Origin of the sequence: Roseibium album, from assembly GCF_965233825.1 — a bacterium.
GTDB lineage: Bacteria > Pseudomonadota > Alphaproteobacteria > Rhizobiales > Stappiaceae > Roseibium > Roseibium album.
This window is the reverse complement of sequence record NZ_OZ247583.1, coordinates 3480473-3538143: the sequence shown is the minus strand read 5'-3', so window position 1 is coordinate 3538143 and position 57671 is coordinate 3480473. Positions and strand designations below refer to the sequence as shown.

49 protein-coding genes, 1 tRNA gene and 1 pseudogene (2 of these 51 running past the window's edge) are annotated in these 57671 nt (G+C 56.3%); 14 read left to right on the top strand and 37 right to left on the bottom strand.

Annotated elements, in window-relative coordinates:
* The 5 genes and pseudogenes from ACO6TI_RS16115 to ACO6TI_RS16095 all read left to right on the top strand — a co-directional run.
* A protein-coding gene (locus ACO6TI_RS16115; protein WP_422382871.1) for a VOC family protein crosses the window boundary here: on the top strand, positions 1–568 show its 3' portion. Its footprint begins 89 nt before the window's first position; 568 of the gene's 657 nt are visible here — the last part of the coding sequence; its start codon lies beyond the left edge, outside the window; it ends in the stop codon at positions 566–568.
* A 53-nt stretch (positions 569–621) separates the two neighbouring features.
* Positions 622–1020 carry a winged helix-turn-helix transcriptional regulator gene (locus ACO6TI_RS16110; protein ID WP_196998460.1) on the top strand — a complete coding sequence of 133 codons (399 nt, stop codon included), beginning with the start codon at positions 622–624 and terminating at the stop codon, positions 1018–1020.
* Between the two features lie 101 nt (positions 1021–1121).
* On the top strand, positions 1122–1688 hold the full coding sequence (locus ACO6TI_RS16105) for a sugar O-acetyltransferase (RefSeq protein WP_422382870.1): 567 nt from the start codon (positions 1122–1124) through the stop codon (positions 1686–1688).
* Between the two features lie 85 nt (positions 1689–1773).
* Positions 1774–1926 (top strand): hypothetical protein, encoded by a 153-nt coding sequence (locus tag ACO6TI_RS16100; protein WP_422382869.1) that lies wholly within the window; start codon positions 1774–1776, stop codon positions 1924–1926.
* Between the two features lie 147 nt (positions 1927–2073).
* Positions 2074–2373, top strand: a pseudogene (locus tag ACO6TI_RS16095) (integrase core domain-containing protein); the annotation flags it as partial.
* Positions 2374–2512: 139 nt separating this feature from the next.
* Here ACO6TI_RS16095 and ACO6TI_RS16090 read toward each other — a convergent pair.
* From ACO6TI_RS16090 to ACO6TI_RS16070, 5 genes are all read right to left on the bottom strand, one after another.
* A tRNA-Ser gene (locus tag ACO6TI_RS16090) sits at positions 2513–2602 on the bottom strand.
* Between the two features lie 438 nt (positions 2603–3040).
* Positions 3041–4321 (bottom strand): TRAP transporter large permease, encoded by a 1281-nt coding sequence (locus ACO6TI_RS16085; RefSeq protein WP_055112301.1) that lies wholly within the window; start codon positions 4319–4321, stop codon positions 3041–3043.
* Position 4322: 1 nt separating this feature from the next.
* Positions 4323–4853, bottom strand: coding sequence for a TRAP transporter small permease (locus ACO6TI_RS16080; protein ID WP_055112299.1), 531 nt, complete (start codon positions 4851–4853; stop codon positions 4323–4325).
* Positions 4854–4903: 50 nt separating this feature from the next.
* On the bottom strand, positions 4904–5902 hold the full coding sequence (locus tag ACO6TI_RS16075) for a TRAP transporter substrate-binding protein (protein ID WP_208992538.1): 999 nt from the start codon (positions 5900–5902) through the stop codon (positions 4904–4906).
* Between the two features lie 226 nt (positions 5903–6128).
* Positions 6129–6875, bottom strand: coding sequence for an SDR family NAD(P)-dependent oxidoreductase (locus ACO6TI_RS16070; RefSeq protein WP_422382868.1), 747 nt, complete (start codon positions 6873–6875; stop codon positions 6129–6131).
* Positions 6876–7359: 484 nt separating this feature from the next.
* Between ACO6TI_RS16070 and ACO6TI_RS16065 the strand changes: the two genes are divergently transcribed.
* Positions 7360–8076, top strand: a complete 717-nt coding sequence (locus tag ACO6TI_RS16065) for a ribonuclease activity regulator RraA (RefSeq protein WP_055112297.1) — start codon at positions 7360–7362, stop codon at positions 8074–8076.
* The gene (locus ACO6TI_RS16060; RefSeq protein ID WP_208992537.1) at positions 8052–8783 is read left to right on the top strand and encodes a FadR/GntR family transcriptional regulator; all 732 of its coding nucleotides are present in this window, start codon (positions 8052–8054) and stop codon (positions 8781–8783) included. Before ACO6TI_RS16065 ends, ACO6TI_RS16060 begins: the two co-directional genes overlap by 25 nt.
* A 166-nt stretch (positions 8784–8949) precedes the next feature.
* On the opposite strand, the gene ACO6TI_RS16055 is transcribed toward ACO6TI_RS16060, so the two are convergent.
* Positions 8950–9297 carry a cupin domain-containing protein gene (locus ACO6TI_RS16055; protein WP_055112295.1) on the bottom strand — a complete coding sequence of 116 codons (348 nt, stop codon included), beginning with the start codon at positions 9295–9297 and terminating at the stop codon, positions 8950–8952.
* A gap of 361 nt (positions 9298–9658) precedes the next feature.
* Positions 9659–11068: a nucleotide sugar dehydrogenase gene (locus ACO6TI_RS16050; RefSeq protein ID WP_422382867.1), complete on the bottom strand. Its 1410-nt coding sequence runs from the start codon at positions 11066–11068 to the stop codon at positions 9659–9661.
* Positions 11069–11552: 484 nt separating this feature from the next.
* Here ACO6TI_RS16050 and ACO6TI_RS16045 point away from each other — a divergent pair, with 484 nt between their 5' ends.
* Entirely contained in the window at positions 11553–12395 is an 843-nt protein-coding gene (locus ACO6TI_RS16045) for a hypothetical protein (protein ID WP_055112291.1), read from the top strand.
* Between the two features lies 1 nt (position 12396).
* Complete coding sequence (locus tag ACO6TI_RS16040; protein WP_196998456.1) at positions 12397–12969, top strand: NUDIX hydrolase; 573 nt, start codon at positions 12397–12399, stop codon at positions 12967–12969.
* Between the two features lie 32 nt (positions 12970–13001).
* Here the strand turns inward: ACO6TI_RS16040 and ACO6TI_RS16035 are convergent, their stop codons facing one another.
* The 14 genes from ACO6TI_RS16035 to ACO6TI_RS15970 form a co-directional block, all read right to left on the bottom strand.
* Complete coding sequence (locus ACO6TI_RS16035) at positions 13002–14471, bottom strand: sigma-54-dependent transcriptional regulator (protein WP_104703059.1); 1470 nt, start codon at positions 14469–14471, stop codon at positions 13002–13004.
* A 31-nt stretch (positions 14472–14502) separates the two neighbouring features.
* Complete coding sequence (locus ACO6TI_RS16030) at positions 14503–18003, bottom strand: PAS domain S-box protein (protein ID WP_196998455.1); 3501 nt, start codon at positions 18001–18003, stop codon at positions 14503–14505.
* A 68-nt stretch (positions 18004–18071) separates the two neighbouring features.
* Positions 18072–20036, bottom strand: coding sequence for a hypothetical protein (locus ACO6TI_RS16025; RefSeq protein ID WP_422382866.1), 1965 nt, complete (start codon positions 20034–20036; stop codon positions 18072–18074).
* Between the two features lie 13 nt (positions 20037–20049).
* Positions 20050–21558: an MBOAT family O-acyltransferase gene (locus tag ACO6TI_RS16020; RefSeq protein ID WP_422382865.1), complete on the bottom strand. Its 1509-nt coding sequence runs from the start codon at positions 21556–21558 to the stop codon at positions 20050–20052.
* Positions 21559–21561: 3 nt separating this feature from the next.
* On the bottom strand, positions 21562–22788 hold the full coding sequence (locus ACO6TI_RS16015; protein ID WP_196998454.1) for a tetratricopeptide repeat protein: 1227 nt from the start codon (positions 22786–22788) through the stop codon (positions 21562–21564).
* Positions 22785–23000 (bottom strand): hypothetical protein, encoded by a 216-nt coding sequence (locus ACO6TI_RS16010; protein ID WP_055112282.1) that lies wholly within the window; start codon positions 22998–23000, stop codon positions 22785–22787. Before ACO6TI_RS16010 ends, ACO6TI_RS16015 begins: the two co-directional genes overlap by 4 nt.
* Positions 22993–24261 (bottom strand): hypothetical protein, encoded by a 1269-nt coding sequence (locus tag ACO6TI_RS16005; RefSeq protein ID WP_422382864.1) that lies wholly within the window; start codon positions 24259–24261, stop codon positions 22993–22995. The genes ACO6TI_RS16010 and ACO6TI_RS16005 overlap by 8 nt, the downstream gene beginning before the upstream one ends.
* A 176-nt stretch (positions 24262–24437) precedes the next feature.
* The gene (locus ACO6TI_RS16000; RefSeq protein WP_422382863.1) at positions 24438–26039 is read right to left on the bottom strand and encodes a glycosyltransferase; all 1602 of its coding nucleotides are present in this window, start codon (positions 26037–26039) and stop codon (positions 24438–24440) included.
* Positions 26039–27613: an HlyD family efflux transporter periplasmic adaptor subunit gene (locus tag ACO6TI_RS15995; protein ID WP_422382862.1), complete on the bottom strand. Its 1575-nt coding sequence runs from the start codon at positions 27611–27613 to the stop codon at positions 26039–26041. The genes ACO6TI_RS16000 and ACO6TI_RS15995 overlap by 1 nt, the downstream gene beginning before the upstream one ends.
* A gap of 290 nt (positions 27614–27903) precedes the next feature.
* Positions 27904–29799: a calcium-binding protein gene (locus ACO6TI_RS15990; protein WP_055112277.1), complete on the bottom strand. Its 1896-nt coding sequence runs from the start codon at positions 29797–29799 to the stop codon at positions 27904–27906.
* A gap of 497 nt (positions 29800–30296) precedes the next feature.
* A complete protein-coding gene (locus tag ACO6TI_RS15985; protein WP_422382861.1) occupies positions 30297–31271 on the bottom strand; it encodes a TAXI family TRAP transporter solute-binding subunit in 975 nt (324 codons plus the stop codon).
* Positions 31272–31307: 36 nt separating this feature from the next.
* Positions 31308–33389 (bottom strand): TRAP transporter permease, encoded by a 2082-nt coding sequence (locus ACO6TI_RS15980; RefSeq protein WP_422382860.1) that lies wholly within the window; start codon positions 33387–33389, stop codon positions 31308–31310.
* The gene (locus tag ACO6TI_RS15975; protein WP_422382859.1) at positions 33386–34651 is read right to left on the bottom strand and encodes an alkyl/aryl-sulfatase; all 1266 of its coding nucleotides are present in this window, start codon (positions 34649–34651) and stop codon (positions 33386–33388) included. The genes ACO6TI_RS15980 and ACO6TI_RS15975 overlap by 4 nt, the downstream gene beginning before the upstream one ends.
* Positions 34652–34654: 3 nt before the next feature.
* On the bottom strand, positions 34655–36298 hold the full coding sequence (locus ACO6TI_RS15970; protein ID WP_422382858.1) for a sulfatase-like hydrolase/transferase: 1644 nt from the start codon (positions 36296–36298) through the stop codon (positions 34655–34657).
* Between the two features lie 134 nt (positions 36299–36432).
* Between ACO6TI_RS15970 and ACO6TI_RS15965 the strand changes: the two genes are divergently transcribed.
* Positions 36433–37290 (top strand): helix-turn-helix domain-containing protein, encoded by an 858-nt coding sequence (locus tag ACO6TI_RS15965; protein WP_055112267.1) that lies wholly within the window; start codon positions 36433–36435, stop codon positions 37288–37290.
* 387 nt (positions 37291–37677) lie between these two features.
* Here the strand turns inward: ACO6TI_RS15965 and ACO6TI_RS15960 are convergent, their stop codons facing one another.
* Genes ACO6TI_RS15960 through ACO6TI_RS15925 form a run of 8 tightly spaced genes read right to left on the bottom strand, consistent with a single transcriptional unit; the run spans position 37678 to position 45835 of the window.
* Positions 37678–38451, bottom strand: coding sequence for an SDR family oxidoreductase (locus tag ACO6TI_RS15960; RefSeq protein ID WP_422382857.1), 774 nt, complete (start codon positions 38449–38451; stop codon positions 37678–37680).
* A 56-nt stretch (positions 38452–38507) separates the two neighbouring features.
* A complete protein-coding gene (locus ACO6TI_RS15955) occupies positions 38508–39689 on the bottom strand; it encodes an OsmC family protein (RefSeq protein WP_108873151.1) in 1182 nt (393 codons plus the stop codon).
* A gap of 54 nt (positions 39690–39743) precedes the next feature.
* Positions 39744–41255: an aldehyde dehydrogenase family protein gene (locus tag ACO6TI_RS15950; RefSeq protein ID WP_422382856.1), complete on the bottom strand. Its 1512-nt coding sequence runs from the start codon at positions 41253–41255 to the stop codon at positions 39744–39746.
* A gap of 10 nt (positions 41256–41265) precedes the next feature.
* Positions 41266–42063 (bottom strand): nuclear transport factor 2 family protein, encoded by a 798-nt coding sequence (locus tag ACO6TI_RS15945; protein ID WP_282045636.1) that lies wholly within the window; start codon positions 42061–42063, stop codon positions 41266–41268.
* A 10-nt stretch (positions 42064–42073) separates the two neighbouring features.
* Positions 42074–42856 (bottom strand): coniferyl-alcohol dehydrogenase, encoded by a 783-nt coding sequence (locus ACO6TI_RS15940; protein ID WP_422382855.1) that lies wholly within the window; start codon positions 42854–42856, stop codon positions 42074–42076.
* Between the two features lie 16 nt (positions 42857–42872).
* Positions 42873–44249, bottom strand: a complete 1377-nt coding sequence (locus ACO6TI_RS15935; RefSeq protein ID WP_422385315.1) for a TRAP transporter large permease — start codon at positions 44247–44249, stop codon at positions 42873–42875.
* Positions 44250–44254: 5 nt separating this feature from the next.
* Positions 44255–44779: a TRAP transporter small permease subunit gene (locus ACO6TI_RS15930; protein ID WP_196895863.1), complete on the bottom strand. Its 525-nt coding sequence runs from the start codon at positions 44777–44779 to the stop codon at positions 44255–44257.
* Positions 44780–44824: 45 nt separating this feature from the next.
* Entirely contained in the window at positions 44825–45835 is a 1011-nt protein-coding gene (locus ACO6TI_RS15925; protein WP_158705462.1) for a TRAP transporter substrate-binding protein, read from the bottom strand.
* Positions 45836–45911: 76 nt separating this feature from the next.
* Here ACO6TI_RS15925 and ACO6TI_RS15920 point away from each other — a divergent pair, with 76 nt between their 5' ends.
* Positions 45912–46814 carry a LysR family transcriptional regulator gene (locus ACO6TI_RS15920; RefSeq protein ID WP_196998443.1) on the top strand — a complete coding sequence of 301 codons (903 nt, stop codon included), beginning with the start codon at positions 45912–45914 and terminating at the stop codon, positions 46812–46814.
* A gap of 160 nt (positions 46815–46974) precedes the next feature.
* The gene (locus ACO6TI_RS15915; protein WP_196998442.1) at positions 46975–47667 is read left to right on the top strand and encodes a DUF930 domain-containing protein; all 693 of its coding nucleotides are present in this window, start codon (positions 46975–46977) and stop codon (positions 47665–47667) included.
* Positions 47668–47782: 115 nt separating this feature from the next.
* Here the strand turns inward: ACO6TI_RS15915 and ACO6TI_RS15910 are convergent, their stop codons facing one another.
* The gene (locus tag ACO6TI_RS15910; protein WP_172670855.1) at positions 47783–48052 is read right to left on the bottom strand and encodes a hypothetical protein; all 270 of its coding nucleotides are present in this window, start codon (positions 48050–48052) and stop codon (positions 47783–47785) included.
* 325 nt (positions 48053–48377) lie between these two features.
* Between ACO6TI_RS15910 and ACO6TI_RS15905 the strand changes: the two genes are divergently transcribed.
* On the top strand, positions 48378–49157 hold the full coding sequence (locus tag ACO6TI_RS15905; protein WP_422382854.1) for an alpha/beta hydrolase: 780 nt from the start codon (positions 48378–48380) through the stop codon (positions 49155–49157).
* A 216-nt stretch (positions 49158–49373) separates the two neighbouring features.
* Here the strand turns inward: ACO6TI_RS15905 and ACO6TI_RS15900 are convergent, their stop codons facing one another.
* On the bottom strand, positions 49374–49838 hold the full coding sequence (locus ACO6TI_RS15900) for a GNAT family N-acetyltransferase (RefSeq protein WP_348317013.1): 465 nt from the start codon (positions 49836–49838) through the stop codon (positions 49374–49376).
* Between the two features lie 175 nt (positions 49839–50013).
* Between ACO6TI_RS15900 and ACO6TI_RS15895 the strand changes: the two genes are divergently transcribed.
* The gene (locus tag ACO6TI_RS15895; RefSeq protein ID WP_029066255.1) at positions 50014–50541 is read left to right on the top strand and encodes a hypothetical protein; all 528 of its coding nucleotides are present in this window, start codon (positions 50014–50016) and stop codon (positions 50539–50541) included.
* Positions 50542–50584: 43 nt separating this feature from the next.
* Here the strand turns inward: ACO6TI_RS15895 and ACO6TI_RS15890 are convergent, their stop codons facing one another.
* From ACO6TI_RS15890 to ACO6TI_RS15865, 6 genes are all read right to left on the bottom strand, one after another.
* Positions 50585–51985: a glycosyltransferase family 39 protein gene (locus ACO6TI_RS15890; protein WP_422385282.1), complete on the bottom strand. Its 1401-nt coding sequence runs from the start codon at positions 51983–51985 to the stop codon at positions 50585–50587.
* A gap of 318 nt (positions 51986–52303) precedes the next feature.
* Complete coding sequence (locus ACO6TI_RS15885) at positions 52304–52924, bottom strand: LysE family translocator (protein WP_196998438.1); 621 nt, start codon at positions 52922–52924, stop codon at positions 52304–52306.
* 93 nt (positions 52925–53017) lie between these two features.
* Positions 53018–53413, bottom strand: coding sequence for a GFA family protein (locus ACO6TI_RS15880; protein WP_209012505.1), 396 nt, complete (start codon positions 53411–53413; stop codon positions 53018–53020).
* A gap of 3 nt (positions 53414–53416) precedes the next feature.
* Positions 53417–54898 (bottom strand): Asp-tRNA(Asn)/Glu-tRNA(Gln) amidotransferase subunit GatB, encoded by a 1482-nt coding sequence (gatB, locus tag ACO6TI_RS15875; RefSeq protein WP_209012504.1) that lies wholly within the window; start codon positions 54896–54898, stop codon positions 53417–53419.
* A 163-nt stretch (positions 54899–55061) separates the two neighbouring features.
* A complete protein-coding gene (locus tag ACO6TI_RS15870) occupies positions 55062–55349 on the bottom strand; it encodes an EscU/YscU/HrcU family type III secretion system export apparatus switch protein (protein WP_196895877.1) in 288 nt (95 codons plus the stop codon).
* A gap of 9 nt (positions 55350–55358) precedes the next feature.
* Positions 55359–57671, bottom strand: partial view of a flagellar hook-length control protein FliK gene (locus ACO6TI_RS15865; RefSeq protein WP_422385281.1) — the 3' portion only. It continues 291 nt past the right edge of the window; the window shows 2313 of its 2604 coding nt (coding positions 292–2604); its start codon lies off the right edge, out of view; it ends in the stop codon at positions 55359–55361.

The window sequence follows — 57671 nt, the reverse complement described above, 5'->3', positions numbered from 1 at the left end:
AGGTGCTGCTTATGTCCGTGAATGCCTTGAGGTCGAAATGCCGCCAGGCGGGCAGCACCCACGCATGGGAACGCACAATTTGCTGATGTCGTTGGGACCGGCTTCGTTTCTTGAGGTCATAGCAATCGATCCCAGCGCCTCAAACCCGACCGAGCCTCGCTGGTACAACCTCGACAGCTTTCGAGGACCACCCAGGATATTGACCTGGATCGTTGGCACGCGGTCAATTCAACAAGAGGTAGCAGCACTTGACGGCCTGGCAGGAAACGTCGCCGAAGTTTCGCGCGGGAGCCTAACCTGGAAAATTTCCGTGCCACCCGATGGTTCACTTCCCCTTGATGGCGCCTTTCCGACATTGCTGCAATGGCCGTCTGGTGATCACGTTGCGGCCCGAATGAGTGATTGTGGGTGTCGTCTGCAGTCCCTCCAGGTGACACACCCAAACGCAGGGAAGATTACGCGTTGGCTTGGTAACAGACTGGAAGGAGAATGCATCAAAGTGGCCGACGGCCCATTTAAAATTCGGGCCGAGTTCAAAACCACACATGGCATCAAGACCCTTACCTGAGGCCCTTCCACTTCGTTTTTACAACTAGGATCGGCTGTGCTACCAAAAGAAACATGGCGAAAATATCCAAAGAAAAGTGGGTGGGTTGCCCTTTCCGTTATGCTGCGGCTGCATTTGGAGACAAATGGAGCATGTTAATCCTCCGCGACATAATGTTTGGCTCTGCGATGCGGTATACCGACTTTGTGAAATCCGAGGAAGGTATTGCAACGAATGTGTTGGCCAACAGGCTGGAACATCTGGTAAACAATGAAATTCTAGACAAAAGACCCGATCCGGACGACGCCCGCAAATCCATTTATTTGCTGACTGAAAAGGGAAAAGATCTGGCTCCTGTGTTTCTGGCAATGATCCAGTGGTCACAGAAGTGGGACGACCGGACGTTGGTTCCAAAAGACTTTCTGGTCAATCTGCTTTCAGGTAGCGCGCCCCCTCCTCCAGGTGATTCATGAGCACGCATTTTGCTTTCTATTTGCAACTTGAATACGATCCTTCATCTTAAGTCACACCGAGCTTCCTGTTGGCGGAAGTGAACAATGTACCCCGAGGCTTCATGGTAAAGTCCGAACGCGAGAAAATGGCCGCAGGCGAATGGTACTCGTGCCTGGATCCCGAGCTGGACGCTCTGAGAAAAGTCGCGCAATCCGCGGTCCACGAGCATAACCTCATGCACCCGGGAGCTCGGGATGGTATGGGTCCGTCCTTGCGGGAATTGCTGAACGCTCCGACGGCCATTATCGAAGCACCCTTTTATTGCCCCTACGGTTTCAACATAGCGTTGGGTGACGACACTTTCCTGAACGCAGGTTGCACTATTTTGGACAGCGCCCCCGTTACGATCGGCGATCAGTGTCAGCTTGGGCCGAATGTCCAGATCTATTGTCCTGAACATCATCAGGACCCAGACAAGCGTACCGCCGGCCTGGAAATCGCCCTTCCTGTAACAATTGGCAATCAGGTCTGGATCGGTGGCGCTGCCGTGATCCTGCCGGGCGTCACCATTGGCGACCGTGCCATTGTCGGGGCGGGTAGCGTGGTGACCAAGGACGTCGCTGCAAACACAATAGTGGCGGGAAATCCGGCCAAGCCGATTCATCGTTCCAGGACGACCAAGTCATGACTTCTCCTGCCGGTTGTCGCCTGACGTCCAAGGACTTCGCGGGGCAAAGATTTGCCTGTTGCTGAGATCTGCCAGGATCAGCCAGGTGACCTATTTCAACCGACGCAGGAAATATGCCGGCCTGAATCCGTCTGAGTTGAAGCGGCTGCGAGAGCTTGAGCAGGAAAGCGCCCGGCTGACGAAGATCGTCACTGACTTGTCTTTCGACAAGGAAATTCTCCGGGACATTGTCAAATGAAAGCTCTGATGCCTGTGCCCGGCAAAAACGCTGTTCAACGAGATGCGATCAGGCTGGCGGTATCCATTCACGGTGCGTACGAGGTGATCTTGTTTGATCCGGGTTGATCAGGGCTAGGAACTCATCTCATGCGCTCTGGATCTGTGAGCTTACAAGCGCGGCGTTCCGCCGGAGTTCTCCCCGCCTGGCAAACACACCGACAATGCGTTCATTGAGGTTTTCAACGGAAGGTACAAAGCAGAGTGTTTGAACGCCCATTGGTTCCTGAGCCTTGCGGACGAACCTGAAAAGATGGAGAAATGGCGTAGACACTACAATGAGGACCGACCTCATTCTGCGATCGGAGACAACGTCCCGATCGCACTGCATGATCCCGGTGGCGACCGCAGCCCGTCACCGTGGAAGAAGCCGGAAAACTCTAACCCTCTCCGAGAGTACGTTGGGTAGCACTCCACAAGAGCTTGAGGAAAAATATCTCGAACGAACGGCAAAGTCGAGAACACCCTAGTCGCTTGATGGCCTGAATGATGATCTGAAGGGCAACCTTGAGAATTTGCCCCAAAATACAAATACGTAATAAGAAATATGGCGGAGAGGAAGGGATTCGAACCCTCGAGACGGTTGCCCGTCTACTCCCTTAGCAGGGGAGCGCCTTCGACCACTCGGCCACCTCTCCAGCAAATCCCGTTTAGTGCCCGAAGCCTTGGGAAGCAAGCCCTTTTTCTCCCTCAATGAACTTTTCCACCTCAGGTGCTCCTGCAGTTTCGCGCAAGAACATGCCGCGAACGAAGCGAGACTTGCAAAGGTCTGCGCACAAACCCGCGACAGGGTTGTCCGATCGTTGATCTCGTTGAGAGGTTCACCAGTTGCGGGCGTTGCGCCGAAAGACAGAATTGCAGTCGCCAGGATGGAAACCGGATGTGTCTTCATTCGATTCCCGGCGAGCTCAGGCCACATCCGGGCACGCGCGCGGCCGGGGCACCGGCAGGTTGTTCCTGACACTCAGCATGCCCCCTCGCTTCCGTTAACTCCCACTTCTTCCGTCTCCGGTGAACGGCGTGCGTAATGACATCGGCCTGCCGACGTCTTCCAAATGAGAGTGCTTCAAAACCGACTACTCGAACAACGAAGGCAGGAACATGGAGATTGCGGGAACGTAGGTCACCAGCATGAGTGCTACGAAAAGCGCCAGGTAAAACGGCCAGATCGACTTCAGGGCTTCCTCGATCTTTATTTTGCCGACCGCGCATCCGACAAAAAGACAAGTGCCTACCGGAGGTGTGCAAAGTCCAAGGCCGAGATTGACCAGGAGCATGATGCCGAATTGGACCGGGTCCATGCCGAGGTCGCGCGCGATCGGCAGGAAAATAGGCGTGCAGATCAATATCAGGGCGGCCATGTCCATGATCATGCCGAGCATGAGAAGCATGATATTGATCATGAGCAGAATGACGATCTTGTGCTCGGAAATGCCAAGCAGAAACTCGCTCAGCTTTGACGGGACCTGGTATAGGGCCAGCAGATAGGCGAACGAACTTGCAAATCCGATGAGGATCATCACCATGGCGGTCGTGCGCAGCGCCGACGTCACCGAGATCACAAACTCGTTCCAGCCAAGTGTCCGATAGGCAACCGCGGTCAGGACAAGCGCGTAAATTGCCCCGAACGCACCGGATTCCGTAACCGTGAAGACGCCAGAGAGCACACCACCGACAATGATGACCGCAGTTATGAGACCTGGTATGGCGCTGACTGCAGTCTGCAGGACAACCTGCCACCCTGGAAAAGGTTCTGACCCGTAATTGTGCTTCAGGGCGACCACATAAGCGGCAACCGCAAGGCAGAGACACATCACCATGCCCGGGATGACGCCGGCCAGAAACAGTTTCGAGATTGAAATTCCACCGCCGGCAGCGACAACGAAGATGATCATGTTGTGGCTCGGCGGGATCACAATGCCGGCTATTGACGAGGTTACGGTCACGTTGACCGCATAGTCAGGGCGGTAGCCCTTTTCCTTCATCACCGGGATCAGCAATGACCCGAGCGCCGAAATGTCGGCAATCGCTGAGCCGGATATCCCCCCGAACAGCATGCTGGAAAAGATATTGACCGACGCGAGGCCACCGCGGACATGGCCAACCAGTGCGGAGGCAAACCGGACAAGCCTTACAGCGATGCCACCGTGCAGCATCAGCTCTCCGGCAAAGACAAAGAACGGTATCGCGAGCAGGGAAAACGTCGAGATGCCCGAGATCGCGCGCTGAAACGTCATCAGCAACGGGAACCCTTCATACCAGAACGCGGCAGCGGCCGAGATCCCCATCGCAAATGCGACTGGAACCCCGAGTATGACACTCACCCCGAAGACTCCCAGCAGAATCGCGAGACCCATTTCAGTTTTCCTTCTTGATTTCGTAGATCTCGCCGCGAAGCGCAAAGCGACTGCGAAGCAGGAACCTTGCGCCTGCAAAAATCACCATCAGTGCACCGCAGGCAATGGCTGCGGCTGTCCGGATGCTTTCGGGAATATTGAGCATCGGGAGAAGTGTCGACCAACCGAACTGGAACAATTCAAGGCTTGCGACCAGCATCACACCACCAAAAACGGCAAGGCAGAGGTCAGTCAACAGCAACAGCACCTGTTTCACCTTCGGCGGCAACGCATCCCGCAACACCGTGACACCGAGGTGCGTTTCTTCGTGAATGCCGACGGCCGCACCAAGGAACGTGATGTAACAGATCAAAAGCAAGGCAAGTTGCTCAACCCAGGTCGGCGTCTGATTGAGGACATATCTTCCAAAGACCAGCCAACCGAAAGTCGCGACAAGGATAACAAGCGCGATTGAGCCGACGAGGACACATACTTTTTTCAGCAGGAACAACCAGTGTTCGAGCCGATCCGAGGTGCTGCCAGAGCGCGACATCAGTCTTCTCCAGTGCGGACTGCGCTTGCAGCGCAGTCCGCCTTCATTGCTTACTGGGCGTTCTTGAACATCTCGACCAGATCGGTCAGATCAGGGCTTTGCGCCAGGAACTGATCGTAGACCGGCGACATTGCAGCCTGGAACGGAGCCTTGTCTGCAATCTCGTTCACCGTCACGCCACCCTCGGACACCTTGGCCATGCTGGCGGACTCGCGCTCCTGCCAGAGCTTGCGCTGCAATTCGGTGCTGTTGCGCCCGGCCACCCTGACAATCTCCTGCTGCTCGGGCGTCAGGGAATCGAAGGTCTTCTTGCTCATGCAAAGGCACTCCGGAATGATCAGGTGCTGCGTGAGCGAGTAATATCCCGCGACTTCGAAGTGATTGGTTGATTCATAGGATGGCGGATTGTTTTCCGCTCCATCGACAACACCGGTCTTGATCGCCTGGTAGACTTCGGCAAACGCCATCGGCGTTGCGTTGCCACCGAGCGAATCCACCATGCCGACAAACAGGTCATTGTTCATCACCCGTATTTTCATGCCCTCGACATCAGCTGGTTCGTTGATCGCCTTGACCGAGGTGTAAAACGAACGCGCACCGGCATCGTAATATCCAAGAGCGACAAGGCCCTTCGCTTCCAGGCCTTTGCTGAGAGCCTTGCCCGGCTCCCCGTCCATCACCTTGTACATCTGGTCGACGTCTTTGAAGATGAAGGGAAGCGAGACAACATTCGCCTCCGGAACAACCTGCCCCATCGGCCCGAGGCTGAATACGCCGAAATCGATGACGCCAAGCCTTGTCTGCTCGATTGCATCCGGCTGGGAACCAAGAACGCCGCTATGGAAAACCTTTCCGGAAATCGCGCCGTCGGTCTTTTCACTGACTTCCTTCACGAAGGATTCCATGCCGTGCGAGACAGGATAATCCTCAACGTGAATGTTCCATCCGCGAAGGTCGCGTGCTTCGGCGACGACTGTTGCCAGGAGCAGAGACGCGGCGACGGTTGTACCGCGCAGCGCACCCGTTTTAAGTGAATTCATCAAAGTCATTGGATCCTCCCTTTTGACCTGTTAGCACGATATGTATTTTACAAATTATTACAAGTTAAAAATCTATATTACAATTTTTTAAGCTAAGCTACGGATTTTGCGAGAAAATTCGCCCCGCCTCACCAACTCATGATAAGATTTTCCAAAGCTAATTTTACAAATATGTCCGAATTTACAAACAACTGGCGACAGGCGGGCGAGGCCATGAAAGGCCTCGCCGTCCGCATCAGGAGAAGAACAGACCGCCATTGATGTCGACGCAGGCACCGGTGATATAGGCAGCCTGGTCAGATGCGAGAAACACCGCCAAGTTTGCCACCTCTTCGGAAGTCCCCTCACGCTTGAGCGGCGTGACACCTGCAACGTGCTGGCGCACTTCCGGCTTGGTGAAGACGTTGTGAAAATCCGTATCGATCATTCCCGGGCACAGGGCATTGACCCGAATTCGCGGCGCAAGCTCCTTTGCCATGCCTCTTGTCATCGTCATGACAGCGCCCTTCGACATCGCATAGGCCATTGCTCCGGGGCCGCCGCCATCCCGACCGGCCTGCGAAGCCATGTTCACGATCGCCGCACCCGGCCTCAGATGCGGCAAGGCCGCCTGAACAAGCAGAAGCGCCGACGTTGCATTAAGGTCGAATACCGACTGCCAATGCTCGGGCGTGATCTCGGCAATCGATTTGCGGGCAACCAAACCACCCGTTATCGGCATGACGATATCCACCCCGCCGAATTCATCGACGGCCCTCGCCACCAAAGCGTCAACATCCGCCTTCTTCGTCATGTCGCCCTGCAAGGCAAAGGCGCTTCCTCCCGCAGCACGGATCTCGTCGACAGCGCTGTCGGCACCCGCGCCACTGCTGAAATAATTTACGGCAACGCTGGCACCGGCCCTTGCCAACGCCATTACGCAGGCACGACCGATATCCCGGCCACCACCAGATACGATTGCAACTTTTCCGCTGAGGTTCATTTCGGACATCTCCTGAATGTTGCTGTTTGACTACCGGCTAGAAATCTGGCGCTTCGCGTTGCCTTAAGACCAAATGCTCCGCATTCCGCCCGGCTCCGGGACGCCGTCGACAGCTCGGCAATCCGGAGGCGCCTCAACCGCATAACGCACCTTTGCCGCTCAAATCAAGACTAATTTTTACAAATAATTACAAAACAAGGATACCCAAGGAAAAAACGACGGGTCCATCTCCCATCGAATAAATTCACAGATAGATTGACCAGAGAATCCGGAGCCAATTTGCGATAATTTTAGACAGCCTTTGAATTTCGGATGCAACTTTTGTGTTATTTTTCATTATTTTGCTCGATATTTGCCTATCCAACCCCGCTTCTCTGATTGTGTCCAAAGCTGCGATTTACAAATATTTGACAAATTGTGCTGCGCTGGCTAGTTTCCGGCGCAAATCACACATCTGTATCAAACCGGCAACGGAGCATTTTCCATGAACGAACATATCAATGTAACGGAAATGAAACTGATGCAGGTAAGCACTGCAACATTGACAACGGTCTTGTTCAAACGCGGTTTGAAAAACATTTTTCTTCAGGGTCTGAACCGCTTGCGCCCCGGCTCCAACATGGTCGGCCCGGCCTATACGCTGCGCTACATACCGGCCCGTGAGGATCTGGACATTCTCGACTCGTTTGCCGACCGCAACAATGCTCAGAGGAAGGGTGTCGAGGAGTGTCCGTCCGGCGCTGTCTTTGTCATCGATGCAAGGGGAGACGCTTCAGCTGCCTCAGCCGGGTGCATTCTTGCGGCACGATTGCAGTCCAGGGGCTGCAGAGGGGTTGTGACTGACGGCGGCTTTCGCGACACGCCGGAAATAGCCGGCCTGTCGATGCCAAGCTACCATGCCCGCCCCAGTGCTCCGACAAACCTTACCAAACACCATGCGATCGCAATAAACGACCCGATTGCTTGCGGAGGGGTTTCAGTTTTTCCCGGAGACATTATCGTGGGAGACAACGAGGGAGTTGTTTGCATACCGCAACATATGGCAAACGAGGTTGCCGAAGAGGCGGCAGAGATGACTGTCTTTGAAGACTTCGTAATGGAAATGGTGCAACTAGGCGCGTCGACATTCGGGCTCTATCCCCCGACCGATCCGTCGACTATGGACAGGTTTAAGACGTGGCGGAAGGAAAAAGGCAGATAGATCAGCCCTCGACAACCGAGCGACAAGTCCGGGACCGGACACTTTCCGACAAGGTTTACGAGAGCATTCTTGCCAAAATAATGGATGGGGACATTCCCATCGGAGCAAAATTGCCGACTGAGCAAACCCTTTCCGAGGAACTGGGGGTGTCCAGGCCAATTTTACGCCAGGCCCTCAAGCAATTGCGTGAAGATGACGTTGTTGTTTCCCGCCAGGGGTCAGGGTCATATGTAAAGCGGCGTCCGGAGGGAGCTGTGCTCGACTTTGCCCCGGTTGGGTCCATCGCAGATATTCAGCGCACATTCGAATTCAGGGCAGCCGTCGAGGGAGAAGCTGCCTTTCTCGCCGCTGAACGGCGCACGGACGCCAATTTGAAGCAACTGCAGGAGACGCTTGAGGAACTGGACCGCTGCATCAGTGAGAATGAACTTGGCGTCGTCGCCGACGAAGATTTTCACGTCGCCGTTTGCAATGCGTCCGACAACAAGTATTTCGTCGCAGCCAGATCTTCCATGAAGTCCAATATTCTGACAGGGATGAACCTGACCAGAAACCTCTCTCTTACCAAGCCGGAGGACAGGCTGCGTCTTGTCCAGGGAGAGCACTACGACATCTTCGAGGCGATCAGGGCGCGCGACAGCGAGGCAGCAAGGGCAGCGATGCGTGCCCATGTTGAAAACGCCAGAAAGCGGATTTTCGAAGGCTGACCGCTGCGCGGACAGGCGCGGATCGCAACACGAATTTGGGGAAAAAAAAGCCCCCCTTGCGGAAGAAAGCTTGTGGGAATTCTTGTCGCAAAGGGGCCGGGAAGTGACGAACCTTCCATGAAGACCGCAATTGTCTTCGGTTCAAATTACCCGCAGTGGAAAGCTGTCAACTGGGTTGCCAACCATGCGCTTCGAGAAAATCATCCCGCCGCGGTGTAAACGCATCAAGAAGATTCCCGGCCTCCTCGCAAACACAGGAATGGACCGCGTTTGAGGGAATCACCATCGCATCGCCCGGTCCGAGCAGATTTGTCTCGCCTTCGACCGTGAAGCGAAAGCGACCCGAGGCAACATACGTGGTTTGAACATGCGGATGGTTGTGCGGCAGCCCTTCCCCACCCTTTTCGAAGCGAAACTCGACCATCATGATTTCCTTGTTTTCACAAAGAATCCTGCGCCTCGCTCCAGGACCGGAATCCATCCATGCGGATGGCGCATCTGAGTGAACCAACATGAAACCCTCATTTGTAAAAATTAATTATTGATTTGTCTTATTTGTCTTCTGCAGTATAGCGAATTCAAAGTCAAGTTCAGATCACCAAGCAAGAAAATGACCCTTTCAGGCACGTTTCCGATGTGACCTGAGCGAGATGATGGACTGCAATTACAGTTTCATGCGGTTCGAAAACAAACAGCTTCCCGGCCAGGTCTTGATCGGATTACCGACTGGCAAGAAAGCGGTCCATCTATCAAGTCTCCAAACGTCGGCAAACCTGCTGCAAGAAACATCCTGTGATCCGAATTGAAGGGGTGTCCGCCCCCTCTCAGGGCGTCGATGGGGGCAGAGAGAGAGGGAGCGGACGGGAGTGTGCGGCCTACCAGCCTATTCCGATATAGTGGGAAGAGTTCGGGACTTCTGCGGATATGCGGACTAGGTCCACGACCGTTGCCTCTTCCTTCTTCGACCTGAGCACACTCCGAAGCTCCGGCAGTTTCTGTGTAACGATGATCGCATCTGCGTCGCGGATCGCGGATTTCGGCGTTGATTTCATGAGCCCGGCAAGACCGTCGACCACTTCTTGAAGATGGGGTGCCGCATAGCGCATGTATTCAAACTGCTGTGCGATGTGCGGACCTGGTTGGATGGCCGGATCATAGGCGACCACTTCGATACCGTCCCGCTGAAGCTCGGAGATGAGTTCAAGAGCCGGGCTCTCGCGCAGGTCATCGGTTCCAGGTTTGAACGCGACACCCAGGACGGCAACTTTTTTCGCGCCGGTCTCGCGGATCATCCCGATGGCCTGATCAATCTGTTTCTCGTTGGATGGCGTCAGGGAATCCATCAGCGGCGTCGACACGCCGAGCTTTTCCGCCAGATGCGTGACAGCACGCACTTCCTTGGGCAGGCAGGAGCCTCCGAAAGCGAAGCCCGGCTTCAGGTAATAGGGAGAGAGATTGAGCTTCGTATCCTGAACAAAAATGTCCATGACCGCGTGACTGTCGATGCCCATCGGTTTGCAAAGACGACCGACTTCGTTGGCGAAGCAGACCTTGGTGGCATGCCAGACATTGTCGACATACTTCACCAACTCGGCGACCTCAACGGTCGTCACAATCGGGCTTTCGTCCACAGGAGCATAGATCTCAGCCAGAACGTCCGCGGTTTTCTGGTCCGAAACGCCGATGACAGTTTTCGGAGGTGCGTGGAAGTCGGCAATTGCGGTGCCTTCCCTGAGGAACTCCGGATTGAAGCAAATTCCGAAATCCTTGCCGGCAACCTTGTTGGAATACTGCTCAAGGACGGGTTTCATGATGTCGAGCGTTGTCCCTGGAGGAACCGAACAGCGCAAGACCACAATGTGAAACCCGTCCTTTTTGGCCAAGGCTTCACCGATGCCACGCGCAACGGCCTCGATCGCCCTGGTGTCACAACCACCATCCTCGCTGGTCGGGGTCCCGACCGAAACAAACGTGACATCGGTTTCCAGAACCGCTCGTTCCAGATTGGTCGTTGCATGGAGAAGATCCTCAGCAACACCTTTGGACAGAAGTTCACCCAGACGATCTTCATGAATGGGGCTCTGTCCCCACGCGATCGAGTCGACTTTCTGATTGTCGATATCCGTCCCGACAACGCGGTGTCCAAGGTCACTCAGGCAGGCAAGAGAAACTGCACCGACGTACCCAAGGCCAACGACGCTTATTGCTTTTTTTTGCTCAACAAGCCGCAGTGAAACGCTGTCCAGCTTTTGAGCCGTATCGAGGCGACCGACAAACATGTTCATATCTCAGTACTCCCAGTTAAAGCTATCTGGGTTTGAGAAGAACAATCTTCGTGCCAAACACGTTCCTATTACAGTTTATATATATTTTTCATATGCTTACACTATTTCTCAAATCTGAAACGATTATCGGGCTTTCAATTTTGGAAACAAAAAATTCCCGTTTTCGATCTTTTGATTGCAATACGGCAATGTCACTGCCAACCGAGTTTCCAAGGAACGTGCGCCGGACACCCAGGACAGTCCGGGCTTCAATTTTCAACGGCTGTTTGAAGGCCTATGTATAAAGCCTTCAGAAGGCCGTTTCGGGCGTTCTCGAAATTGAAATTGCAGTTTTCCATTTCGCAAAACCGTTTTTGGATTTTTACATCTCCTCTTTCCAAATTCGAAGCCAACCTATTGAAAAATATAGTTTTAATTTACTCCTCGAATTTGGCCACTGTCTTGCAAAGACCTCCTCAAGTCTAGTCATCGAAGAGGCAATGCAATGTTTTCCAACAGCAGATTCAAATTGATCGGCCAGGTCGCAGGTCCATTCGGAATTCAAAAAGATTCACCTCGGAGCGATGTTTTTCTTTTTGATGTCAATGCCCTCTTCGAGGCGCATCAAAGCGAAATGGACAGCGCCTTTTCTGGCTATCTGGCGGAGTTCGCCGCACAACGCTCTTGCTACCTTCTGTCCAGCCTGAATTATGCTGAAACCGCAGCTCGTATCCCTTCACGCCTGCGCAGGACGCTCGCCGGGATTTTCTCTTCCGCCGGCACAGAGTTGTGGCGTCAGAATGATTTGCTGATCCGCCACGATCACGACTTTTGCGACGACCTGTATGAAACTGTCGCCAAGCTGGTTCTGCAAAGTGCGTATCCCGACAAACAGGCTCCATTGATCGATTGCGGACCCGCAACGTTGCGCATCTGTCTCGCCGGGACGCGAATCGGCCGGACTGCAAAGCGGAACTACGTGGCCTGGGAGCGGGAGCATAGGGAACTCGACAAATTCGTCGCAGCTATCCGCACCCGATTTCCAAATCACTCCGTCTGCAAGGATTCAGAAGGCAGCTTGCTCATCATGCCGAACACCTACTCAACAGCAAAAGTTCAGGAGCACCTGCTGAGGCGCCACAAGTCGGCGCGACTGGTTGCCTATCTCGGCGAAACGGCAGCCCGCGGCTTTGCGAAGCCGATGTGCGATGCGTTTCTCAAGGACAACATCCTTTCCACGGTCGGCGGCGCCAGCGACATCAGCCAGTTGCTGAGTTACGAAATGCGGCGGATGCAGGAACACCTGATGGTGGAGCCAGCCCCCCTCCGCCTGGTTCATGGAGCTTGAAATGAAAGCCATGCCAATCATCATCGATGACCCGAACTGGTCTGTTCTCAAAAGTGACACGGTCTACGACTCCGGCAACCAGCTACGCGTTGTTCGCCAGTGCGTGCAGCTGCCCGACGACCGGATCGTCGACGACTATTTCAGGATCGACCTTCCGTCATTCGCAACAGTTTATGCGGTTACTGAAGACGACGAGGTTCTGCTGCTTCAACAATACAAACACGGCGTTGGACAGGTGTGTCTGACGCTGCCGGGCGGCCAGGTGGACCCGGGCGAAGACCCCGAATTTTCAGCGAGACGAGAGTTGCTGGAAGAAACAGGTTACGGAGGCGGGCGCTGGTTGTCTGGTCCTTCGCTCGTTCTTCACGGCAATCAGACAATTGCAAAGGCGCATGTGTTCGTTGCCAGACATGTCATCAAGATCGCCGACGCCTGCTCTGACGACCTGGAAGACGCAACCCTTGTGACAAGACGGCGTTTTGAACTACGCAGTGCGATCCTGGCTGGAGAATTGCCGGTCACTTCACATGTTGCCGCGGTGGGGATCGCCGAAGCGTTTTTTGAAGCGACCTGATTGCTGGGTTTCAAGTGGTGCGTGACGACGTCTCACGCACCTTCAGCGGCAATCTGAATGTCTTCGCCTGATGGTTCGTCCTGCTCTGCCCAGATTTCCTTTTTTCGATAGAGTGTCGATGGGCTGACCTGAAGCGCGCGGGCTGTTTTGGGCAGGCTGCCACCGCAAGCGTCAATTGTTGCCTCGATGATCTGCCGTTCCAGCATCTCGAAAGGTTGGCCAAGCGTCAAGGTGATCGCGGGCCAGGAACCATTGCTTTCGACGGTGCGGCCGGCGTCTGTATTCACGCTCAACGGGGCCTGGAGGGGATGTGGCGCGGCTTGTGTCTTCGGAACGGGTGCACGGCCATGGAGGGTCGCCAGCATATCGGCTTCCACGTAGGGACCTTCGTTCAATACCACCAGGTTCCTGATGGTATTCTGCATCTCGCGAACGTTGCCCGGCCAGCTGTGAGACAACAGGATTTCCTCTGCTTCCACGGAGAACCCCTCAAAAGACTTGCCTTCTTCACCGGCAAATTGCATCAAAAAATGCTTTGCAAGTTCAAGAACATCGGTGCCCCGGGACCGCAACGGCGGCAACCCGATCGGAAGGACATGCAGCCGGTAAAAAAGATCTTCGCGAAACCGGCCGGCCTCGACTTCCTCCAACGGATTCCTGTTTGTGGCGCAGACAATGCGAACGTCAACCTTCTTGAGGGTGTCGCTGCCGACCTTCTGTATGGTTCCGCTTTGCAGGAAACGCAGCAGCTTCGCCTGAAGACCAAGTTCAAGTTCGCAAATCTCGTCGAGGAAAAGTGTCCCTCCGTCTGCCCGTGCGGCGGCACCATCGCGATCCGAGGTCGCGCCGGTGAAGGCTCCCTTGATGTGTCCGAAAATTTCAGACTCGATCAGGTCCTTCGGGATGGCCGCGCAGTTCAGCGGAACAAATGGTTTCTTTGTACGCTGACTAGACCTGTGAATTGCCTCGGCGCACACTTCCTTGCCTGTACCACTTTCGCCAGTGATGAAGACAGCGGCGTTCGAGCGGGCAACGCTTTCAATCATCTTGTAGACCGCGGTCATCGGCAATGAAGAGCCGATGAAGCCATGCTGAACCTTACCTGAAGCCGGTTTGCGAACTTCCTCGACGACTTCGGTGAGGGTTTCGCGTTCGAGCGCATTGCGCGTCGTCGTGACTAGCCGCTCCTCGGCTACAGGTTTCACGATAAAGTCGTAAGCACCCGCCTGCATGGCATCGACGGCCGTCTTGATCGAGCCGGAACTGGTGACAACGACCACTGTTACGGGAAGTTGCTCCTCGCGAATGGACGCCAGAACATCCATTCCACTCATGTCGGGCAATTGCAGATCCAGCAGGACAACGCTGATCCCACCCTTGCGCAAGCGTGCCAGGGCGTCAGCTCCAGTTTCGACATGTACCGATTCAAGACCCGCGCGCGAGAGCTGATGACCATAAACCGTTGCAAGGGGCAGTGCGTCTTCAACAAGCAGAACCTTCAACTTACGCTCCTTCCACGCATCAGATCTTTCCTCAGGTATCGAATGATACCCTGACACCTATTTCTACAGCCAATGCTTTCACTTCCGTTAGTGTATGCTCGCAAACTTGCGAAAGCTCGTCCATTTTGCCCATGGCGTCGAACGTTTTGCCGTCCCGCACAAGCGTGTTCATCGTGCTTGCCACCGTAGCCAGTTCCAAGGCACCAAATGTGCCCGCCACGCTTTTGAGCGCATGCGTGGCTCGCTCCAGCTTTTCAGGATCCTGCGCTTCAACAGCTTCCAGTGCCGAATGCCGCCGCTTGAGCGTATCGTCAACGAACTGCTGCAGAAGCTTTTGCTTCAACTCAGCCGGCATGGTGTCGAGGATCTCACGCGCGGCAGCAAGAGATTCCGTTGTACCGGAGGCCACGTCTGCCGGAACCTCCAAGTCATGCTTGGCGACATTTCTTGAAATGCAGGCAAGAAGGTCATTTTTTTCCACCGGTTTTGCCAGAAAATCCGTCATTCCCGACGCCAGAAACCGTTCCCTGTCGCCGCGAAGCGAATAGGCGGTGAGCGCTACAATCGGCGTCGAAGTGTTTCGCTGTCCGCTCCGGATTCTTCGAGTGGCTTCAATGCCGTCCATTTCCGGCATCGAAATGTCCATCAAGATGCAATCATAGTCGCGTTTGGATGCCGCCCGCACCGCTTCCTTTCCATTGTTTGCGATATCAATAGTGCAGCCGACGCTTTCCAGCGCATGGCTGACCACGATCTGGTTGGTCGCGTTGTCTTCGGCAAGCAGGACCGTCAGGTCCTCAGGCAGCTCCGAAGGACTTTCGTCGTATTCCTCTTCGGGAATAACGGTCTGGTCGTCAGCCAGTGTGATCGGAACAAGGAATTCGAAGGTGCTGCCGGCGTCCTGCCGACTTTCAACCCGAACTTTTCCATCCATGAGATGCGCAATCTGCTTGCAGATCGCAAGACCAAGTCCGGTGCCACCCTGTTTCTTGGTATAGCTGGTGTCGATCGTGACAAAGTCACCAAAGAGCGCATCATGCTTGTCCTCGGGAATGCCAATTCCTGAATCCTTGACTGAAATGCGGAAGGTTGGCTCTACCGGATCCTCCTTTTCGATGTCGACGCTGATCTCGACAAATCCGATCTCGGTAAACTTTACCGCATTCGACACAAGATTCAGGATCACTTGCCTCAGGCGGCCGGCGTCACCGACCACGTTGTGGGGCAGTCCGACCGGATAGTTCAGGGAAAGGTCAAGACCCTTGTCCCTGGCGATTGGCATGAAGAGATCAACGACGCTCTTGACGACCGACTTCAACCTGAACGGCACAGGGTCGAGATCCATTCGACCGGCCTCAAGTTTTGAAAAGTCCAGAATGTCATTGATAAGTTCGAGCAGCGACCGTCCGGACTCGCGCGCTGTCTTAACGTAATCCGCCTGCGCCGGGCTCAGATCGGTATCACGCAGCAGGCTGAGTATACCGAGAACACCATTCATGGGCGTGCGGATCTCGTGGCTCATCATTGCCAGAAACTTGGCCTTTGCCTCGTTGGCAGCTTCCGCCCGCTCCTTGGCAACCCTGAGAGCCGCATCCGCTGCCTTTCGCTCGGTGATGTCCCGCACGTACCCGAGGAAGAGTGGTCCTTCGGCGCCCTTGGTGTGGCGGATCGCAAGTTCGACAATGATTTCGTGACCGTCTCTGTGCTGCCCCTCGATTTCGATCCTCTTGCCGAGAACCGGTCCCTCCCCCGTCTTGAGGAAATTGGCCAAACCGTCGTCGTGAGCCTGTCGATACTTGTCGGGAATTATGTAGTCGGACATTTTCCTGCCGACGATATCGCCCACCTTCCAGCCGAAGACTTCCTCGGCAGCCGGGCTGAAGTCGAGCACGATGCCGTCCCCGTTCATGACGATGACACCGTCGAAAGACGCATCGACAACATTGCGCAGCAAATCCTCGTTCCGCCGCAACTCCGCTTCGCGGTTCTTCAACTCAGTGATGTCGACCCGGAAGCCAACGAGACCTCCCTCACTCGTGCGCGATTCGATCACGCGCAACCACCGGCCGTCATCGAGATGCTGTTCCATGGGAGCGCCGGGATTCTGATGATGTTCCATGCGCATGGCAACCCAGTCTTCAAGGACGCCCTCCGCCACCTGGTACTGGCCCCGCATGGCCCCTTTTCTTATGATTTCCTCAAACGTTGCGCCCGGCTGTATGAGATCAGCGCTGGAGTTGTAGAACTCCCTGTATTTGCTGTTGCACAAGACGAGCCTGTCTTCTGCATCATACAAAACAAAACCGTCCGGCAAGGACTCGATTGCATCGACAAGACGGGTTTCGGCTTGCTCGACCTTGGCGGCAGCCGCCTGCTGTTCCGTCAGGTCCCGGAGAATTGCGGTGTAGGTTGGCGTACCTTCAATAACGACCTCAGAGAGGGACATCTCGACGGGATACTCGACGCCATCCAGCCGCCTGCCAATGGTTTCCAGTCGTTTGCCCGTCGCTTCAAATGATGTCGCCGCTCCTGAACAGCATTCGAACGGCAGATCTTCATTGCTGGTGCCGGGTAGGACATCACTGATGAGACGCCCGACAACGTCCTCGATGTTTGCGGCACCGAACATTGACAGAGCAGCCTGGTTGGCGCTTAGCAAATTGCCCTTTGGCGACAAGGTCAAAACACCGTCGAGCATCGTGTCGAGAATGGTGCTGACCTGTGCTTCACCTGCTTCAGCGCGCTGCGTCGCCTTGAGCAGTGCTTCGTTTTTTTCACGTTCCGCCTCCGCGAGACCCGCAAGTCTCCTCATGGCGCGCTGCCGCTGAAGGGAGAGGACGAAGGTCAGTGCAAGTGCGGCCACAAACGCGACCACCAGCATGAAAATCAAGTTGTCGATCGATGTGAAACCATTTCCGTACAACGCACTCGCCGGAATGATAACTTCCTGAATTCCCCGGATGTCGCCGACTTCCCACACCGTCTTGGGTGACTGAGGATGAGTGTTGTGGCAGGCGACACAGCTTTCTTCCATCCGAACAGCAGTCGCGCTTCGGAAAAACGTACCGTTGTCGCGCTGTTCAAGGCGCTGGAACGGCGCTTCCGGTGACTTTTCCAGGGCAGCCAGTGCTTCCTTTTCAAACTTGTCGAGATTTCGATCCAGACGCCAAGGCCAAGGATGATTTGACAGCATCCGGATAGCACTGGTTGCCCCTTGCGCCTGCAACTCGTCCTCGAGTGCAAGTGTCATCGACACCGGTGCCGGTATTGTCAGGTCCTTGTCATGATAATCATGACTGACCGAGACATCCTGTGACGAATAGAGCTTGTCGACGACTTCCCTGGAATAGAACGATCGTGCGGCTGTCAGCAGTTCCGACTGCGCTCTTGCCGCTGCCGAAAGGTCAGCGGTCCTTGCCTTTTGCCCGAAATCGACCGCGAGCACATACGCGGCAATCGCTGACGCCGAAATGAAAACCAGGACGAGCCAGAACGTGGCGTCGTAGGTCAACTCCTGGATCCACTTGCGCATATTTTTGTCCCCTCGGTTCTGGTGCTCAGACCCGTTTCCAGCGCGTAGGCCTTCTGGTGAATGCTTGCTCATTGGTTATGAATTTTCGATGTATTGCCGCGCACTTCCTGTTTCGTTTCGGTCGAAACGTCCGTATCGGCCGTCGAAATCAGAAAAAACGGATTGGATTTCAGGAATGACTGCCAGCTCGAAAACGACTGCCGGCCCTGAAACTGACAGGTTTGCCTGCAGGAGTGAAAGTCGATTGTGAGCTGAAACCTGGCTGCGGGATCAAAGAGCCGGGAATAGACGTAGAGACTGTCCGCAGAGAACCGTCCCGGCACTGGTGCTTCGTAGGCCAACTGCAACTCTTCTGTCGCGTAGTGGCTCCAGCCTCCTGCGGGAAACCACCGGTGCCCTGCGGGCCCATCTCCATCGAGATCCCTGGGTGTCTCCTTGCCGAAGGAAAGAATGTAGTCCAGACGTCTTTTGACAAGATCGGCGGTTTCCGGGGCCAGGCCCTTCGTGAAGTCGCTCAATGTCAGAAGCGTAATCCCAGCATGGCCCGTATCTTCGAACCTTTGGTCACCCAGTTGGTCTCCGGTCAGCCCTTTCTCCAGATAGTATTGGCTGGGCCAATAGCGCCAGAGCCCGCCGTTCTTGTCGGATTGCCATTCCTTGAGGAACGCCTGCACGATTTGCCGAGCACGTGCCTTGTAGTCAGCATCGGGCAATTCGCTCAGCAGCGCGGCGAATGCGATTTGCCAGTTCCAGGGAGCAAACTTGCCGGCGAAGCGGAAATCGACCCGGGCGTTTATTGTGTAGATGCCCGCTTCGGTATCGAAATCTTCTTCATAGGCTCGAGCCAGGCAAAGGTTCGAAGCGGTGATTTTACGCGACAACGCGGGCGGACACAGTTTTCCGAGTTTCCGGCAGGAACTGTCAAGCGCGTTGGCGATCATCGCCTGATTGATCATCAAACTGAGCCGCTCATCGGCGTTTTGTCCGTATATCGTCGAGCTCCAGCCGCATTCGGGATTGGAGATGCCGGCCCGGCCCTGCTTACCGTCCTGCGCCGCCAGCGTCAGCCGCATCGATTTCAGGGCAAGGGCGGCGAATGCCTCGTCCCCGGTTTTCTGAAACAGCGTGGAAAGCGAACGCAGCCGATAGCTCTGGTTCCAGCTTTGAAGGCCTTCTGCGTCGGAGGCACAGGCGCGCACTTCACCCGATTGGGAAAGCAGGAGACCTGTTGCAGCGTAATAAAGCTGAAGTGCGGCGGGGGTGCCTGAAACCACGGCGACGGTCTGCCCATTCGCCGTTGCTGCCGACCCAGGTATTGTCGCGAACTCGGCGGTCGGCGAAATCAAAAGCGGTGCGCCGATTTCACCTTTCTCCATGTCAATCCGGAAGATACCACCGTCGGTTCCCTCACCGCAGTCCATTTGCGCCCACAGAATTCCATTATCAATGCGCATGCGCCCGGGCCGGCAGCTGCCAAAGTCTACGAGTGTTCTTGCGCGAGGCTCTATCCGGCCTTGGAGATTTCTCGGATAGAGATTGAGATGCCAGGATTGAGCATCACCGCTTTCCAGAATTATTGCCTCATGTTCCGTGAACCGCAGTATTTTGGGGGAACCCGAACGCTCCCATTTCCGGACAATCTGCCCGTCCTGCAGCAATTCTGTTTGTTTATCTCCAGTTTTCCAGCTTCGAAGCAAAGCGAGCGACCCATCCCTGGCGAGCCGGACGGAACCAAGTCTTGCAGCACCCGCCGCGTCTGAGACCCAACTTTGAATTGTCCCGTTCACCGTCACGTTTGGGACGTCGTCACCCGGATTGCGGCTTACCACCAACCTGGACCCACCGGCTTGCGACACGGTTTCCAGACATTGCCCGGTGACGCCCTTGCGGCTCACGGCGCCCGTTTGCAGGTCAACTTCGGTTCCCTGCGCGGGCAGGATCAGGTGACCGGACTTCAACCCGGGCTCCTCTGCCAAGGCGCAGGACGCAACCAGGACAGAGAAGAGAGCAAGCACGTGCGAAAGATAGTTCATCCTGGTCTGCTTCCTAGAAGTTGAAGTAGATGAATTCGGTCAATTCAGCCAGACGGTATGTCTGGATGAGAGCGACCCCGAAGAGGACAGAAACAGCAGCAGCCCAACCGGCGCTCGGCTTCCAACGAACCGGCAGGAACCCATCGGAGCGCCTCTGGGCAACGAACTTCTTCAGGCCGAGCACCGGGTTGTAGTTTTCCGTGAATTCGATGGAGTTCGGCAACAGGAAGACGATGGCGGCAAGACAGATCATGGCTGCCCAGATCGCTGCCGTACCGGTGACCATGGTCTCCCAGAGTTTAGGCTCATAGACCGTCGACAGTCCGGTCATGCCCGCCAGGATGTTGTTGGCACCGTCGAAACTTTCCGCACGGAAGTAGACCCAGGCAACCACAACCGCCAGCAAGGTAATGCCGCGGCTAAGCAGGTTTCCGACTGACTTCGGCAGGATGGAAGGAACATAACCGGCAACGACCAGTGCGGACCAGCCGTGGTTGATTGCCAGGTAGGCCCCATGGAGACCGCCCCAGAAAACAAAAGTCCAGCTGGCACCGTGCCACAGACCACCCAGCAACATGGTGATCATCAGATTTCCGTAGCGCCGCACCGGACCACTCCGGTTTCCGCCGAGCGGGATATAGAGGTAATCACGCAGGAAATGGGACAGGGTGATGTGCCAGCGGCGCCAGAAATCGGAAATGCTGGTTGCCTTGTAAGGTGAATTGAAGTTGACCGGCAGGCGAATTCCGAAGAGACGCGCAAGACCCAGGGCCATGTCGCAATATCCGGAAAAGTCGAAATACAGCTGGAACGTATAGGCAAGAGCACCGATCCAGGCCGCTTCGAACGGCACGCCGGATGTGGTTTCGGCCAGGTTGAAGACTGAATTGGCGTACGGCGCAATACCGTCCGCGAGTACGATCTTCTTGAAGAGGCCAATTGCAAACAGGGTGCTGCCAACAGCCAGATTGAGGACCAGCTTGTTCCTGAACACCGGCAGCTTGAACTGCGGAATGGTTTCCTTCTGCATCACAATCGGTCCGGCGATCAACTGCGGAAAGAAAACGACAAACAGCATGTAGCGCGGAAAGTCGCACTCCGTGACGTCCCCCTTGTAGGTGTCGATCAGGAACGAGATCTGCTGGAACGTGAAGAAGGAAATTGCCAGCGGCAACACAAGGTGGAGCAGCGGAATATCCGACCCGGCGAAAAAGTTCGCATTGCCAATGAAGAAGTCGGCATATTTGAAGACCGCGATCAGTCCGAGATTGAACACAATTCCGCAGATCAGGATAAACCTGTCCCGAACGGTGCGAAGGATGCGATGGAACCCAAAGTTGATGACGACCGAACCCAACAGCAATGGGAGATAAATCGGCGTCCACCAGCCATAAAACGCAAGAGAAGCCAGGATGAGCCACCAGATGATTCCGTTTTCCCATCGGTAGTGGCGAAGAACCAGATAACCGAGCAGAACCGGTGGCAGGAACAGGTAGATGAATTCAAGGGAACTGAAAACCATGGTTCAACCCTCCTTCTTGGCAGATTTTTGCGAAGTGGACTTTTCGATAACGGTCAGGTTTGCCTCGTCTTCCTGCAGCAGATCCTGCAGCAGGCTCGCGCTGCCCTGGTGACCGCGGTCGGTCCCCTTCCGGGCCAACTCAAGGGCCTTTGTGCGGTCTTGAGGCACGTATTTGCCACGGGCGAACAGTCGTCCCAGTTCTTCCATGGCCCCGGGGTGACCGACGGCCACACCACGCTCGAGCAGTTCGACCGCACTTTCCGGTTCGAGGTCGAAGCTCTGCTTGAGATGAAGGCGCGCGAGAGCGGTCAACGCGCCGCCATGCTCAGCGGTCGCTGCGAGCCTCAGCCATTTCAACGCTTCTTCCGCGGATCTTTCGTCCAATGATGCGCTGATCAGCATCTGTGCAAGATCGTGCATCGCCCCGGCATCACCGAGGTTTGCGGAGCGCAGGAACCAATCCCTTGCGCGCGAGCGATCCATGGCCATGAATTCGCCATCGCGGTAAATCCGGCCCAGCGTTTTCGCCGAACTCGCGGATCCGTCCCTGGCTTTTTGTTCCAGACCCGCGATCGCACGTTCCGCCCAGAACCGAGCACGTTCGGGATCAGGCGTCACACCGTAACGGCCTGTCAGCAATATCCGGGCATAGTTGATGGTGGACGAGGGATACCCGGCAATTGCGGCCTGTTCATAGTGGTAGAACGCTGCCGTGAGATCACGCTCCGTCCCTATCCCGCGTTCATGATGCTTGGCCAGTTGCACATGCGCCTTCGGATAATCCCAGTCGAGTGCCTTCATGAACCACTGCAACGCGATTTCGGCGCATTTTTCGCCTGACGAGCGTTGAAACAGTCGGCCGAGTTCATAAGCGGTTTCACCGCGATAGGCGAAAGAGTACCTGACCGCTTCCATGAAAATCAGACGCGACTGTTCCAGGTCCGTATTGACCCCCCAGCCGTTCTTGTAGGCCCTTCCGAGATGGAACAGGGCAACGGGGTGGCCGTCATTGGCGAGCTGGGTGAGAATATCAGCGGCGGCTTCCCAACGCCCTACCTTCTGCAAACCGCGAGCCTGCTTGATCATCTCCTCGATCGTCGGATCAATCCGCTCGGATTTGATCTTTACCGGCATGGTTTCCGAAGTAAGGGCTACCACACCTGCCACACCAAACACGGCGCCGAGCAGCAACCCCTTCCACAGGAATGATTTCTTGTCTGTCCGGGTCATTGCAACACCTCCAGGGCGAGTTGTTCGTATTGCCGGCCGATTGCCATATCCTGCTGGTGCAGGCCGTCTTTGTGGCAATGGCTCTCAAGTTGAACGGGTTTTTGCGAAGTCCGGTCAGGCGTTTGCGTGAAGCCGGTTGCCGCGATGGCCCCGACAATCAAGCCGGTTGCACAAATGAGAATTTCCCCGAGTGAAAAGCGCAGATTAGCCATCGGTCTTCCTCCAGATCCTGCACGACGAACCTTCAAGGAGCTCCAGCGTTCCTTCAACGTGAGACCGCGATGTCTCGGCTGGCGTTACGGGGCAGACCAGGTCCTTGCGACGGCTTGATGCGGTGGCAACACGCTTCGGGTCGCGATCGATCAACATCAACAATTCGCCGACGATCCTTCGCGCCGGGTCCGAGCCGAAATGATAGGCGTCGGTGAAATTGCCGAGTTCCCGCGTAAAGGGCGTGTCGAAGTCCAGATCGACCACGGGAGCCAATGTCGAAAGACGTTCACGGAACTTGTGGTTCGCAGCCGTCAGTCCGAAATCGGAGATCCGGCGCTGCATTTCGGAAATGGTCGGCGGGATCAGAAACACGAGTTTCACGTCATTTTCGGCAGACCAGGACGCGATTTCCTCGATCATGTTCCAGAGGTCTTCGGACTGCTTGAACCGGCGCCAATCCGCGGCACCATTGGTACCGACCTGTTTTGCAAAGAGCTGCGGCAGGTCGCGGTCGATCGAGATTTCGGGCCAGTAGCCCGCCCATCGCCCAAGGCCGAACCCGTGGCCATGATAAACCGCCGGAAGCCTCAAGGACGAGACCGACGCGCTCAGTGCACACTCGTCGCAAAGTGACGGGTCAAGAAGAGCTTCGACCGACAAGGTGCTGACGGCTGTAAAGTCCGCGGCACGAGCCTCTTGAACCGGCCAGAGCGAGACATCTTCAAAAAGAGCGGTCAAACCAGGATACCGGTCCTGAAGCAGACGCCAGCCGGTCTTTGTCACAAACCAGTTGGTGTAGTAGGCAAAGGGATTGTCCGCGAGCGCAATGGCCTCGGGGACCCGGTTCATGCTGCCCTTGAAACGGGCATCCATGCTACGGAGAGGCAGACTGACGATAAGCGTGTCAAGCTCGACCGTTTCCCTCAGATATCTGAAGGTGTCGTAGATCTCGTAGACCGTCGCTCCACCGTAAGCGAAGTTATAGACATCGTCCCGGCCAAGCTCCTGCCAGTACCTGTCCTGCAACGCGCGCGCTCGGCTATCCCCAAGGATCACCGTCGGTGCCTTGATCCGAGGATATTCCATCATCTTGTAGAGCGGGTAATGCGCCTTGACGCTGATCTCCTTCTTGTCGAGATCGAGTTCGACAAGACGATTGTGGTCGAATGCGTCGACGACGGCATTGAAGGCAATCGGTGCCAGCGCGATCATTACCGTGACGGCCATCGCAGCGGTATACAGTTTCGGGATAGGTCTCATGGCATAGCCCCTGGATTTGTTTCCTGTCTCTTGAGAACAAGAACCGGGCCAATCGATATTTTTCAAGAAAACGCATATAAATCAAAAGCTTAATTTTGACTTCTCAATTTGAGAACGTGAACCCATTTCGATTTTTGGAAAAACCGGTTTGCAAAATCGGAAGCTGCCTAGCCGCCTCAGGTCGATGCAGTCAAACCAAGCAGATACGAGATCATCCGGGTGCTCGGTGGATCGATGAGGCCCGCCATCAGGCAAACGGCAAGGAACAGAATCGTGACGTATAAAAGCGTCAGATAGCTTGCCATCCAGTTCTGCAACGTGGCGACAAATCCGTCACCGTCGCCCGCGCGTTGATCGCCCCGGTTCGACCAGCGCTGCTTGGACAGCCTGAAGATACAGTAGACCTTCACCGATGCGTTGATGAGCTGGTTGAAGTAGAGAATGAAGGGATAGCTGAGATCAACCTTGCGCGCATACTGGAACAGAAACAGGGACAGCAGCATCCGCGTGATACATATGAAAACGACGTAACCGAAAACGTAGTGTGGGTCATAGAGGACAGAGGTGCTCACGGCCAAAACCGGGCTTACAAGCATGGTCCACATGGACATTCTCTGATCGAGCAGGCACCACCAGATAAAAAACGGCATGCGGTGCGGTCCGAGCGCAAGTGCTCTTGTGCCATTCCGCAGCATGTTGCCCGACCAACGGCGGAAGTTCTGCACCATCCGGTCCATGCCGGATCCCTCGATCACCTCGACGGTATAGCCCATCGCGTCCGGTACGTAGAGCATGCGGCACCCTGACTGCAGCATGTAGTACCAGGTACTCTTGTCATCACCGGACAGAAACCGGAATTTGCCCCAGAGCCAGTGCTCGAGGTGGTCGGCCTCAAGCAGACGTATGAATTTCAGTTTCACCAGATGATTGGCCCGAAAGACCGACATGCGGCCTGTCAAGGTCAGGACCCTGCCGGACAGGGAATGGGATTGCATGGCAAGACGACGCTGGGCGAAACGCATTGTCAGCCAGTTGGCGATCCATTGGGGGCCGATGCACAGAACTTCCTCGTCCGTGGTACAGGCCTGCAGATCCGGATAAAGCTTGAACAGCGGCAGACAGGCTCCGACGGCGTTTGGCGCGAGAATGAAGTCGCCATCCATGAAGATGATGAGATCGTCCTTTTCGACATTGCCGCGACTCATGGCACGCAGAACCAAACCGATCGCGAGCCGTTTGCCCGGCTGGTTTTGCCGCACAACGTGAAGGGTGACATCCAGGTCAGACCATTCGCGAAGAAGAAGGCTGGAAATCAGCTCCTCATCGGAGCGGTCGCCGGAACCAAGCCAGATCGTGCCCGGAACGCCGGCGTCCTTGATCTCACGGCAAATCGAACGGATCACCTTTTCGGTTATATCGCGGTGTTCCTTGTAGGTGGTCATCATGAAATGAAGGTGCCTGGGACGCCAGCCGTCTTCCCAGACCTTTTTCCCGGCGTCGCGCATGGACGGGTAGACAAAACGGCCGTAGATCCAGGCGCGGACCGCGTGGGTGAACCACCATCCGTAGCGCCAGATACCAAGCAGACCGATCACAAGGGTGATTTCCCTGGTCGACGGACTGAAGAAGACGTTTTCGAAAACGGTGAGCCCAATGAAGCAGAGACCGAAATAGAGCGTAATCTGAAAGAGCGCCCAAGGGGTCCATTTCGCCCACCCCTTTGGCTGGTGCATGATCTCGTCGACCTTGTAGGGGAGCGATGATTTTTCCTGTCCCATCACAATCCCCTTGTCAGCTGCTGCAGTGTCCTGAACACCAGATTGTTTCGATGGCGTTCGAAATAGACCGTGACAGGAGTGCCGCTCGACGGCAGGTCTCCTTCCGCCGGTCGCAGTGTGACCTGCGCTGAGCGACCATCCGGTGACCGGAAGCGATGTGTTTCCGTCACCTCGTCGACAAAACCCGCGGTTCTGTCGATCTCCATCACTTCGGCTGACATCCAACGGTTTTCCGTCGGCACATAAAGAGATGCCTTACTTCCCCTGCGCACCTGAAGCACTTCCTCCTGGGTCAGAAAGGCCCTGATTTCTTCCGCACCGGTTTCTTCGAAAACCAACAACGGAGCACCCTGTTTGACTGCGTTCCCCCGGGCAACCTCAACCGAGATCAACCTACCGTCGGTCGGTGCAAGCACTTCTTGTTCTGTCTCTCGCGCGCCAAGATCCTCGACAAGGCGTTGCTGATAGTCCTCTTCGGTCTTGAGGCGGGCAACCCTAGCTTCCATTTCGGCGAGCCGTCCTGCGAAGGCATTGCCGGTGAAAAGACGGATGCTGTTGCCGCCGTCGATGAGTTCTTTCAGTTCCTGAATATGGATTTGCTTCCGGGCGAGATCGGAATCAACCGATTTCAGGGACAATTCCGCTGTCTCAACTTCGTCTGTGAGAATGAGGCCCTTCGCAGCCAGTGCGCGCACGCGATCAAGCTTGAGGCTTGCATTTTCCTTGGCAAGTGCAAGCCCGGCAAGCTGTGATTCCGCCTGGCGAACATTGTTCTTCGCAACAAGTGCATATCCTTCCGCGCGCCTTCTTTCCTCTTCGACGAGAGCCTGTCTTTCCGCCAGTTCGGCACGCGTGGAAGCAAGCTCGGATTTTGCCCGGCGGAGCGTGTCCTGCCGATCAGTGTTCTCCAGCACGGCCAGCAAGCTTCCTGCTGTCACGAGGGCGCCTGTTCGCTGCGGCAGATCCACAATGCGGCCGGCGACAGGCGCCGTGACCGTCGATCGGTCCGCCGTCACGACGGCAGATTCAACCTCAAGCCGGAAAAGGGTCGCAAAAACATAGACGCCCACATAGCCGAAGACCGCAGCTCCCAGGGCAACATAGAAAAGTGTCATGACGATCTGCCTGAGCGGCCATCTGCGAACCGGCAAAGCCTCGACAGGATTGGGATCCGGTTTTGTCGGAACCGGTGTGACCGGAGTGTCGATCCGCACAATCGTGTCTGCAACGTCGGTCATCTTGCCGCGGACGAGGTCTTCCACAAAATGCTGCATCAGGGCAGCTTCACGCTCACCAAGCTGCACGAACCTGAAGGCAACCTCGCCGCCGGCCTCATCCAGGCGAACAACTTCCGCTTCGGCCTGGAGTGTTATGTTGAACCCCTGAAAAGGAAGTGTGCACAAGAGCGTGTGGCAGGATCCCATTTCCGGAAGATCACGAAACGCACCTGCGATCCGGCACCCGCCAAGACCCCAGTCGACAGCATCGAAAGACTGCGCCCCCATGGCAACGCGCATGGGCGCCGTTACCCTGTAGTGCAGCCTCTGGCTGGGTCTTTCGTGAATGATTTCCACGTTGCGGTTCCTGCTGTTGCGTCGACAGCAGACCCTTTGCAACACGAATGCCAAGTGCTCAGCACAGTTAACGGCGAGAATTCAGAATCAGGAAAGCGCTCTAACTTACTGATTTTCATTATCTTTCAAAAACAAGCTAATTGAAACTCACACCAGGTTTGCAAAATGGGAAAACCTTCGAGACTTTCCGAGACCGGAGATCTTCCCATTTTGCAAAGGTTTCGGTTTTCGCTCAGGCGTAAACCGGGCGGCGGTTTTTCCATCCGCAACCCGGTTTGCCAGTTCAGTTTTCAGAAGATGAAGCAGTCACTGTCGTAAAGAAACTGGACAGACTGATCTCCTACTCCCTGCAAGGTGCAGATGTCCTGATAGGTTCCGTCACCTCCCAGATCGACCGATAGATGCGTATCGCCGTTCGACGCCGTTGTCTGAAGCTTGTCCAGAAACGTCTCATCACTATCGCTGCCTGCAAGGTGGCTGAAGTCCAAGAGATCGGTGCCGACAATGAAATCGGTGATGATATCGAGACCACTCAGATCGTAGCTGCGGAAAATGAAGGTATCCACGCCAGTTCCGCCAGTCAGGGTGTCACTGCCACCCAGGCTTCGGATTGCGTCATTGCCTGCACCGCCATCAATGACATTGACGCCCGACGTACCTTTCAAAATATCATTGCCGGATCCGGACCTGATATTGTCGATGAAATGCAATGTGTCTGTCCCGATCTCCAGGCCATGCGCCTTCTTGTTATGGAGAAGGATAGACAGATCGACGTCATAGGCTGTGTAGTCGACGGTGTCGTTGCCACGGCCACCATGCATATAGTCGTTTCCGGCGTCTCCGAAGAACGTGTCATCGTCATGACCGCCATAGAGCCTGTCGTTGTTGTGGCCGCCGCGAAGTTCGTCATTTCCGGCACCACCCTTGAGGGTGTCTTCGCCGTAACCACCCAGCATCACGTCGTCTCCGGAACCGCCGATGATCATGTCATCGTCGTTCCCGCCATCCAGCGTGTCGTTTCCGGTTCCACCATTCAGAGTGTCATTGCCGCTTTCTCCGTAAAGCGTGTCGTCTCCATTGTTGCCGTTCAGTTCGTCACTCTGCTGGCCCCCAAAGAGCGTGTCATTACCGGAATTGCCGTAAAGCGTATCCTCGCCCGAGTCTCCGTACAGGTGGTCGTTGCCACTGCCGCCATGCAACTCGTCATTGCCGTTGTTTCCATAGAGCCAGTCATCGCCGGATCGACCGTGAAGCTCGTCGGCACCGGCACCACCATGCAGAAAGTCATTGTCGGTGCGTTCGATAACCGGCGTGTCTCCGCCATTGCCGGGGTCAGGATCGGTGCCACCGGAAGCCGTGTTGTAGTGGGCGTTCAGGACAAGGGCATTGGCAAGGCCGATGTCGACGGTGAAAACACTGTCGTCGAAGTCGCGGTCTCCGCCGTTGAAAAGATCCTCAAAACCCAGGGTCAAGGTTCCTGCATCGGTTTTCAGAACGCCGGTCGTGTGCAGGAGATTGTCCGGATTCAGGTTGACCGTGTCGCCGTGGGCGGACGTGTGATAGGGGTCATATTGAACGAGCGTCTTCGTGCCGTCCGGAGCAATATGGTAGAGCCGCGGGCTGTCGCTGGTGAGCGATGCTTGCGAGCCATCGGCATTCTGGAACTCGAGAGTTCCGTTTTCCAGGTCGAGATGCGAGTAGCCGCCATTTCGGCTATAGCCGTTGGAAACGATAAAAAATGCGATTCGATCGCCGGCACCGACATCGAGAAATTCGCGCGATTCCCCCTGGATCAGATTGCCGCCGCTGCCTTGCAGCGATGCATTCGGCCAGATGAATTCAACGTCCGTGATCGTGCCATCTTCCGTGATCTTGTAGTATCCGAAGGTATTGCGGTAACCCGCTGTTTCGCCTTCAAAAACCACGGAAACCGGATGGTCGTCAGTAATTTCGACAGAGGTCACCTGGACCAGGCTCGGACCACCCGATCCAAAGAGGATGTCGTTGCCATTGTTGCCGTAGAGCGTGTCGTCTCCCGTTCCGCCCCAGATTTCGTCGTTGCCGTTCCGTCCGGTCAGGAGATCGTCACCGAAACGTCCTGACATGACGTCAGAATGTTTCGATCCGTTCAGTACATCATCTTCATTGGTCCCGATGACAGGACGTGTTGCGGGTAAGCTTGGCATTGTCTTGCACTCCTAATACTGATGCGCGACTGCGCAAATCAGCGGAGGCATTGCAGTAAACGGGCCATTAACCCTGGAGCAAAACAAGGAATTTTACTTATATTTTTCAGATAGTTGCTGATTTCCGAAAATTTGAATTCGCCAGATCTTTCGAAAAAGCGACGAAGTTTTTTTATTTTGCAATGTCTATTTTGATAGTTGCAGAGCTCAGGCAGTTGTTGGTTCAGTCGAACCAGTTCCAACTCAAAAACACGATTTCAAGAGTGTCCGGCCCAGCGTTCCCTGCCCATAGAACCAACCGGCTTTGACGCAACCACACAGACCGGTGTCAAATCTTCGCCAGGTCGAAATGTCGTTCCACGGCGTATCTCTTTCTTGGTCACGAACTGTGACTGCGACTTGATCGCGGCCTGATCTCAAACTGATCGTCATTCACTGTCGAACCCGATCTCCCGGGTCGCAAGTTGCGGGAAGCCAGGACCTCCCGCAACTCAGGATCATTCAATGGCACCTGCTTCGCGGTAGTAGCGTTCCGCACCCGGATGCAGCTCCATCAGGCCGCGCTTGGAAGCCGCAAACTTGACGTCCAGTGCCTTTGCCCAGGGAGCTTGCGACGTGACCTGCTCCAGGTTGTCCCAGAAGGTTTTCGTGATCTGGTAGACAGTTTCCTCGTCAACATCGGCGCGGACACCGATACCGACTGCGGTGTCAAAGGACATCACAGCTTCCTCGTTGGTCTGACCGTCATACATTCCCGAGGGGACTTCAGCGCGATAGCGCCATTTGCCAAGCCACTTGTCGACTTCCTCGCCCTCGTCGCTCTCCGGTCCGATGAAACGCAGGTTCTCCGTTTCGGTGAACTGGATGAACTGCCCGCACGGATCGAGGCAGCCATTCACATAGACGTCGATCTTGCCATCTAGAAACGCCTGAAATCCGGTCTGCCAGTTGGCCTTGATGGCGTCATAGTCCTCGCCGACCACAAGACCGGTGGTTGCCTCCACCCATCCGCGCGCCGCGTTGTAGGCACCACCGCCCTGGGGCCCAAGAAACACGGATGCACCCTCGATGTCGTCGAGTACCTGAATGTCGCTGTCGCCGCGAACCGTGAAGTGATACTGGCCGTACGGGAACCACATCAGCAGCTTGTAGTTCTTGGCAAGCTCAGGTGCTTCCGGCTCATTGGCATACATGGCCTTGCCTGCAGACATCAGGTTGTAGATGACGGGGCTGGTCATCGACAAATCGAGATTGCCGCGCGCGACTTCCATCATGTGCAGCGTCGCGGCGCCACCACCCGAGACCTCGATTTCGATATTGTCCAGATTGTCCGTCACGATATTGGCAAAGGTCGCCATGGTGATTGCCTGACCGAGACTTGGCGCGATCGTCGCCATCTTCAGTGTTTCCTGTGCCTGGACCGGCGTTGCCCAGATCATGGCTGCACTTGCAGCAATTGCCAGTTTCCGCATGCGATTTCCTCCCTGAAAAATGCGTTTTGATTGTGTTCAGGCCGATTTTGCATCGACCGGTGACGGGTCTCCTCCCAGAAACCTGTGTCCAATGACGAGGCCAATTCCCGCAAAGAGTGCCGTTCCGGCGATCGCCATGTTCGGGATCAGCAGGGCGATACCGGCAGCGCTCCTCAAGATCCGTTCCAAGATGTTGAGACGGTTCTTTTCAAATCCCGTGACAGCCGAGGTCAACAGCCACATGGCAAGCGTGAAGGCAAAGAGGATCCAGCCAAGATCCAGCCAGGTCACGCTGGAAATATCGATCATCGCCTTCGATGTCGGCACCTCGCCGCCGAACCAGCCAAACAGGACCTGGAGCTTGTAGAGAACGGCCGGGTGATAGACAAAAACGAAGGGAATGATGAACCCGGCCAAGGCAAGCCGGGCGGCCTGAAAGCCTGTGCGCACCGGATCGGCACCGGCAATCGGTGCGGCTGCGAAGGCAGCAAGTGCGACGGGCGGTGTCACGGTCGAGATAACCGCGAAGAAAACCACGAAGAGGTGCAATGTCAGCGGAGCTATGCCGACCGCATCGATGCCGGAGCTGAGCGCGATGACGATGATGAAATAGGTTGCACCCGGCGGCAGTCCCATTCCCAGGACAATGGCGCCAAGGGCAACAACCACCAGCGTTCCGAAGAGTGGCCCGTCTGCAAGCTGTGCGAGCATCAGAGACAGACGGCCGCTGAAACCCGACACCTGGATGAGGCCGACGATCAGGCCGATGGCCGTGACAATGACGATGATCGAGGCGGACATGCGACCGGCACTGACAAACGCACTGTACAGCCTTTCCCGCGAGCGGAAGCCGCGGAAAAGGACCAGCGCGGATGCAAGCGCAACGATGAAGCCGTAGAAACCCGCCTTGGGAACCGAAGGCTGGGCGAACAGGAAATAGCTCAGCACACCAAGTGGCAGGACAAAGACGAGACACTGGACACGTTCTGCACCCGTCAGTTTCGGGCGTTCATCTGCCGGCAACGGGCCAACCCCCTGGCGACGCGCTTCAAAATAGACCGTCAGGAATGTGCCAAGGTAGAAGAAAATTGCCGGAATGATTGCCGCGATCACGATGTACCGGTACTCAAGTCCGATCTGACCGGCGACGAAGAACGCCACAACGCCCATCACGGGTGGCATCACCTGCCCGCCGGTTGACGCCGCCGCTTCCACTGCCGCGGCAAATGCAGGCTTGAAGCCAGAGCGCTTGATGACAGGGATAGTCATCACTCCGGTCGAAACAACATTGGAAATCGCAGCCCCGCTCAAGGTGCCGAAGAGCGCGGAACTTGCAACTGCTGCATGTGCGGCACCGCCAGTGAGCCCGCCTGTCAGCCGATTGGCGATCTTCATGAGGAGATCCCCTGCTCCGCTTGCCATCAAAACTGCGCCAAAGACGATAAATACCAGGACGTTGCCGGAAACAACCTGCAGGGGTTGCCCGAACATACCACCCGTCTGCGACCAGAAATTCAGCACCATGGAGCGCATGCTTTGTGCCAGCGTCGCCTCCGATCCGGCAAGAATACCGGTCCATTCCGGCAGCCAGCCACGCACGAAAAAGTAAATGATCCAGAAGAGGCAGAACCCGACAATGAACGTGCCGAAATTGCGCCAGGTCAGATAAAGCACCAGCGCGGTTGCAATCGGAAACAGAACAAAATCAAGCGGCCGTGCGGCGGGCAAGGCCCCACCGTCCACGGCAAACAGGTTCGCGACCCAAATACAGAACACAAGGCTCGACAGGGTCGCCAGGACCCAATTCACCCATGGCCGGATTCCGGTCAGGCTGAGAAAGGAAATTGCAAACGCAAACAGGATCGGCAACCCAAGGATCAGGCCGGTCGGCAGCAGAAACGTGCGCTCGAAAGACCGGAATCCGCCACCGAGCCAGTGTTCGCGCGCAAGTAACCGCTGTTGACGACGCGACAGCTCATCGAACCCGGGAGTGGTGACCTCGATCACCCAGCGTACGAATTCCGACAAGGGACCCGAGGCAGCATAAACCAGTATCACCAGCGCGAAGACAAAGGCCAGAAGATCGGCAACGCGTTGTTCAACACGGACCGGTGTCATCTGTTCGTCTCCCCGCCGCGAAGTCTGCGCGCGTGCCAGAGATAGGTGTTTCGGGCCGTCGCGTTGATCTCGTCCTCTGCGATGGTTTCCATTGTCTCCGCCTTGAGCAGCTCTACCGGTTCGCCAAGGGCAATCAGGTGGTCACATAGTTCCAGGCACCACTGCGGGTCGATTGTTGAACGTGCCGCTGCCGTCAAGACTTCGACACCGCCGGCAAGATCCGCCATGTGCCTCGCTCGTTCAGCTGATGAGAGCGTCCCGAGTGTTGTCGGATTGCCGTCATACCAGCCGAGCGTTCCACTCGCGAAGGCGCGGGCTGACCAGCTCGCCCTGCCGTAGAATTCACCAAGCCAGGGCTTTGACGCGATGTCATCGGGAAGGCGAAGTTCCGATACGATGTCATCCATGGACTGCCCCTTGTCCATGCCCTCGGCGGTATGACGCATCACGTGCAGGATCGCCCGACGTGTTGTACTCAGCACCTCCCGCACCTTGTCCTTGCCGAATACCGGCATCGTGTGCCCCGGTGCCAGAACAGCCGCACCGAGCTGTTCAAGCAGCTCCAGGCTGTCCGCCCAGGCGGCAAAGTCGCGGTACGGCGTGCCTCGAATGGCATAGAGATTTGGAAAGGCGTGATACCAGTTGTCTCCGGGGATCAGAACGCCTGCCTCTTCCAGCCAGACAGCCATGTGATCCTCCGTCTCGCCAGGTGCCATGATGAGCCTCGCCCTGACCCCGTCGAGATCGATATCCTGATCGTCTTCTATCAACTGTGTTGGCGGCAAAAACCCGGCCCCCAGCCCCTCCATCGGACGATCACCTGGACCGCACCCGAGAGAAATACGTTCTTCGGGGGAAAGCCCGATGCCGAACTGTGCTGCCGTTCTGCGGTTCAGGGCTTTGTGGGGTGCGATCTTGTTACCGTCCTGCCCGACCAGGTCCGATTGGAATTTTGCATTCGCGATCACCGGACACACGCGACCTTCTGCGAAAATGGCAGCGCCGGATATATGATCCCGATGACTGTGGGTGTAGATGATGCGCCCGACCGATTTTGCCGTCAGCTTTCGAATCTCCGAAAGAACATTCTTAGCTGCGCCTGTGCTCTCCGACGTGTCGACCACAGTCAGAGAGGAAGCCCCCGCGATGACGTGTTGCGTCGATGCCGCATAACCGACGGCGGTCCACATGCCGGGTGCCAACTCGACAATCGACTTGCGGAACTGGTTCTCATTGTGATGGAGCAGATCAGCATTGGGCATGGTTCAGCCTCCCGTATGCTTCTGCGGTGCCGGTCCGCGATAGTGTTCTGTCAATTCATCGGAAACTTCCGAACCATCCACCAGAAACGGCAGAATACCTTTCCTGATGGACCTTCCCCGCATTCCCTTTATGTCATCGTCTGAGCGCGTTACCCTTTGAGCACAGCGCCGCCCCCATTCGGCCAGCATTGCATAAAGCCTGTCGATTTCTGCCTGATGACCTGTTTCCTTTGCCAGGTCGTGGAACTCATCGGGGTCGTGTTTCAGGTCGAAAAGCATCGGCCGGAAGCCGCCTTCGGCATGCATGAGCTTGTAGCGACCATCGAACACCATGAAGAGACGGCAATCCCTGGGTTCCAGCCCCAGTTTCACCGCTTGAGGGGTCGGTGAAAAGTCAAACTCGGAAACGGCGAATTCACGCCATTCCGGTTTTTCGCCGTGAAGCCACGGCAGAAGCGAACGACCCTCAAGAATATGATCCGGCACCTTGCCTCCGGCGGCCTCCACGAAGGTCGGCGCGAGATCTATGGATTCAACGAGAGCATCGCATGTCGTTCCACGCGTTCCGTCCGCTTCCGGGCGCGGATCATAGACGATCATCGGGATCTTGACCGAAGGATCGTGGAACAGATCCTTTTCGCCGAGCCAGTGGTCACCGAGATAGTCACCGTGATCAGATGTCAGGACGATCATCGTGTCTTTCAGGCGGCCGGTTTTCTCAAGGTGATCCAGCAGGACACCGAGCTGATCATCGCACTGTTTGATCAGGCCCATATAGGCGGGGATGACCTTTTGCCTGACATCGTCCCTTTGAAAGGCGCTGGAGATCCGATTTTCCATGTAGGCGGCATAGACCGGATGCGGATCGTCCCGTTCGACCTCGTGCCGGCCGGCGGCCGGAACATGGTTCAGACCGTACATATCGTGATAAGGAGCGGGAACGATATAGGGCCAGTGTGGCTTGATATAGCTGACATGGGCGCACCACGGTCCGCTCTGCGCTTCGATGAAATCGACGGTGCGTGCTGTCAGCCAGGGTGTCTCGCTGTCTTTCTCGCGGATATTCGCTGGCTTGTCGGCATTGGCGAACATCCAGCCGGAGGCAATGTTTCCGTCTTCATTTATTCCGGCGTTGGCAAAATCCGCCCAGGGATTCTGACCTTCATACCCTTTTGATTTCAGGTATTCGTTATAGGGCGAACGTTTCTCGTCATAGAAGCCGTCCGGGCCACTGCCCCACAGGCCGTCATCACGGATCCAGACATCAAATCCGCATTCGACCTGACGCGCTCCGATCACGCTGTCCGGTGCCAGCCCAAGACGCTTCATGCCTTCCTTGTCGGCTTTCATGTGGGTTTTGCCGATCAGCCAGCAATCCATGCCGGTATCACGCAGGTGGTCGCCAAGTGTGTGCTCGCCCACACGCAAGGGAAAGCCGTTCCAGGCAGCACCATGGGAAGAAACATACCTGCCGGTGTAAAAGCTCATCCGGCTGGCGCCACAGATTGGCGACTGAACATAGGCATTGGTGAAGCGCACGCCCATCGCTGCGACACGATCGAAATTCGGCGTGTGCAGATGCGGATGTCCGGCGCAGCCGAGATAGTCAAACCGCAGCTGGTCATACATGATGAACAGAATATTCAAGCGCGGATTTCTCCACTTTTTGCCGACCAGATTGACCGGCTCCCTCCCGCGGGCAATGCCCGTTTGTCAGAGAAGTATTGCCCTTCCTTTTCGAGTTGTCTAATCTTCAGTCCGCTAGGCGGACCGATGTAACGATGACCGAAAATCCTCGAAACGAGCGTGTCAGATCCCTTGAACGGGGGCTGGAAATCATCGAATTCCTGTCACGCCGCACACGGTCGTCCCTGGCTGATCTGCGCCAGGCAACCGGCTATTCCAATGCTACACTGTTGAGGCTGCTCGCCAGCCTGCAGCACCGGGGCTGGGTCCGGCGCAACATCGTGGAGGGCCAGTACGAACTCTCGCATTCTATCGGCAAGGTGTTGGGCGAAAATGCTCGCGCGCATCCGCTCGCGGAACTTGCCGGCCCCATTCTTCTGGATCTCAAGGGACGGCGGACGGGTCTGCCGTCCGACCTGAATGCCGTGACAGGTCCGGGACGCATTGAAATCATTGAAAGTACGCGCTTGCGCGGTCCCATGGCCCCGACCCGCACCGCGCTCGGCATTCGTCCGTCGATGGTATTGTCTGCACACGGCCGCGCCATCCTCGCCTTTTCGCCCGAACCTGTCGCGGAAAAACACCTTGAGAGCCTCAAGAACTTCGCCGGCAAGGAAGAACTTCGCATGATTGAAGGCGGCTTTCTGGCAACTGAAATCGCCGATACACGCAAGCGCGGTTTCGGTCTTCGAGAGGCCGCCTACTGGCAGGCGCCGTTCGATCCGGGGCCGGAACTCGGCGCCATGGCGGTGCCGATCATTTCCAGTTCGGGCGTTCACGGATCCATCAGTATCTTGTGGATGGTCGACGACATGAATATCGACGAAGTGCTGGCCTTCGGCTGTCTTGACGACCTTCAAAAGGCAGCTCGAAGGGTGGCAGAGGTGCTGGATCGTGAGCGGATCAAGGCGCCGGATATTTTGTCAGCTCAAACTTTGCCTGGAAACAGATGATTACCCGCTTCTGTACTCCCTTAACTTGCCTGCAAGCTTTGACATCATCGCTTTGGCTCGGAACAAAATATGCAACAACATTCCAAAAGCATATAATAACGGAAAAGTTATGTAAAAATAAAACCTGAAAGGATCTGGAACAAGCTTAACCACAAGAACCATAATGATGAATAATAAAATTAAAGTTATATAACTATATTTGCTCTTCGCACTATAAACTCTGCACAAAACCCTCTCGAATTTTGAAGATTGACCCTTTTCGACAATCATTTGCCTGCTTTCCAGCTTTTGACCTCATGTTCGACGCTTGATACTTACGCGACAAGCATCCAAGGCGATAGAGACTTTGTCATTCTGGTGAGCGAATGAAGCCTGTAAATTCAGTTATCACGTTCCTGAAATTTCCAGCTTGTCGCTTACCGACATCGCGCTCATGCCGCCATCGATGGTTATGTCCTGGCCCTTGATCCAGCCGCTTTCCGGGGACGCCAGGAAGATGATTGCATCGGCGACTTCCTCAGGCAGGCCGGGCCGGCCGGCGCGCGCCACGTTTTTCGCCATCCTATCTCCGAAGGCTGCGGCGAAATCCTTCAGAATTCCAGTGCTGACGGCGGCCGGGCTGACGGAGTTCATTCTGAGGTTCCGGGCAATCAGATTTTCGGTTTCCGCCATGGTCATGACGATCACCGCTTCCTTGGAAAGATTGTAGGCCCGCGTCGCGTCAATGCCTCTTTCGCTGATGAACGCCGGAAGTCCATCCGGCTGGAGAGACATCAATGCCTTGACCTCCTCAAGGTTATCCCGCCACATCGCCCCTGCCCGCGACGCCGTATTGACGATCGCAGCACCTGGTTCCAGCTTGTCCAGCATGCCGTCCATAAACCTGCGCAAACCGAACCAGTTCACCTTGAGGATAACCTCCTCCAGACCATCTCTCGGCGGCAAGCCAGCATTGTTGATGAGCGCATCGTACTTTCCGGACACAGCATCGGTCGCCGCCTGGATCGAGCCCGGATCGCTCAGGTCCGCCTTGATCCAGTCCGCCGCAGAAACCTGTGGTTCGGTGATGTCGAACGCTGTTACCTCGTGCCCGAGCTCCGCCAGCTTCCTGGCAACTTCGGCCCCGATCCCCGACGAGCCTCCGGTCAAAGCCACGCGCATCTCAATCCTCCCCTATCCTGTCTCGACCTAGACCTTCCTGCCAATCGCCGCTCGCGTCAAACGCGGACAACTTTCAGCCTGGTCTTCAAATCCGTCCGGCAGAAGGCATGCAGGAAACAGGTTTGCTCGGAGATATCGAGCATTTCCTGGGCCGTCTCATCGCTTTCCGATGTTTCCAGATAGACATGGGTTTCGATCGGATCGGCTTCGCCGGCCCGACCCGTGCCGCCAGAGGCGCCACCAAGGGAGAAATGCGTGTCCTGAACGATACGATAGTCCGGCAGGTCCAGCTTGAGCATCGAAACGAAGCGTCCGAACTGGGTCATGAAGCAAAAGCCTATTCCCGCGCTGATCAGCGTGTTGGCATCCGGTGCCCGGCCGTCTTCGGAGCTCAGGAAACGAAAGCTCGTTCCATGGGGCGAATAAAGCATCTGCTGGATGTCCTTGATGCCGTCAGGCCTGAGTTCGGCAATCGCGCTCGGGTTCAAACGCCGGTTCTGTTCATCGGCAAGACTGGATGCCGCCGCAGCCGTTCCAAGCGCCACGTCCTTTTTCGGCGTCATCCCAACCGGCTCCACCAGCATGAATGAAGACGACTCTGCCCGGCTTTTGGCGAAATGGTTACCCGGATCGGGAAAGAGGTCTCCCTCCAGTTCCGCAACCTTCGCAGTCGGCAGTTCGACACCGTTCCTGCCGAGCTTGAACAGGCTTTCCAGTTTGCCGCGCATCAGGCCGTTGAGAGGCGAGGCATGGATCGCGTTCATCAGGAAGGTGTTGAGCGCACCATTCTCCAGGTCGCAATCGATCTCCACGCGCAATTCCACCGGTTCGGCGCCACCCACCATGGTGCGCTTCGGCATGGACCCTTTCATGGTGTAGAAATTGTCCTGGAGCAGCTTGAGTTTCCTGATCTTGACCCCTTGCATGTCGGCAAGCGCACAAATCTCGTTCATATAGCTGGCAATCATGCCTGTGGTCAGAAAGGCCAGCGGGCAAGGTGCTTCATCGTGACCGCTCAGATAAGGGCCCTCATCGGAAACCAGACGCCAGGTGTCACCGGTTTTAGCGGATCTGACGAGCGCCTCCTTCTGAAACCCGGACAGTGAGCGTACCCAGGTGCGAAGCGCATCACCCTTACGGTTCTCCGGCGCATTGATGCCAACTTCGACCGCATTCGACACCTTGAAAAACGGCGCCAGGCTGCTTTCACCTATGACGTTCTCGCCAAGTTTTGCCATGTCATTCATCTCCCGAATATCTGCCTTTTTCCGATCCCGCCAGGGTCGACGGAATCATTGCGGTCGCTCGGGCAGGAACCCGGCAGGAGCCGATATGGAATGTGGTTCGGCGAAAGCCAGCGCACCGTCATATCCGAGGTTCCGGCCAATGCCAGACTGTTTGAAACCGCCGAACGGTCCGCGCCCGTCCTGTGCCATCGGCCCGTGGCCGTTCAGATAGGTGTAACCGGCCTCCAGCCGCCGGGCGATGCGCACCGCGCGTTCCGCATCGGAGGTCCAGACGGACGAGCACAGGCCGAACTCACTGTCATTTGCCGAAGCGACGGCTTCGTCTTCGGTGCGGAACTTCATGATCGGCAGACAGGGGCCGAACTGTTCCTCGCGAACCATCTTGAGCGAAGGATCAGCGTCGTAGACAAGTGCCGGCTTCTGGAAATAGCCACCACCATTGTAAAGATCCTCGTCCGGCACCTGGCCGCATTCCTTCAGATCTGCGCCCCTTGCCCGTGCCTCCGCGATCATGTCCCTGACGATCTTCAGCTGGCGCGGATTGTTGACAGGTCCCATAGTGGTCTCGGGCTCAAGACCGTCGCCAACAACGGCCCGCTCACAGGCCGCGGTAAAACCGTCGACGACTTCATCGTAACGACTTGCGTGAACATACATCCGTTTCAGGGCCATGCAGATCTGGCCGGAGGACCCGAACGCACCCCAGTACATCTTGTTGAATGCTTCTTCATTCAACTCCGCATCCTCCAGGATCAGTGCCGCATCGTTGCCCCCCAGTTCAAGCGTGACGGGCGTGATGTTTTCGGCGGCCACTTTCATAACGTGTCGTCCAACGCCGACGGACCCCGTGAAGTTGACCAGTCGCACCAGCGGGTGGCCGGTCAGCGTGTCACCAATCTGTCCGGCATCACCGGTGATGATGTTCAGGACGCCCGGCGGCAGCAGTCTGGCGATGATCTGCAGAGTAAGTACCGGTGCCATTGCGCTGTCTTCCGAGGGTTTCACCACCACGGTGTTGCCGGTCACCAGCGCTTGCGGAAGTTTGGCGCCAAGGATCGACAACGGCCAGTTCCAGGGAACGATCAACGCGGCAACACCGCGCGGCTGCCGGGTGATGATGGTATCGAATTTCGGGCCGACATCCGCCGGTCCGAGTTCCTCGTCGACCGCCATGCGTTCACCATAGGCAGCCGCCTGGAGGAAACGGTCGCCAAGGCGGCTCATTTCCAACAGTGTCTCGCGCGCGATCTTTCCGTGTTCACGGGTAAAAAGGCGAGAGCGATACTTGACGTCTTCCTGATTCGCCACCAGAGCCGAGGCAATATCGCGCAACCTTCGTGCCCGTTCCTCAAATCCAAGGGCTGCCCAGGCCGGAAACGCTGCATGCGCCGCCTCGACGGCTTCATTCATATCCTCTCGGGTTGCCGCTGCTGCATGACCGACAAGCTCCGAGGGTCTGGCAGGGTTGAACAGATCATAGACAGCGCCGCCCGAAGCCGGGCGCACCTTCCCGTTTATGAAGATACCCGTGGTTATCTCCTGGTCCATGTTGTTCATGATCTTGTCCTCAGAACTTTCCCTGGTTGTTCCATTCCTCGGGTGCGAGGATCTTTTCGGTGACGTCCCAATGCTCGACGATCCGGCCTTCTTGCAGCCGGAAGATGTCGAAGACGCAATAGTGGCTCCTGCCCATCTGCATGTGGCTGAGGGTCACGACGAAATTGCCCTGGCCAATCAGCTTGTGAACTTTCCAGTAGCGCATGGTTTCGCCGCGCGCCGCCAGATCCGACACCAGCCCTGCAAGCCCATCGAGTCCGTCGGCCGCATCGGGATTGTGCTGCAGATACTCGTTCGCGGAAATGAAGTCGGCAGCGCGCGCAAAATCACCATTGATCAGACACGCGTCGCAAAAGGATCGTACGAGGGCCTTGTTGGCTTCGGTCCTGTGCAGATCCTCGATCCTTGTGGTGCCATCCGTCATCGTGCGGCCCGACTTCGTCCTTGTTTCGAACGTCTGGATGACGTCCCAGTGCTCAACAACCCTGTCGGTCTCGTCGGTGTCGAACAAATCGCCTGTCACCCATTTGCTCTCACCATTGTTGAGGCTCTGAAAAACGTGAAGGAAGACAAAGGATCCGTCCTCAATGGCGCGGATCACTTCGATCTGGCGTACCGGGTTGCGCTCGAGGAACGGACCGAAGAATTCAGCAAAACCCTTCTGTCCATCGCCAACTCCTGTCGAATGCTGCGTATAGCGGGCACCGGTGTGCGCGTTGAGCGCCTCCCAGACCTTCCCGTCCCGGATGCCGTCGAGATACAGTCCCTTTGCGTGATGAACCTTGTTGGTGCCTGACAGCGAATGCATGATGGAAGCCTCAAAACTGGTGAATATTGCTCAGGATATGGCCGGACATGCCACCGTCGACCGTCAGGTTTGCACCGCGGAACCATTTTGCATGTTCGCTCAGTGCAAAAGAGACGACAGGTGCCACATCCTGTGGTCTCCCCGGCCGGTCCATGTGCTTGCGATCTTCCTTCGCCCGCTCGCCCAACGTTTGAAGAAAGTCCCCCAGGATCGGCGTGTCGACCGGGCCCGGGCTGATGCAGTTCATCGTTATGTTTCGGTCGCGCCAGGTCCATCGGTTCTGCATTGTCCAGACAATCAGAGCTTCCTTTGACAGAAAATAGGAACGGCCACCCTCGGCATTATCGAGACCTTCGGCCCGGCAAAAGCCGGCGACATCGTCATCAAGCGACACTTTCATCGCCCGTTTGACCTGATCGACCGCATTGGGCCAACCGAACCCTGCCAGGGATGCCAGGTTTGCGATCGATGCTCCGTCCGCGAGCTTGGGTACGATCGCGAGCGTCAAGCGCTGCAATCCGTAGAAATTGACTTTCAGAACTGCTTCGGCTGCCCGGGTTGGCGGTACACCGGCAATATTGGCCAGTCCATCCGCCCCCTCGGGCAGCTCTGCGACAAGGGCGTCAATTGACGCAGGATCTCCCAGGTCTGCCTCGAAAAACCGATCGGCGTTACCTGTTGGATCGCGATCGACGCCGATGACGGTTGCGCCCTGCTCCTTCAGCAATCGGCAAGTCTCTGCTCCGATACCTGACGCTGCCCCTGTTACGATAAACGTCTTGCCGTTGTTCATGAAAATTCTCCCAAGGTCAGCCCACCATCGTCTGCGGCAGGAAAATTGCGATTTGAGGAAACAGTGCGAGCAGCAGCAGCATGAAGGCCATGGCGAACCAAAACGGCCAGATGCCCCTGAAAATCTGCCCCATGGGAACGCCAGGGGCGATGGACTTTACGACGAAGACATTGAGGCCGACCGGCGGTGAGATCATGCCCATCTCCAGCACGATCACCACGACAATCCCGAACCAGATCATCTTCATGTCCGCCATGGAAGGGTCAAAACCGAATTCCAGGGCGGCGATGATCGGAAGCACGACCGGGATGGTCAGCACCAGCATGGCAATGCCTTCCAGAAACATGCCGAGAAACATGTAGATGAGGATGATGATCAGGAGGATACCGTAGTCGCCGATGGGGAGCGACGTCATCAGGCTCACCAGTTGTCCGGGCAGTTCGGTGATCGACATGAAGGGGATGAAGATGAATGCACCGATAATGATCAGAAATACGGTCGCGGATGCCTTCACGGTCTGAAGTGTCACTTCACGCAGCGCTGCAACAGTGAGAGACCGCCGCCACAAAGCGACCAACAGCGTGAGAAAAGCGCCCACCGATGAGGCTTCGACGGGCGTGAAGAAACCCGTGTACATGCCTCCGATCGTGAGCCCGACAACGGCGACGAACGGCAAGGCGGCAATCGTTGCTGACCGTCGCTCGGACCAGCTGAAGCGAGGTCCCGGTGGCCCGGCTTCGGGGCGACGCAGGACGGTTGCGTAAATAGCGCCGATGAACAGAAGCGTCATCAGAATGCCCGGTATGACGCCCGCCATGAACAGGCGGCCAATGCTCTGTTCCGTCAGCACCGCGTAGATGATCATGCCGCCAGAGGGCGGGATCAGAAACCCGAGCGTTCCACCTGCCGCGACCGAACCGGTCGCAAGACTATCCGAATAGTTGAATTTCTTCATTTCCGGGAGCGCAACCCGCCCCATGGTGATGGCGGCTGCAAGGGACGATCCGGAAAGTGCAGCAAATCCTGCACAAGCCGCAATTGTCGCGGACGCCAGACCGCCCTTCATATGTCCCATCCATCGATAGGCCGCCTTGAACAGATCGGCGGACATACCCGACACCCCGGCAAGGTTTCCCATCAGGACGAACATGGGAATGACCAGAAGGTTGTAATTGGAAGCCGCTTCAAAGGTTTCGCCGGACAGATTGGACATGGCCGTCTTGAAACCCCGTGCCCACGCCTGGTCCGGGCCCATGCCAAGCAGGAGGAAACGATTTGCAGTTGCGACAATCGTGCCGACGACACCAACCAGGATCATTGCAAGCGCCACGGGAAACCGGAGCGCCAGAAGGACAAACAGGAACAGGAGGCCGAACACTCCGAGCATGGTCATGCTGATCACAGGTCTGCCCCCAAAGCGATTTGCCGGATCTTGCCGCACAGCACGAGTTGAATTGCGTCGCTGGCCAGAACGAGCGCATAAACGGCAACGCAGATGGCCAGAAGGTAGTAAAAGGGTTCGTAGGAGATCAGCAGCTGCTGGGTCGTCTCTCCGAATTTCGTCGCCTTCCCGCCTGCTTTGACAAGCTCATAGGACATGAGGAGCATCAGAGCGCCGGCGACAAGACGCAGACCCAACATCGACCAACGGGCAAAGCCGGGAGACATCCGACTTTCCATAACCTCGATTTCAATATGAGCGCCGCAGCGGCCACCAAAAGGAATGGCAATTGCGACGAGGATCACCAGCGACAGGATCATAAGGTCTTCAGCACCCCGGACCGGTGCATTCATGACCTTGCGCATGACCAGCACGTTCCAGGTTCCGAACAGCGTCATGAAGGCCAGCATGACACCCCCCATGATGAGCGCGAGCCAAACCAGCAGCTTGTCCAAAGCCTTGATCCACATCAGATCGGGCACGATGCACCTCCATCCTGGAACGGCGGCCAAAGGCCGCCCGTGCCATCACTTGTTGATCGCGTTGTAGATATCTTCGGCATTGTCGATGCCGCGATCGGCATAATCGGCGAAAATTGCCTTCATGCCTTCGGCCACGGCCGCATCCATCTTTGCCCGTTCTTCGTCGGCAACCGAGACCCAGCTGACTTTTTCCATTTGCGGTGCGGACTTCATGATCTCGAGCGAACGCTCGTCTGCACCATGAAAGCTCCGGGCACCCATCATCGAGAAAGTCTCGCCGGCGAGGTCGTCGATGATGGCCCTGTGCTCATCGGAGAGTTCCAGATAGCGTTCCTTGTTCATCGCGACAAAAAACACGGCAAACTGAACCGGTACATTCTCGATGAAGTGGCTTGAAACGTCCCAGAAGTTCCACGGCGGTGTCATGTTGTTGTAAGTGGCCGTCGTGCTGTCGATGGTTCCGGTGCTCAGTCCGGTATACATCTCCGTGACGGGCATCTGCACCGGCACTGCTCCCAAGGCTTCGACAAGTGGTGTCGTCATCGCCGCATAGGGCACCATTTTCGTTCCTGCCAGGGATGCGAGCGTCGAATAGTCCCCCGTTGCGGCCCACGCATTTCCAGCCACAGTGAACACACCAAGAAGTTTCACGTCCTCGTATTCGTCAGCCAGATGCTCGTCGTATACCGACAGGAGACGTTCCGTGGCCTCCAGTGCAGTTGTTGCCTTGCCCGGCGGAATGATCAACATCGTCTTCGGGAAGATGGCGGGAGTGTAGGCCTGCAGCCCAAAGGTAATATCCGCAACGCCTTCGACGGCGCGCTTGTATTGTTGCACCGGCCCTGCGCCAAGCTGGCCTGCCGGGTAGACCTTGATCGTGAGCGTCCCGCCCGAACGCTTGTCGACTTCCTCCCCGAACCATTTGAACAGGACTGAATTCGTGTGATGTTGCGGCGGTACAAAATTCGCGACGGAAAGCTCCTCCGCAGAAACGGCAAGCGGCATCATCGACACGAGCGCAATTGCGGCCGCGCCAAGCAGCGATTTCGATTTCATGGCTTCCTCCCAGAATGTTCCGCGGAAGATATGCGGAATTGGACATCGAAACCATTCATGACTATTCATAATAGATATGAGCAAAATCGATTTTCATAATCTGGACGGCCAGATCCTGCGCACTTTCCTCGCGATCCTGGAAGAGTCATCCGTCTCTCGCGCAGCGGAACGCCTGGAGGTAACGCAGTCAGCGGTGAGCCACACGCTGTCAAAACTTCGATTGATCCTGGGTGACCCGCTTTTTGTCAGATCTGGGCAGGGTCTGACCCCGACGGAGACAGCGCTTTCCCTGAAGGGACCCGTGCGCCAGGTTCTGGACAGTCTCAAATCCTTGACGGAACAACGACCGTTCGATCCCAGATCGGAGGACATGCGCTTCGTCGTGGCGGCGAATGACATGCAAAGGGACCTGCTGTTTCCGCAACTGGTGAGAGACGCGCTGCAGAACGGGGTGAATTTGTCGCTCGAGTTCAAACCTTCAGGTGTTCCGAGCGTCTCCCTGTTACGGGACGCCCGCTGCGACCTCCTGCTGACACCAATTCCGCCCGATGCGCCGGACATGATCCAGTTCAAGCTGTTTTCGGGCGAGATGATGTGCTTTTTCGATGGCAGCTGCACCCGCCCGCCAACCTCCGTCGAGGATTACCTGGCTGCCCGACACGTGACGGTCCAGTTCGTCCTGGGTGGCGGTTCGAACGATGTTCTGAGGGCTCCGGATCTGCCTTACATCCCCAAACCGACTGTAACGGTTTCGAATTTTTCCGGAATTACACCATTTGTCCGTGGTACATCGATGCTCGCTACCGAATTGGAGTTCATGCACAGGACGTCCCTTCGTAATCTTGATATGGCGCCCCTGCCATTCGTGACCGAATCCTTGAACGTCTTCATGGTCTGGCACGAGCGGTCCACAAACGACCCCGCTCACAGATGGTTGCGGGAAGCGGTTACCGCGTGTTCGCGCGCTCTTGTTTTCTGAGGCTACGGATGTTTCTCGGATCTTGCCAAAACGGATGGTCGCATTCTTCCGATTTTCGGGGAAAACCGGATACGACAACGCCCCTGCAATCAAAATATGGACACAGTGATCAGAGTCTATTGCCAGCCTGAGTTGAATTCGAGCCAACGGACGCTGCGCCATGAGCGATGTCGGACACGAAGGCATACACCGGTTCGTGGCGGAGCGAATTTCCTGGGTTATAGCCGTTTGGGTGCATGTGCTGGTATTTGCGATGCTGACAAACATGGAAATGTTGGATCTGTCTGACACGAAGGTTTCCGCACCTCTCGTCGTTGACATCCTGTCTCTCCGGGAATTCCTGCAGGAAGCCTCGCCCAACCCTGCCCTGCAACCAAAATCCGTCCCGAAAGTTGCTATTGAACGCGCTGCACCATCGGGAACAGGAACACCGCTTCAAAAAACTCATGTTCCCCCGCCGAACGCTGCCTGGAACTACGCAACGTCATTTTACGCGCATGGTGTTCTCAGTGACCCCCGATCTGCCCAGGCCCGAGCGGCACTGGCAACACTCGTTGGCGGCGACCGCCTTGAGCAACTTTGTGCATTGGAAGCCATGGAACAGGTTAGACGCGCACAACCGGGCTTCCGTCCGACACGATTGGCGCCGCATGCCTTTCGAAATTCCGTGAAAAGAGCAGATGAGATTTTTGCCTCGGCAGCCGCCCTCAGAAGCAACCGCACCTGGTATGAAATTGCCTACAGGTGCCAGCTTTCAGCGAATGGTGCCGAAATCATCGGTTTCGAATTCGCGCTTGGCGAACCGATAGACCGCTCGCTGTGGGATGAGCACGGTCTTGCGCCTGTGCACTGACGCCTCAAAGGAAAGAGAACCGCCGAAATACAAAACGCGGCAGGAGTACAATCTCCGCCGCGTCAGATAAAATCTACAGGTTCAGGTGCCGTTTGGCCGGCAGCCTCGTACCTTGTCAATGCATCGACAGCCATTCACGTGCTGTGCGCTGCGCCTCGGCAATCTGAGACGGGCTCATTTCACCGGAAATCTCCTTGCGGTACTGAGCAGCATTCTTGTTGCCCTTCAAAGCGGCGATGTTGAACCACTTGTGTGCCGTGATCAGATCAGTTTCGCCGTTGCGGCCGCAGGCGCTGTCCAGCCCCATCTGAAACAGGATGTCGGCGGTGACGGGCTTTTCACCCATGGCGGCCATATCAGCCGAGTGTATTTCAAAACGAGCCATTTCGCTCCCCTTTCGTCCTCTGTTAGACTTCCCCAGAAACGTAAGCTTTCGTGCAGCTTTCCCGTTCGTTTCTTGATGTCTACTTGATCAGGACCAGTTAAATAGCTCGTAAAAAAACAGGTTTAACGCATCGAGAACAAAACTTTAAGCAAATCTGAAATTTACAGGATGGTAATCATGAGCGTACGAATTCGGCTGATATTTCAATGATATTACCCGAGAATTTGACAAGGCACATAAACACTCTATTCACCAAGCTGAGCGTTTCAGTCTTTTTCTCAGATACACCTAACCGCAAATCTTCCAACAATCCGGGGCCGCAAACATGTCAGCGCAGACGATTGTCTTTCTTCACGGCACCAACGCTTCATCGTGGACCATGTCCCCGTTCCACAAATTTTTCGAGGATCATGGATATGACTGCCACAGTCCGACTTATCGATTTCACGATCTGCCGGATGGCGCGGAAAGAACAGATGCGCTGCGCGGGGCCAGCATTGCCGACTATGTTGACGATATTGCCGGGTTCATCGGAACGCTTGGGACAGAACCCATTGTTGTTGGCCATTCACTCGGTGGACTGATTGCACAATTGCTTGCATCGCGCGGCTTGATCAAGGCAGGTGTGCTGATCAACAGCAGCATCATCAACGGTACGGTGCCGACAACGGAAATGGAACGCGCACTTGGCAAGATGTTCATGTCCGCCGGGACTTTCTGGGAAGAAGCACCCGGTCAGGATTTCGATCTCCTGGCAGCTTACGGGCTGAATACAATGCCGGTCACGCAGCAACATGAAATCTGCGACCGGCTCAGCACGGAATCCGGACAGGTTCTCTTCGAGCTGTTTTTCTGGATGTATGACATGCAACAGACCACGAAGGTCGACTTCGAAAACGCTGATACCCCACTTCTGTTTTTGTCAGGCTCAGAAGACAAGGTCGTTCCTCCCTCGACGGCGAAAACGATGGCTGACAGATATGGCGATCTGGCAACCTTTGTCGAAGTCGCGGACCGGTGTCACTACATGCAGCTTGAAAAGGGATGGGAGGAACTCGCTCAACACAGTCTGGACTGGGTTCGCCTGCTTCAGCACAAGACATGACAGGCTCACGCTTGAGGGTTGCGTCATCGGCGGGCTTGCCTGCAAAGGAGAAGCCTGGATCCGTGCAAACTGAACCAGAACGATCGCCGGGCCACCGCGATTTGGCAAGACCCCGCCGCGTCCGGAAGTCGCACATTGTCGCAAAATGTTTCGCCAATGCAGCGGCGTAAACACTGCTTCAATCGACCTGCTTTCACCTTCCAATGACGGAAGTTGTCAGACCAGCATCTTCTTGTAGCCAAAGTGGCTCTGATCATATCCGAGACGCAGATAGAAGTGGTGCGAGCCTTCCCGTTCCTTGTTCGATGTGAGCTGCAGCATGCAGGCATTCGCGCTTCGGGCAAGAATTTCGGCGTGATCCATCATCTGCCGACCGATGCCATTTCCCCTCTGGTCCGGCCTTACGTGCACACTTTCGATTGTGGCGCGCGGGCGCCCCTTGAACGCAATGCCTTTGAGGAAGTGGATCTGATAAGTGCCGACCACTTCGTCTGCATCGTTTAGTGCCACGTAAATATCCGCTTCGGGAGCGGTCATCAGGGCTTCAAAAGCAGGCTGATAGTCCTGCCATTCTGCAAATTCCCGTCCCTGGCGCACACTTGTGGCGCCAACATTGATGATGGCGACGATTTCGCGAAGGTGACCCGGTTCTGCCCTCACAATCCGTATCTTTGAAGTCACTTGACGTTCCCTGAATCTCCACGGCGGCCAATTGGCCTCGCCGACATTGGACCGACCATCAGGATCACCTGATCTTAACCGATAAAAATTGAATCAACTCATCTTCAATTCATGTATCAAGATTTAAGCCGCGATCCATACCCTTTCCCAAGATTTCGGCAACTCGGTGGGGTTCATGGACATGTTTGACTGGGGCGGTTGGGCAGTGGCTATCGGCAGCGGGCTGATCGGTGCGGCCCTGGTCTGGGGCCTGTCCGCATCAGCCCGGCCGACCGCGGTTCGAAAGGGACATGTCTGCTACCTGACCTATGGCTGGCCGGTCAAGTGCCTTGCCATTTCACTGGTGCCGTTCGCCATCTTGTTTGTCTATGCGATGGCGCATGCACCCGCCAGACAGATCGCGATGGCGTTCGTCGTGACGGTCGCGTTTCTCGCGATCACCATCTTCGTCAACTATCAGATCTTCTTCGTCAAATTCGGATATGACCGGAACAAGATCTATTTCAGCAGCCCGTTTTTGAGAAACGCGAGCGTTCCCTGGGACCATCTTGAATTCGTCGGCCATTCGCATCTGGTTCAGGCCGACTACATGGAAGTCTCGGGCATCGGTCGCATCTGGTGTTCCAGCTTCCTCAACGGTTATGATGAACTTGGCCTGTTTCTGGAACGCAAGGCAGATGCACTCCTGACACCAGGCAGTTAGGCAACCGCCAAGATCTCACGGCTGAAACAGCGTTTGCCTTCGATCAGCGACACAATTCGTCGCTCGCGTCGAGTTCCGCAACACCCCACCAGGTCGTCCGCCATCCATGATCTTTCCAAATGTGCGGCCAGTTGCCTGCCAGATAGGTCGCAGACAGCGGCATGACGGGGCTGCCGAAAGTCACTTGCGTGTACCGGTCCGCCGCTGGACTTTCGGGTTGTTTCTCGCCATCCTCCCAGACAAAGAAGCATTTTTCCCGTGGCGGCGTTCGCGCCGGGATCGCGTTGGTCACAACCCTTGCCCCCGGAAACAGAACTCTCAGATTGCCGCCCGTGTAACCGTTTTCCGCAATCAGCGTCGCCTTCTCCGCGCCCAAGGCGGCAAGCGAGCTCTTGATGTCGGCATAGGGTTTCATGTGGCGGCACTTGCCGCCGCACCAGAACCTGTCCGGTGCGACAATTCCGGGAATGCGGGCAACAAAGACCACCGCAACAACGGCAAGGATGATCGCCCCCAGCCAGCGCCATTGCTTGTGAAACCCGAAGCGCTCAAGATCCGCAAACAGATAGATCGGCAAGAGCAGCATCAGGGGATGCATGTGCCGTTCCTTGACATAGGTTGCGCCGGTGACGGCAATCATCAGCGCCGTCAGCACGATCATCGCCAGGACGGTTCGGCCACACAGGCGAGCAACATCGCCAACTTGGGGAACCACAGGCGCTTTCCTGCGAAGATATCGAGGCCAGAAAACAATGAGAAGCAGCGGCACCAGGAGAACGGAGAAACCAAGCAAACCAAATGCGAGCTTGCCCAGGCCCTGTCCGGCCCTGGCGAGGTGGGACGTCTCTGCGGCCACGCCCATCGTCTTTGACACCGAGGCAAACAGCTGAAGACCTTCCGTCATGATCCACCAGGCGTAAGGGCTATAGACGATTGCAGCAGCAACCGGAACAACCGCCAGCCCCAATATCCTGATCCGGTTCCGCCAGACGCCGTCGCTCAACGCAGCCAGAACCAGAGCCAAAACGAATATCGGATAGGAGTGTTTTCCTAATAGCCCGGCGCCGGCAACGGCGCCAAACAGCAGATAAAATGACAAACGCCCTGTTTCGAGCGCCTTGATGAACAAGAACGCGCTTGCGGCGCATGCCGTTGTCAGAACAACGGTATGGGTCACACCCTCGTGCAGGTTCCAGCCGAACTGGTAGTAGAGCGAATAGGAAAAGGCGCAGAGAGCTGCCAGCCGCGGATCGGACATTGCCTTGCGTGCGATCAGGAACAGAAACAGCGCCGCAATCGAGATCAGCGTGTATTTGACGAACAATGCAGCCCAGACCGTCGGACCGAATGCCTGCTGCGCGGTCCACAACACCCATTCATAAAGCGGTGGTTGACGCAGCATGTAACCGGGCTCGAGTGTTTGAACGAGAACGTTCTCGAACATGTCGTCCGTCCCCAGAACGGGCGTTGACAGAGCTCTGAGCAGAAGGTGTGACAATCCCCATAATGCGACGAGGCCCCAGACCCCAAAAGGGGTGGCGTAGAAAGGTGCGGTCTGTCGGGCAGAATTGGCGGTTGCTGTCATTCGGTCAATTGAACGCTTTCAGGTTGCCAAGCCCTTTAGCTTATTTGGCGGCACCTGCCTAGCACAGTGCTGCTGGTTTCAAGTTCAGGTAGCGTCTTGCGGGTGCATTCGGCCAAGGCCCGAATACACTTCCTCAAGCCACCTGGTCTGCGTAGCGCATGCCAGGCCGGCAAACGATCAGCCGCGATAGGTCGCCAGTTTGTACGCAGCCAGGGAAAAGAAAACACCCAGCCCTGCTTCAATCCAGCGCCTGCTCCTCCGGTAGAAGTCGACAACCGGTTGCGTCGAGAAAGTGATCGCATAGCCGAGGTGCCCGAGGACCGACATGAGCGTGCAACAAGAAATCAGCGACAGGCCAACCCAAAGCGGCGCGTTTGGTCCAAGACCCACGCCCACGATCGCGATCCAGTGGAGAGCTGCCTTCGGATTGGTCATCTGAATGGCAAGCCCCTGAAGAAACAACCTGTTTCCTTTCGCTGACCGTACAGCGACATTTCCTTCCGGTGTCGCTGCCGACCGGAAAGCCCTGTAGGCAAGCCAAAGCAGATAGATGGCGCCCAGAATCTTCAAGACGGTAATCGCATGCGCATAGGCTGCGATCAGCGCGGTCAGTCCAGCCACGGTGAGCGTCGCCCAGATGCCGGAGCCGATCCCGACGCCAAGCGCCAGCTTCACACCCGATGCCCGCCCCCGCTCCATGGACGTTCCGATGATCGCCAGGATATTGGGTCCGATGCTTATGAAGCCGACGGAAAAAATTCCGAGCGCCAGGAGAAGGCTTGCAAGATCCGCGTTCATGACAGTTTTGATCCATCAGTTCCTGAAGTAACACCGCAGCCCGCAGACCTGGTGGTGTTGCGGAACTAAACTAACAGGGTTAGCTAATGGCTCTCAATCCAAAAACGACCAGGTGTCCGCCCCGTCGAAGTGGCGGTGGCCAATGGCTTCAATGGTGCCGGGACGGGCAAGACGCAGGTTGACTGCCATGCGCCCTTTTGCATCACCGGCAACGGCTTCCCAATGAGTGGTTGAACCGCAGGTTTTGCAGGTATGAAAGGCAAGCTGCCTGTCGCCCCAAACATAGCTGGTTGTTGCCCCGGGTTTCGCCGTCACCGCAATGTCCCCGACTTCACCATGGCCCCATACGGTCCCCAGACTGCGGCAGATCGAGCAGTTGCATTCCACGGCGAAGCGAGGCCGTACCTTCATCTGGTAAGTCACGGCACCGCAATGACAGGAACCGGTAATGGGCAGTTCTACGGCCGAGACTTCATTCTCACCCGCCATAACTCACTCCAGGCCGATCTTCTGTTTCAAAAGATCGTTCACTGCCTGCGGGTTGGCCTTGCCTTTGGACGCCTTCATCACCTGACCGACGAACCAGCCGACAAGGTTCGGCTTTTCCTTGGCCTGTTCAGCCTTGTCCGGGTTGGCGGCGAGGATCTCGTCGACAATCGCCTCGATCGCGCCAAGGTCAGTCACCTGTTTCATACCGCGATCTTCAACGATCCGTGCCGGGTCACCGCCTTCCATCCAGACAATTTCGAACAGATCCTTGGCGATCTTGCCTGAAATCGTTCCAGCCTTGATAAGGTCGATGATGGACCCGAGTTGAGCCGCGGAAACCGGGCTGTCCGCCAGATCCGTGCCTTCCTTGTTCAAGCGGCCGAAAAGTTCGTTGATTACCCAGTTTGCGGACAGTTTGGCGTCACGCCCCTTGGCAACATCCTCAAAGAAGTCGGCAGATGCCTTTTCGACAACCAGGATATCGGCATCATACGCGGTCAGGCCGTAGTCACCGATGAAACGAGCCTTCTTGTCGTCCGGCAGCTCCGGCAGGTGGCCAGAGAGTTCATCGACAAATTCCTGGCTGAATTCGAGCGGCAGCAGGTCGGGATCCGGAAAGTAGCGGTAGTCATGCGCTTCTTCCTTGGAGCGCATGGACCGGGTTTCACCTTTCACGGAATCGAAGAGACGGGTTTCCTGATCTATTTCGCCGCCATCCTCCAGAATCGCGACCTGACGCCGGGCTTCGTATTCGATGGACTGTCCCACAAAGCGGATCGAGTTGACGTTCTTGATCTCGCAACGGGTGCCGAAATCGCCGCCGGGACGCCTGACTGAAACGTTGACGTCCGCGCGCATGGAGCCCTGGTCCATGTTGCCGTCACATGTTCCCAGGTAGCGCAGGATCGTGCGCAGCTTCGTCAGGTAGGCCTTTGCCTCGTCAGACGAACGAAGGTCCGGCTTGGACACGATTTCCATCAGCGCAACACCAGAGCGGTTCAGATCCACGAAGGACATTGTCGGATGCTGGTCATGCAATGACTTTCCGGCGTCCTGTTCCAGGTGGAGGCGTTCAACGCCGATCTCGACCTGTTCGTCCGGCATGTCGAGCAAGATCTTGCCTTCGCCGACGATCGGCTGTTTGAACTGCGAAATCTGATAACCCTGCGGCAGATCCGGGTAGAAATAGTTCTTGCGGTCGAACACGGATTTCAGATTGATAGCCGCCTTCAGCCCGAGACCGGTCCGGATCGCCTGCCTGACGCATTCCTCGTTGATCACCGGCAGCATACCTGGCATGGCGGCGTCGACGAGACTGACGTTGTTATTCGGGTCCTTGCCGAATTCGGTCGAGGCACCGGAAAAGAGCTTGGCTTCGGAAGTCACCTGGGCATGGACTTCCATGCCGATCACGATTTCCCAATCGCCGGTCGCTCCCTTGATGAATTTCTTCGGATCGGGTGTGCGTACGTCGACAATCGTCATCTTCGTCAAAAATCCTGTTCTGTTCGATTTCGCGCGCAAAGGAGCGGTGTCAAAACGAACTCCAAGGCGCAACTACTTTGCAGACTGTTGACCTATTCGGGAATTGATTGGGCTGCAAGGTTTTCCTTGCCAAGAACTGTTTCTTTCGCACAGAGAGCTGACCCTATTGGTCATGACCGGGGTTCTGCGCCTCGCCCGTGCGCATGATGAAGCCAATCAGAACCGCGACTGCCTGATAAAGTTCTATTGGAATTTCCTGATCGATTTCGATCTGGGACAGGGCTTCGGCCATCATCGGGTTCTGTTCGATCGGCACACCGGCTTCCTTGGCCAGCCTTTCAATCTGCTCGGCAATCGAACCAGCCCCTTTAGCCGTGACCACCGGTGCGCCTTCGTTTTCGTATTGAAGCGCGACGGCCAGCTTCTTTTCCGGCGGTTTGTTCGAACTCATTGCCTTTTCCTATGATTGCCGATCGATCAGCGCGCCGTATTTCGCCGCCGTTCTGGGCGGCAAACCCCGGACGAGCCGAAACTCCTGCAGATCGAGTCCAGCATCGGCAAATGACGCTTCGACTGATTCACGAACGGAATTCAGGTTGTCGAAAGTTTCCTTGCGATCCACCCAAAGGCTGACAAACGTTCCGCCGCCGCGCAAACTGACGGCTGCCTCCAGAGGGCCTGTTGCCGTGAGGTCGAGTGCGAAACGAAGCCGCCAGGCCTGTTCGTCCTCATCTCCTTCCTCCTGCCCACTGCCATCCCTGCCAACCTGCATTTGCATAACGGCGGTTTCCTGACCAAGCGAAAGAGGCAGTTCCAGCACGATATCCATCGGACGCGTACCCAGCTTTTGCCGTTCGTCGCCCGCAAGACCCGAGTTGACGAGTTGCGTCATCCGCATTCGGGCAAGCGCAGCGTCGGTTTCCTTCAGCAATGACTGCAGGTTCTGCGGAGCCGCACCTGTCCAGAATCCGCTGGCGGCTTGTTGCGCCTGCGCTTGAGGAGGGCCTTGCAATGTCGGTACGGAGGGCTGGCTGGCAGGCCGGGTCACCTGGCCCTTGCTACCAAATTGCTGCAGGATCGATCTGAAGGAGAGCAGAACGGACTTGAGATCCCCCTGGCCAGCCGAACTCCCCTGACCGGGAAGTGCAAGATTTGCCTCCCTGAACTGCCCCGAGTGGCGAACTGCTTGCTGAAGGCCGGCAGCCGTCGGTTTCTGTACAGTGTTCAGCCTTAATCCGAGGATCTGCTGCATTGCCTTGACCACAGGATCAGGCATCGATACCTGCCCGCTTGCCTGTGCGGACATCAGACTCCCAACCTGTGCGAACAGATTTCCAAGACCCGATTGTTGCTCGCCGAGTGGCTGCATCAACTGACGTGCAATTTCCCTAACCGGTGCCTGAGTGCTTGACGCAGCAACGTTTGTCGGAGCACTTTCCCGACTATTGCTCGTCAAACCGGCGGGTTGATAAGGCTGGCTTTGAGCAACACGCAAACCTTCCCCTGCCTGCAACTTGGCTCCCGTCGCCCCGGATGTAATTGCGGAAGCGGAAACCGGTCCAATAGGCGCCTGAACAATGCCGCTGACAGTTGGGCCTGCAATGTTCGGGGAAGCCGCGCTTTGGGTCGTCACGCCGGGTTGCGCCGTCAATGGTCCGGGTGGAGCCGCCAGCCGACCGGGCAATTGTCCGGGTAACGATGGCAAGGGGCCAGTTGCTGACTGGCCTGCAACAGTGCCGGTCGCACTCGTCCCGCCCCCCAGCGCAATACTCCCCTGCGCAACACTCCCTTGCGCAACACTCCCTTGCGTAACGCTTCCGGGTGTAGTGCTTCCTGGAGAAGCAGGTTGCGCTGTCGTCGTGCCTGTGGAAACCGGCGCTGTGGGGGGCACAGGACCGCGTGAAGCGGCAGGGCTTACTTGCCCTTTGGCTATGACTGTATCAGTGCCTACTTTAGGTTGTGCAAGCAGCGGCTTGATTACCTGGCTCGAAGGGCCTGAAATCGATACAGCGGATGCGGTAACAGGTCCGGACGAAATGGGTGTCGCCGGAGACGCGGGTGCCGTTGAGGTTGTCGGCGCGGTCGGCGCCGGTGCCGGCCCTGTGTTTCCGGTTTGCGGCAGCGCTGTAGAATTTCCTGGCAACGGTGCTGGAACAGAACCCGAGACCTGGGGGAGATTGCCGGCAGCGGGCAGATCAATTGGCGATCCACCCGCATTGACAGTGACCTGTGCAGGTTGCAGCGGTGCAGTGCTTTTTGCAGGAGTTCCGGCCAGACCTGGTGGAATGAAAGATCCGCCCGGTCTGAAACCTTCGGTGCGAGGAGCGACTTGCGTTTGTGCCGGCTGAACAGGCGTTGTTTGCGTGGTTCCGGAGTGGACCGGTGCCTGACCCGTCGGCAAGTGCAAGGCCCGCCCCCCGGTTTGCTCGGCAGTGGCCTGAAATACAGGTCCTGCCGCTCGCGGGGCCTGCGCATTGGCCTGTGGCGCCAGTGAGGCCTGCGGCGCTTGTGGGGCTTGTGGGGCTTGAGTGGAATTTGAAGCAACTGGAGCGGTTCGAGCCTGTGCCACGTTCGGCTGCGTTTGAAGGATACCCGCGGCTTCACTTTTTAGCTGCCCTGCAACGATTCCGGGTTGCGGAACCTTCTGGGGCTGGGGTTGAGGTTGGGGCTGGATCTGAGGTTGCGGCTGTTGCGGCAGTTGACCTTGAAGCTGCGGCGGATTTTGAGGCTGCGGCTGAAAACCAGGTTGCGGAACGGGTTGAGGTTGGGCCTG

Coding starts and splice junctions, on each gene's coding strand:
- ACO6TI_RS16075 (WP_208992538.1), bottom strand. CDS start 5,902: ATGACTTTGATGAATTCACTTAAAACGGGTGCGCTGCGCGGTACAACC.
- ACO6TI_RS16000 (WP_422382863.1), bottom strand. CDS start 26,039: ATGGGACAGGAAAAATCATCGCTCCCCTACAAGGTCGACGAGATCATG.
- ACO6TI_RS15895 (WP_029066255.1), top strand. CDS start 50,014: ATGGACATGTTTGACTGGGGCGGTTGGGCAGTGGCTATCGGCAGCGGG.
- ACO6TI_RS16040 (WP_196998456.1), top strand. CDS start 12,397: ATGAAAGCCATGCCAATCATCATCGATGACCCGAACTGGTCTGTTCTC.
- ACO6TI_RS15885 (WP_196998438.1), bottom strand. CDS start 52,924: ATGAACGCGGATCTTGCAAGCCTTCTCCTGGCGCTCGGAATTTTTTCC.
- ACO6TI_RS15910 (WP_172670855.1), bottom strand. CDS start 48,052: ATGGCTCGTTTTGAAATACACTCGGCTGATATGGCCGCCATGGGTGAA.
- ACO6TI_RS15935 (WP_422385315.1), bottom strand. CDS start 44,249: ATGACCATGCTCGGAGTGTTCGGCCTCCTGTTCCTGTTTGTCCTTCTG.
- ACO6TI_RS15915 (WP_196998442.1), top strand. CDS start 46,975: ATGAGCGATGTCGGACACGAAGGCATACACCGGTTCGTGGCGGAGCGA.
- ACO6TI_RS15880 (WP_209012505.1), bottom strand. CDS start 53,413: ATGGCGGGTGAGAATGAAGTCTCGGCCGTAGAACTGCCCATTACCGGT.
- ACO6TI_RS15945 (WP_282045636.1), bottom strand. CDS start 42,063: ATGCATTCGCTGTCAGGCACCAACAAGGTTCATCACGCAAAGGGACTG.
- ACO6TI_RS16030 (WP_196998455.1), bottom strand. CDS start 18,003: ATGCGCAAGTGGATCCAGGAGTTGACCTACGACGCCACGTTCTGGCTC.
- ACO6TI_RS16055 (WP_055112295.1), bottom strand. CDS start 9,297: ATGTTGGTTCACTCAGATGCGCCATCCGCATGGATGGATTCCGGTCCT.
- ACO6TI_RS16005 (WP_422382864.1), bottom strand. CDS start 24,261: ATGAGACCTATCCCGAAACTGTATACCGCTGCGATGGCCGTCACGGTA.
- ACO6TI_RS15890 (WP_422385282.1), bottom strand. CDS start 51,985: ATGTTCGAGAACGTTCTCGTTCAAACACTCGAGCCCGGTTACATGCTG.
- ACO6TI_RS15990 (WP_055112277.1), bottom strand. CDS start 29,799: ATGCCAAGCTTACCCGCAACACGTCCTGTCATCGGGACCAATGAAGAT.
- ACO6TI_RS15870 (WP_196895877.1), bottom strand. CDS start 55,349: ATGAGTTCGAACAAACCGCCGGAAAAGAAGCTGGCCGTCGCGCTTCAA.
- ACO6TI_RS16015 (WP_196998454.1), bottom strand. CDS start 22,788: ATGACCCGGACAGACAAGAAATCATTCCTGTGGAAGGGGTTGCTGCTC.
- ACO6TI_RS15950 (WP_422382856.1), bottom strand. CDS start 41,255: ATGAACAACATGGACCAGGAGATAACCACGGGTATCTTCATAAACGGG.
- ACO6TI_RS15975 (WP_422382859.1), bottom strand. CDS start 34,651: ATGCCCAATGCTGATCTGCTCCATCACAATGAGAACCAGTTCCGCAAG.
- ACO6TI_RS15965 (WP_055112267.1), top strand. CDS start 36,433: ATGACCGAAAATCCTCGAAACGAGCGTGTCAGATCCCTTGAACGGGGG.
- ACO6TI_RS15980 (WP_422382860.1), bottom strand. CDS start 33,389: ATGACACCGGTCCGTGTTGAACAACGCGTTGCCGATCTTCTGGCCTTT.
- ACO6TI_RS15925 (WP_158705462.1), bottom strand. CDS start 45,835: ATGAAATCGAAATCGCTGCTTGGCGCGGCCGCAATTGCGCTCGTGTCG.
- gatB (WP_209012504.1), bottom strand. CDS start 54,898: ATGACGATTGTCGACGTACGCACACCCGATCCGAAGAAATTCATCAAG.
- ACO6TI_RS16105 (WP_422382870.1), top strand. CDS start 1,122: ATGGTAAAGTCCGAACGCGAGAAAATGGCCGCAGGCGAATGGTACTCG.
- ACO6TI_RS16070 (WP_422382868.1), bottom strand. CDS start 6,875: ATGAACCTCAGCGGAAAAGTTGCAATCGTATCTGGTGGTGGCCGGGAT.
- ACO6TI_RS15940 (WP_422382855.1), bottom strand. CDS start 42,856: ATGAACAACGGCAAGACGTTTATCGTAACAGGGGCAGCGTCAGGTATC.
- ACO6TI_RS16050 (WP_422382867.1), bottom strand. CDS start 11,068: ATGAACATGTTTGTCGGTCGCCTCGATACGGCTCAAAAGCTGGACAGC.
- ACO6TI_RS15960 (WP_422382857.1), bottom strand. CDS start 38,451: ATGCGCGTGGCTTTGACCGGAGGCTCGTCGGGGATCGGGGCCGAAGTT.
- ACO6TI_RS16010 (WP_055112282.1), bottom strand. CDS start 23,000: ATGGCTAATCTGCGCTTTTCACTCGGGGAAATTCTCATTTGTGCAACC.
- ACO6TI_RS16045 (WP_055112291.1), top strand. CDS start 11,553: ATGTTTTCCAACAGCAGATTCAAATTGATCGGCCAGGTCGCAGGTCCA.
- ACO6TI_RS15955 (WP_108873151.1), bottom strand. CDS start 39,689: ATGGCAAAACTTGGCGAGAACGTCATAGGTGAAAGCAGCCTGGCGCCG.
- ACO6TI_RS16025 (WP_422382866.1), bottom strand. CDS start 20,036: ATGAACTATCTTTCGCACGTGCTTGCTCTCTTCTCTGTCCTGGTTGCG.
- ACO6TI_RS16080 (WP_055112299.1), bottom strand. CDS start 4,853: ATGTCGCGCTCTGGCAGCACCTCGGATCGGCTCGAACACTGGTTGTTC.
- ACO6TI_RS16085 (WP_055112301.1), bottom strand. CDS start 4,321: ATGGGTCTCGCGATTCTGCTGGGAGTCTTCGGGGTGAGTGTCATACTC.
- ACO6TI_RS15985 (WP_422382861.1), bottom strand. CDS start 31,271: ATGCGGAAACTGGCAATTGCTGCAAGTGCAGCCATGATCTGGGCAACG.
- ACO6TI_RS16065 (WP_055112297.1), top strand. CDS start 7,360: ATGAACGAACATATCAATGTAACGGAAATGAAACTGATGCAGGTAAGC.
- ACO6TI_RS15920 (WP_196998443.1), top strand. CDS start 45,912: ATGAGCAAAATCGATTTTCATAATCTGGACGGCCAGATCCTGCGCACT.
- ACO6TI_RS15905 (WP_422382854.1), top strand. CDS start 48,378: ATGTCAGCGCAGACGATTGTCTTTCTTCACGGCACCAACGCTTCATCG.
- ACO6TI_RS16020 (WP_422382865.1), bottom strand. CDS start 21,558: ATGGTTTTCAGTTCCCTTGAATTCATCTACCTGTTCCTGCCACCGGTT.
- ACO6TI_RS16110 (WP_196998460.1), top strand. CDS start 622: ATGGCGAAAATATCCAAAGAAAAGTGGGTGGGTTGCCCTTTCCGTTAT.